General features: G+C 73.2%; 43 protein-coding genes and 1 pseudogene. 26 read left to right on the plus strand and 18 right to left on the minus strand.

The window, feature by feature from the left end; all coding sequences use genetic code 11:
- Positions 1-99: 99 nt before the first annotated feature.
- A pseudogene (locus tag ACFOWE_RS33880) lies at positions 100-231 on the plus strand (hypothetical protein); the annotation flags it as partial.
- A gap of 129 nt (positions 232-360) precedes the next feature.
- Here the strand turns inward: ACFOWE_RS33880 and ACFOWE_RS07075 are convergent.
- Positions 361-696 carry a MerR family transcriptional regulator gene (locus ACFOWE_RS07075; RefSeq protein ID WP_377286215.1) on the minus strand — a complete coding sequence of 112 codons (336 nt, stop codon included), beginning with the start codon at positions 694-696 and terminating at the stop codon, positions 361-363.
- 102 nt (positions 697-798) lie between these two features.
- On the opposite strand from ACFOWE_RS07075, the gene ahcY reads away from it, so the two are divergent.
- Positions 799-2,226, plus strand: coding sequence for an adenosylhomocysteinase (ahcY, locus tag ACFOWE_RS07080; protein WP_377286216.1), 1,428 nt, complete (start codon positions 799-801; stop codon positions 2,224-2,226).
- A 95-nt stretch (positions 2,227-2,321) separates the two neighbouring features.
- Positions 2,322-3,563, plus strand: a complete 1,242-nt coding sequence (locus tag ACFOWE_RS07085) for an adenosylhomocysteinase (protein WP_377286217.1) — start codon at positions 2,322-2,324, stop codon at positions 3,561-3,563.
- Positions 3,564-3,588: 25 nt separating this feature from the next.
- Here the strand turns inward: ACFOWE_RS07085 and ACFOWE_RS07090 are convergent, their stop codons facing one another.
- Positions 3,589-4,230: a DUF305 domain-containing protein gene (locus tag ACFOWE_RS07090; protein ID WP_377286219.1), complete on the minus strand. Its 642-nt coding sequence runs from the start codon at positions 4,228-4,230 to the stop codon at positions 3,589-3,591.
- 179 nt (positions 4,231-4,409) lie between these two features.
- Between ACFOWE_RS07090 and ACFOWE_RS07095 the strand changes: the two genes are divergently transcribed.
- Positions 4,410-5,840 carry an LVIVD repeat-containing protein gene (locus ACFOWE_RS07095; protein WP_377286221.1) on the plus strand — a complete coding sequence of 477 codons (1,431 nt, stop codon included), beginning with the start codon at positions 4,410-4,412 and terminating at the stop codon, positions 5,838-5,840.
- A gap of 24 nt (positions 5,841-5,864) precedes the next feature.
- Here the strand turns inward: ACFOWE_RS07095 and ACFOWE_RS07100 are convergent, their stop codons facing one another.
- Positions 5,865-6,689: an RDD family protein gene (locus ACFOWE_RS07100; RefSeq protein WP_377286222.1), complete on the minus strand. Its 825-nt coding sequence runs from the start codon at positions 6,687-6,689 to the stop codon at positions 5,865-5,867.
- A 134-nt stretch (positions 6,690-6,823) separates the two neighbouring features.
- Between ACFOWE_RS07100 and ACFOWE_RS07105 the strand changes: the two genes are divergently transcribed.
- The 3 genes from ACFOWE_RS07105 to ACFOWE_RS07115 all read left to right on the plus strand — a co-directional run bounded on the left by ACFOWE_RS07105 (position 6,824) and on the right by ACFOWE_RS07115 (position 9,785).
- Entirely contained in the window at positions 6,824-7,816 is a 993-nt protein-coding gene (locus tag ACFOWE_RS07105; RefSeq protein ID WP_377286223.1) for a stage II sporulation protein M, read from the plus strand.
- Positions 7,817-7,974: 158 nt separating this feature from the next.
- On the plus strand, positions 7,975-9,132 hold the full coding sequence (locus tag ACFOWE_RS07110) for a sensor histidine kinase (RefSeq protein ID WP_377286224.1): 1,158 nt from the start codon (positions 7,975-7,977) through the stop codon (positions 9,130-9,132).
- Positions 9,129-9,785, plus strand: a complete 657-nt coding sequence (locus tag ACFOWE_RS07115) for a response regulator (RefSeq protein WP_377286225.1) — start codon at positions 9,129-9,131, stop codon at positions 9,783-9,785. Before ACFOWE_RS07110 ends, ACFOWE_RS07115 begins: the two co-directional genes overlap by 4 nt.
- Here the strand turns inward: ACFOWE_RS07115 and ACFOWE_RS07120 are convergent.
- Both ACFOWE_RS07120 and ACFOWE_RS07125 read right to left on the minus strand, forming a co-directional pair.
- The gene (locus tag ACFOWE_RS07120) at positions 9,775-10,557 is read right to left on the minus strand and encodes a DUF2306 domain-containing protein (RefSeq protein WP_377286226.1); all 783 of its coding nucleotides are present in this window, start codon (positions 10,555-10,557) and stop codon (positions 9,775-9,777) included. The genes ACFOWE_RS07115 and ACFOWE_RS07120 overlap by 11 nt on opposite strands.
- A 284-nt stretch (positions 10,558-10,841) precedes the next feature.
- Complete coding sequence (locus ACFOWE_RS07125) at positions 10,842-11,681, minus strand: alpha/beta fold hydrolase (RefSeq protein ID WP_377286228.1); 840 nt, start codon at positions 11,679-11,681, stop codon at positions 10,842-10,844.
- Positions 11,682-12,037: 356 nt separating this feature from the next.
- On the opposite strand from ACFOWE_RS07125, the gene ACFOWE_RS07130 reads away from it, so the two are divergent.
- Positions 12,038-14,038, plus strand: a complete 2,001-nt coding sequence (locus ACFOWE_RS07130; RefSeq protein ID WP_377286230.1) for a hypothetical protein — start codon at positions 12,038-12,040, stop codon at positions 14,036-14,038.
- Here ACFOWE_RS07130 and ACFOWE_RS07135 read toward each other — a convergent pair.
- Positions 14,025-14,486 (minus strand): hypothetical protein, encoded by a 462-nt coding sequence (locus ACFOWE_RS07135; protein ID WP_377286231.1) that lies wholly within the window; start codon positions 14,484-14,486, stop codon positions 14,025-14,027. The two genes, ACFOWE_RS07130 and ACFOWE_RS07135, sit on opposite strands and share 14 nt — an antisense overlap.
- Positions 14,487-14,569: 83 nt before the next feature.
- Here ACFOWE_RS07135 and ACFOWE_RS07140 point away from each other — a divergent pair, with 83 nt between their 5' ends.
- The gene (locus ACFOWE_RS07140; protein ID WP_377286233.1) at positions 14,570-14,869 is read left to right on the plus strand and encodes a hypothetical protein; all 300 of its coding nucleotides are present in this window, start codon (positions 14,570-14,572) and stop codon (positions 14,867-14,869) included.
- A gap of 336 nt (positions 14,870-15,205) precedes the next feature.
- Here the strand turns inward: ACFOWE_RS07140 and ACFOWE_RS07145 are convergent, their stop codons facing one another.
- From ACFOWE_RS07145 to ACFOWE_RS07165, 5 genes are all read right to left on the minus strand, one after another.
- A complete protein-coding gene (locus ACFOWE_RS07145) occupies positions 15,206-16,528 on the minus strand; it encodes a DUF58 domain-containing protein (protein WP_377286235.1) in 1,323 nt (440 codons plus the stop codon).
- Positions 16,528-17,451: an AAA family ATPase gene (locus tag ACFOWE_RS07150; protein WP_377286466.1), complete on the minus strand. Its 924-nt coding sequence runs from the start codon at positions 17,449-17,451 to the stop codon at positions 16,528-16,530. Before ACFOWE_RS07150 ends, ACFOWE_RS07145 begins: the two co-directional genes overlap by 1 nt.
- A gap of 418 nt (positions 17,452-17,869) precedes the next feature.
- On the minus strand, positions 17,870-19,084 hold the full coding sequence (locus ACFOWE_RS07155; protein ID WP_377286236.1) for a DUF4350 domain-containing protein: 1,215 nt from the start codon (positions 19,082-19,084) through the stop codon (positions 17,870-17,872).
- A complete protein-coding gene (locus ACFOWE_RS07160) occupies positions 19,081-19,728 on the minus strand; it encodes a DUF4129 domain-containing protein (protein ID WP_377286237.1) in 648 nt (215 codons plus the stop codon). Before ACFOWE_RS07160 ends, ACFOWE_RS07155 begins: the two co-directional genes overlap by 4 nt.
- Positions 19,716-21,272: a glycerophosphoryl diester phosphodiesterase membrane domain-containing protein gene (locus ACFOWE_RS07165; RefSeq protein ID WP_377286238.1), complete on the minus strand. Its 1,557-nt coding sequence runs from the start codon at positions 21,270-21,272 to the stop codon at positions 19,716-19,718. The genes ACFOWE_RS07160 and ACFOWE_RS07165 overlap by 13 nt, the downstream gene beginning before the upstream one ends.
- Before the next feature lie 348 nt (positions 21,273-21,620).
- Between ACFOWE_RS07165 and mtrA the strand changes: the two genes are divergently transcribed.
- The 6 genes from mtrA to ACFOWE_RS07195 all read left to right on the plus strand — a co-directional run bounded on the left by mtrA (position 21,621) and on the right by ACFOWE_RS07195 (position 28,719).
- Complete coding sequence (gene mtrA / locus ACFOWE_RS07170; protein ID WP_030509347.1) at positions 21,621-22,298, plus strand: MtrAB system response regulator MtrA; 678 nt, start codon at positions 21,621-21,623, stop codon at positions 22,296-22,298.
- 49 nt (positions 22,299-22,347) lie between these two features.
- On the plus strand, positions 22,348-24,090 hold the full coding sequence (gene mtrB, locus ACFOWE_RS07175) for an MtrAB system histidine kinase MtrB (protein WP_377286240.1): 1,743 nt from the start codon (positions 22,348-22,350) through the stop codon (positions 24,088-24,090).
- Entirely contained in the window at positions 24,080-25,870 is a 1,791-nt protein-coding gene (locus tag ACFOWE_RS07180; protein ID WP_377286242.1) for an LpqB family beta-propeller domain-containing protein, read from the plus strand. Before mtrB ends, ACFOWE_RS07180 begins: the two co-directional genes overlap by 11 nt.
- 185 nt (positions 25,871-26,055) lie before the next feature.
- Positions 26,056-26,760: a ComF family protein gene (locus tag ACFOWE_RS07185; RefSeq protein ID WP_377286243.1), complete on the plus strand. Its 705-nt coding sequence runs from the start codon at positions 26,056-26,058 to the stop codon at positions 26,758-26,760.
- A 518-nt stretch (positions 26,761-27,278) separates the two neighbouring features.
- Positions 27,279-27,920, plus strand: a complete 642-nt coding sequence (hpf, locus tag ACFOWE_RS07190; protein ID WP_377286244.1) for a ribosome hibernation-promoting factor, HPF/YfiA family — start codon at positions 27,279-27,281, stop codon at positions 27,918-27,920.
- 94 nt (positions 27,921-28,014) lie between these two features.
- A complete protein-coding gene (locus tag ACFOWE_RS07195) occupies positions 28,015-28,719 on the plus strand; it encodes a response regulator (protein WP_377286245.1) in 705 nt (234 codons plus the stop codon).
- Between the two features lie 99 nt (positions 28,720-28,818).
- Here the strand turns inward: ACFOWE_RS07195 and ACFOWE_RS07200 are convergent, their stop codons facing one another.
- Positions 28,819-29,997, minus strand: coding sequence for a winged helix-turn-helix domain-containing protein (locus ACFOWE_RS07200; RefSeq protein ID WP_377286246.1), 1,179 nt, complete (start codon positions 29,995-29,997; stop codon positions 28,819-28,821).
- Between the two features lie 230 nt (positions 29,998-30,227).
- Entirely contained in the window at positions 30,228-30,755 is a 528-nt protein-coding gene (locus ACFOWE_RS07205; RefSeq protein WP_377286247.1) for an HGxxPAAW family protein, read from the minus strand.
- 257 nt (positions 30,756-31,012) lie between these two features.
- Here ACFOWE_RS07205 and secA point away from each other — a divergent pair, with 257 nt between their 5' ends.
- Positions 31,013-33,808, plus strand: coding sequence for a preprotein translocase subunit SecA (gene secA / locus ACFOWE_RS07210; RefSeq protein ID WP_377286248.1), 2,796 nt, complete (start codon positions 31,013-31,015; stop codon positions 33,806-33,808).
- A 247-nt stretch (positions 33,809-34,055) separates the two neighbouring features.
- Here secA and ACFOWE_RS07215 read toward each other — a convergent pair whose 3' ends face one another.
- The 3 genes from ACFOWE_RS07215 to ACFOWE_RS07225 form a co-directional block, all read right to left on the minus strand.
- Positions 34,056-34,598, minus strand: coding sequence for an Rv3235 family protein (locus ACFOWE_RS07215; protein WP_377286250.1), 543 nt, complete (start codon positions 34,596-34,598; stop codon positions 34,056-34,058).
- A 329-nt stretch (positions 34,599-34,927) separates the two neighbouring features.
- Positions 34,928-36,286, minus strand: a complete 1,359-nt coding sequence (locus ACFOWE_RS07220; protein ID WP_377286251.1) for a PTS transporter subunit EIIC — start codon at positions 36,284-36,286, stop codon at positions 34,928-34,930.
- A 32-nt stretch (positions 36,287-36,318) separates the two neighbouring features.
- Positions 36,319-37,059 (minus strand): GntR family transcriptional regulator, encoded by a 741-nt coding sequence (locus ACFOWE_RS07225; protein WP_377286253.1) that lies wholly within the window; start codon positions 37,057-37,059, stop codon positions 36,319-36,321.
- A gap of 176 nt (positions 37,060-37,235) precedes the next feature.
- On the opposite strand from ACFOWE_RS07225, the gene ACFOWE_RS07230 reads away from it, so the two are divergent.
- The 5 genes from ACFOWE_RS07230 to ptsP all read left to right on the plus strand — a co-directional run bounded on the left by ACFOWE_RS07230 (position 37,236) and on the right by ptsP (position 41,550).
- Positions 37,236-38,270, plus strand: a complete 1,035-nt coding sequence (locus ACFOWE_RS07230; RefSeq protein ID WP_377286254.1) for an SIS domain-containing protein — start codon at positions 37,236-37,238, stop codon at positions 38,268-38,270.
- Positions 38,271-38,394: 124 nt separating this feature from the next.
- Positions 38,395-38,631 (plus strand): glucose PTS transporter subunit EIIB, encoded by a 237-nt coding sequence (locus tag ACFOWE_RS07235; RefSeq protein WP_377286255.1) that lies wholly within the window; start codon positions 38,395-38,397, stop codon positions 38,629-38,631.
- Between the two features lie 131 nt (positions 38,632-38,762).
- Positions 38,763-39,209, plus strand: coding sequence for a PTS sugar transporter subunit IIA (locus ACFOWE_RS07240; protein WP_377286256.1), 447 nt, complete (start codon positions 38,763-38,765; stop codon positions 39,207-39,209).
- 398 nt (positions 39,210-39,607) lie between these two features.
- On the plus strand, positions 39,608-39,868 hold the full coding sequence (locus ACFOWE_RS07245) for an HPr family phosphocarrier protein (RefSeq protein WP_377286258.1): 261 nt from the start codon (positions 39,608-39,610) through the stop codon (positions 39,866-39,868).
- The gene (gene ptsP / locus ACFOWE_RS07250; protein WP_377286259.1) at positions 39,865-41,550 is read left to right on the plus strand and encodes a phosphoenolpyruvate--protein phosphotransferase; all 1,686 of its coding nucleotides are present in this window, start codon (positions 39,865-39,867) and stop codon (positions 41,548-41,550) included. The genes ACFOWE_RS07245 and ptsP overlap by 4 nt, the downstream gene beginning before the upstream one ends.
- 209 nt (positions 41,551-41,759) lie before the next feature.
- Here ptsP and ACFOWE_RS07255 read toward each other — a convergent pair whose 3' ends face one another.
- Positions 41,760-42,128, minus strand: a complete 369-nt coding sequence (locus ACFOWE_RS07255; protein ID WP_377286260.1) for an SH3 domain-containing protein — start codon at positions 42,126-42,128, stop codon at positions 41,760-41,762.
- Positions 42,129-42,489: 361 nt separating this feature from the next.
- On the opposite strand from ACFOWE_RS07255, the gene ACFOWE_RS07260 reads away from it, so the two are divergent.
- Positions 42,490-43,833 (plus strand): glycoside hydrolase family 3 protein, encoded by a 1,344-nt coding sequence (locus ACFOWE_RS07260; RefSeq protein ID WP_377286261.1) that lies wholly within the window; start codon positions 42,490-42,492, stop codon positions 43,831-43,833.
- On the opposite strand, the gene ACFOWE_RS07265 is transcribed toward ACFOWE_RS07260, so the two are convergent.
- Positions 43,830-45,032, minus strand: a complete 1,203-nt coding sequence (locus ACFOWE_RS07265) for an acyl-CoA dehydrogenase family protein (protein ID WP_377286263.1) — start codon at positions 45,030-45,032, stop codon at positions 43,830-43,832. The genes ACFOWE_RS07260 and ACFOWE_RS07265 overlap by 4 nt on opposite strands.
- A gap of 84 nt (positions 45,033-45,116) precedes the next feature.
- Here ACFOWE_RS07265 and ACFOWE_RS07270 point away from each other — a divergent pair, with 84 nt between their 5' ends.
- The 4 genes from ACFOWE_RS07270 to ACFOWE_RS07285 all read left to right on the plus strand — a co-directional run bounded on the left by ACFOWE_RS07270 (position 45,117) and on the right by ACFOWE_RS07285 (position 48,118).
- On the plus strand, positions 45,117-45,761 hold the full coding sequence (locus ACFOWE_RS07270; RefSeq protein ID WP_377286264.1) for an HAD family hydrolase: 645 nt from the start codon (positions 45,117-45,119) through the stop codon (positions 45,759-45,761).
- Between the two features lie 226 nt (positions 45,762-45,987).
- On the plus strand, positions 45,988-46,494 hold the full coding sequence (locus ACFOWE_RS07275) for a DUF6912 family protein (protein ID WP_377286265.1): 507 nt from the start codon (positions 45,988-45,990) through the stop codon (positions 46,492-46,494).
- Between the two features lie 52 nt (positions 46,495-46,546).
- The gene (locus ACFOWE_RS07280) at positions 46,547-47,182 is read left to right on the plus strand and encodes an HAD family hydrolase (RefSeq protein WP_377286266.1); all 636 of its coding nucleotides are present in this window, start codon (positions 46,547-46,549) and stop codon (positions 47,180-47,182) included.
- 222 nt (positions 47,183-47,404) lie between these two features.
- On the plus strand, positions 47,405-48,118 hold the full coding sequence (locus tag ACFOWE_RS07285; RefSeq protein WP_377286467.1) for an HAD family hydrolase: 714 nt from the start codon (positions 47,405-47,407) through the stop codon (positions 48,116-48,118).
- Positions 48,119-48,179 lie beyond the last annotated feature (61 nt).

Here is a 48,179-nt window from a genome sequence, read left to right on the forward strand (position 1 = left end):
GTGGCCTCGTCGGGATCAGGCGTGGCCGCCGACGGCGGCGAGACCCGGCGGCTGGTCGAGCCCTACCATCTCGTCCCGACCTGCACCGCGGTCGTGGCCGTGCGCGCGCTGGCGGCCCAGGTCGCCGGGCGCCTGGGCGACAGGCCGGGCGACGTCGAACCCGCCGGCGGCCACGCCTGCCGGGTGCGCAGCCGTACCCACACGCTGCCCCGGCCCGCCCGGTCGCTGATGATGCTCGGACACGAGCCCGAGGTGCACGAGCCTCCGGAGCTCATCGGCTATCTCCGGGAGGTCGGGCGCCCGGGCCGTCCGGGGCCGCGGGGCGGATCCCGTCCAGGACCCCGGCGTGTCGCAGGGGCGCTAGGGACGGCGCTGGAGCAGGCGAAGGGCCTTCTCCTTCTCGAAGTCCAGTGCCCGGCGCGGAGCCTGCAGCCGCCCGATCCGCAGCCCGAACTCCCGTACGGCCTGCGCCACCGCGGGCTCGCTCAGCACCCGCAGGGCGAAGGCCAGCTCGCCGGGGGAGACGTCGAACCGCTTCTCCAGCTCCACGCCGTGCGCCACGGCCGACAGCTCCTCGGGGCCGAAGCGCCGGTGCGCCCCGGTGCTCCTGACCGGCGGAAGAAGGCCCAGCGCCTCGCGGTAGCGGAGCATCCGGGGGGACATGCCCAGCCGCCGGGCGGCCTCGCTGATTCGCATCCTGACAATCTTATGTCAGTTTCAGGCCCGAGAGTATGCGTGCGGTGACCGGGCGCGTCTACACTCGCAGGCGTCGACTATCCGCATGAGGGGTAACAGCACATGGACTTCAAGGTCGCCGACCTCTCCCTGGCCGCCTTCGGGCGCAGGGAGATCCAGCTCGCCGAGCACGAGATGCCCGGTCTGATGGCCGTCCGCAAGGAGTACGCCCAGAGCAAGCCGCTGGCCGGCGCCAAGATCATGGGCTCGCTGCACATGACCATCCAGACCGCCGTGCTCATCGAGACGCTGGTCGCGCTCGGCGCCGAGGTCCGCTGGGTCAGCTGCAACATCTTCTCCACCCAGGACCACGCCGCCGCCGCCGTCGTCGTCGGCCCCGACGGCACCGTCGACGACCCCAAGGGCGTGCCGGTCTTCGCCTGGAAGGGCGAGACCCTCGAGGAGTACTGGTGGTGCACCGAGCAGGCCCTGACCTGGCCCGGCGGTGACGGCCCCAACATGATCCTCGACGACGGCGGCGACGCCACCCTCCTCGTCCACAAGGGCGCCGAGTACGAGAAGGCGGGCGCCGTGCCCAGCGCCGCCGAGGACGACCCGGAGGAGTGGAAGATCATCCTTGATCTGCTCCGCCGTACCGTCTCCGACGAGAAGAGGTGGACCACGATCGCCTCGCGGATCAAGGGCGTCACCGAGGAGACGACCACCGGCGTCCACCGCCTCTACGAGATGTTCAAGGCCGGCACGCTGCTCTTCCCGGCGATCAACGTCAACGACTCGGTGACCAAGTCGAAGTTCGACAACAAGTACGGCTGCCGCCACTCCGTCATCGACGGCCTCAACCGCGCCACCGACGTGCTGATCGGCGGCAAGGTCGCGGTGGTCTGCGGCTACGGCGACGTCGGCAAGGGCTGCGCCGACGCGCTGCGCGGCCAGGGCGCCCGCGTGATCGTCACCGAGATCGACCCGATCTGCGCGCTCCAGGCGGCCATGGACGGCTTCCAGGTCACCACCCTGGACGAGGTCGTCGGGATCGCCGACATCTTCGTCACCACGACCGGCAACTTCAACATCATCACGGCCGACCACATGGCCCGGATGAAGCACAACGCGATCGTCTCCAACATCGGCCACTTCGACAACGAGATCGACATGGCCGGCCTGGCGAAGATCCCCGGCATCGTGAAGCAGGAGGTCAAGCCGCAGGTCCACACCTGGACCTTCCCCGACGGCCACGCCGTCATCGTGCTCGCCGAGGGCCGCCTGATGAACCTGGGCTGCGCCACCGGCCACCCCTCGTTCGTCATGTCCAACTCGTTCACCAACCAGGTGATCGCCCAGATCGAGCTCTTCACCAAGACCGAGGAGTACCCGATCGGCGTCTACGTGCTGCCCAAGCACCTCGACGAGAAGGTCGCCCGCCTCCACCTCGACGCCCTGGGCGTCAAGCTCACCCAGCTGACCAAGGCCCAGGCCGACTACATCGGCGTGCCGGTCGAGGGCCCCTACAAGCCCGACCACTACCGCTACTAGGTCTCCCGTCCGCGGCACGCGGACCCGCACGAGACGGCTTCATCCCGGGGCCCCCGCACCGCGCGGGGGCCCTCGGGCTACCAGGGGAGAGGGACGTGGACAGGGCACTGGTGGAGGCCGGGGAGCTGCGGATCGGCTGGGCGGCGCGGGCGATGCCGGTGCTGACCGCGCTGGGGGAGCGCTTCGCGGAGCAGCGACCCCTCGAGGGCCTGCGGATCGCCGCGTGCCTGCACGTCACCGCCGAGACCGCGGTGCTCATGGGCGCGCTCCGGGCCGGCGGCGCCGAGATCGCGCTGGCCGCCTCCAACCCGCTCTCCACCCAGGACGACGTGGCGGCGGCGCTGGGCGAGTACGGGATCGCGGTCCACGCCCGGGCCGGGGTCGACCGGGACACCTACTACGGCCACATCCACCGGGCGCTCGACCTCGCCCCCGACCTGGTCCTCGACGACGGCTGCGACCTGGTGAACACCCTGCACACCGAGCGGACCGAACTGCTCGGCGGGGTCCGCGGCGGCTGCGAGGAGACCACGACCGGGATCATCCGCCTGCGGCAGATGGCCGCGGAGCGGGCCCTGCGCTTCCCGGTGGTCGCGGTCAACGACACCCGGACCAAGCGGATGTTCGACAACCGGTACGGCACCGGCCAGTCCACCGTCGACGGCATCCTGCGGGCCACCAACACCCTGCTGGCGGGCAAGACCGTGGTGGTCGCCGGGTTCGGCTACTGCGGCCGGGGCGTGGCCGAGCGGGCCAGGGGGCTCGGCGCCCGGGTGGTCGTCACCGAGATCGACCCGGTCAAGGCGCTGGACGCCCTGCTGCAGGGCTACGACGTGCAGCCGATGGCCGCCGCGGCGCGGGACGGAGACGTGTTCGTCACGGTCACCGGGAACCGCGACGTGATCAGGGGCGAGCACCTGGCCGTGATGAAGGACGGCGCGATCCTGGCCAACGCCGGCCACTTCGACGTGGAGATCGACGTGCGGGCCCTGGACGGGCTGGCGCAGGCCGTGCACCGGGGGGTGCGGGCCAACACCGACGAGTACGTCCTCGCCGACGGCCGCCGCCTCCTGCTCCTCGCCGAGGGCCGCCTGGTCAACCTGACGGCCGCGGAGGGGCACCCGGCGGCGGTGATGGACATGTCCTTCTCCGCGCAGGCGCTCGCGGTCGCCTGGCTGGTCCGGGAGCACACGTCGCTCGCGCCCGGCGTCTACGACGTGCCCGAGGAGGTCGACGTGGAGGTGGCGCGGCTCAAACTGGCCGCCGCGGGCGTCGAGGTGGACGAGCTGACCGCCGAGCAGGAGCGGTACCTGCGCTCCTGGCGGACCGGCTCGTAGCGGGGGCCGTACCCGCCGAGGAGGGTCAGCCCGCTCCGGCCTGCATCTCGCGCATGCGGCGGATCTCCGCGCCCTGGGTCGCGATCACGTCGGTGGCGAGCTCCTCGATCCTGATGTGCGACCCTCCGGTCAGCACCTGCTCGGACATCGTGATCGCGCCCTCGTGGTGGGCGATCATCAGCTGGAGGAAGAGCCGGTCGAACTCCTCGCCGGAGGCGGCCTTCAGCGCCTCCAACTGCTCCGGCGTGGCCATGCCCGGCATGCCGCCGTGGCCGGCGTGGTGGTCCGGGGTCCGCTGCCCCTGCTGCTGGAGCCAGGAGGTCATGAACTGGATCTCGGGCCCCTGGGCGTCCTCGATGCGCGAGGCGAGGCCCTTCAGCGTGGCCGACCGGGCGCGGGAGGGGGCCAGCGCCGCCATGTCGAGGGCCTGCCGGTGGTGGACGATCATGTCCTGGACGTACGTCACGTCCGCGGCGTTGGCGGTGGGGGAGGGCACGAGCGTGGCGGCCTCGTCCGGGCTGACGGTCCGGGCGGCCTCGCCGGGCCTGCCGGGCACGATGACAGGTGCGGCCGGTCCGTCGGAGCGCGGCCCGGACGGCTCGGCGCCTCCGCTGCAGGCGGTGAGGGAAAGGGTCAGGGCGGCCAGAAGGGCGAGCGCGGCGCGCACCCGTTCTCCTCTCGGAATGGGCTCGTGGCGGAAGACTCTAATCGCACCCTGTGGAGATCGTAAAGATGGCAGGTCGGAAATATCTACTGACAATGTGACACCTTGTACGACCGGCTGTTCGGATGAACGATTCAGTCATTTATGCGTCTCTCACGGGCGCGTGGCAAGGAGGTTCACGAGTGTTCACCCCCCACGGAAGACGTCTCACCCGGCGTCTCCTGGTCGCGGCCGGCGCCGCCGCGCTGACCGCGTTCTCCACGGTGCCCGCCCAGGCGGCGGACATCCCGGCCCCGGGCGAGATCGTCAAGAGCGCCAACATCGAGCACGTCCGCAACGTGCCGAAGCCGGCGGAGCTGACGGACATCCACACCGACATGGCCTTCCAGGGCGACTACGCCTACGTCGGCAACTACAGCGGATTCTCCATCTACGACATCCGCAAGCCCAAGAAGACCTCCCTGGTCAGCTCGGTCATCTGCCCCGGCGGGCAGATGGACGTCTCGGTCTACGGGAACCTGCTCTTCGGCGCGGTCGACTCCTCCCGCAGCGACGACTCCTGCAACAGCACCGGGCAGTCGGCGGCGAACAAGGACTCCTGGGAGGGCGTCCGGATCTTCGACATCAGCGACAAGCGCAACCCGAAGTACATCAAGTCGGTCGAGACCAACTGCGGCTCGCACACCCTGACCCTGGTGCCGGGCAAGGGGTTCGACCGCAGGAACGTCTACGTCTACGTCTCCTCCTACAGCCCCTCGGCGAGCTTCCCGGACTGCCAGCCCCCGCACGACCTGATCTCGATCATCAAGGTGCCGCTGCGCAACCCGACGGAGGCCGCGGTCGTCGCCACGCCGAACCTCTTCCCCGACGGCGGCAACCCCGGTGAGAACCTGCCCTACCCCGAGCGCACGTCGGCCACCACCGGCTGCCACGACATCACGGCCTACCCGGAGAAGAACATCGCCGCCGGCGCCTGCATGGGCGAGGGCATCCTGATGGACATCTCCGACCCGGTCAACCCCAAGGTCACCACGACGGTCCGGGACGACGAGAACTTCGCCTTCTGGCACTCGGCGACGTTCAACAACGCGGGCACCAAGGTGGTCTTCACCGACGAGCTCGGCGGCGGCACCCAGGCCACCTGCAACGAGGCCATCGGCCCCAACCGCGGCGCCAACGCCTACTTCGACATCGTGAACGGCCAGCTCGCCTTCAAGAGCTACTTCAAGATCGCCCGCCACCAGGCCGACACCGAGAACTGCGTGGCGCACAACGGCTCGCTGATCCCGGTCAAGGGCAAGGACATCATGGTCCAGGCCTGGTACCAGGGCGGCATCTCCGTCGTGGACTTCACCGACTCGGCCAACCCGAAGGAGATCGCCTTCTTCGAACGCGGCCCCGACGACACCGCTCCCGCGCTGAGCGGCGGCCACTGGTCGGCGTACTACTACAACGGCTACATCTACGGCAGCGACTTCAACCTCGGACTGGACATCCTGGAGATCAGGGATCCGCGGACGAGGTCGGCCCAGGGCGTCAGGTCCGACATCCTGAACTCCCAGACCCAGCAGTCCTACCGCGACCGCGGGCACGGCCACCACGGTCACGACTGACCGGCCGGGCGGTCCCGCCGTCCCTCAGTACGTCCGGGACGGCGGGACCGCGTGCGGCGCGGCGTACGGCGGCACGTGCAGGGCGGAGGCCTGCCGGGCCTCGGCCCGCCGCGTCAGCCGCTCCAGGTGGCGCCGGCGCCGTTCGGCCAGGACCGCCGAGAGGTAGGCATACGGCGGCGTGCCGGGCGGCGGGGGAGGGGAGACGAAGGCCATGGTCCGGGCCGCGATGCGGGCCCCCATCTCCTGCCGGACGGCGGGCGACAGCTCGTCCGCGCGGGAGATGTACTGCCGGGCGGTGTGGATCAGGTCCTCGGGCAGCCGGGACAACTCGATCCGCGCGGCCCACACGGCCAGCTGGGGCGGCATCTCGGGGGGCGGGCCGGCGCTCCGCGGACCGCGCTCGGAGATCACCATCGTCCCGGCGAAGATGTCGCCGAGCCGCTTGCCCTTGGCGGAGATCAGCGAGCAGATGACGGCCGGGCTGCCGGTGAGCAGATAGAGCTCGACGAAGCCCGCCAGCGCCCGGAAGAGCGCCTGCCGGAAGAGCACGGGACTGCCGTCCTCGCCCACCACCCGCAGCCCGAAGGCGAGCTTGCCCAGGCTCCGTCCCCGGGTCAGTGTCTCCGACAGCACGGGATAGCCCACGAACACCAGGACGACGAACAGGATCATCAGTGCCGTGGCCAGTGTGTCGTCCGTGACGACGGCGGTGCGCGTGACCAGGAGGAGGACACCGATGACCGCCGCGACCTGGACGACGAGGTCGACCAGGAAGGCGGCGGCCCGGGCCGGGAGCTGCGCGGCCGACACGTCGAGGACGACGGCGTCACCGGTTACCAGATCGGACACGACTCGACCCTACCGCCCGCGGCACCGTGCGGTTCCGGCCCGCGGGGCCGCCGCGACGGGGGCCCGCCCCGCCCCGCCGGTGCGCGGTTCCACCGCGTGGCGGCTCCACGGCCGGGGCGAATAGGCTCCCGTGTGTGGACATCGATGCCTTCGTCACCGTGCACCAACCGACCTGGGACCGCCTGGAGCAACTGGTGCGGCGACGCCGGTCCCTCGACGGCGTGGAGGTCGACGAACTGGTCGAGCTCTACGAGAGGGTCTCGACACACCTGTCCATCGTGCGCTCGTCGTCCCGCGACGCGCTGCTGATCGGGCGTCTCTCGTCCCTGGTGGCCAGGGCGCGTTCGGCCGTCACCGGGGCGCACGCCCCCGCCTGGCGGGAGTTCGCCAGGTTCTGGACGGTCTCCTTCCCGGTCGTCGCCTACCGGGCCTGGCGCTGGTGGCTGGGGGCCGCGCTCGGCTCGACGGCGGTCGCCGTGGCCGTCGGCGCGTGGGTGGCGGGCAACCCCGAGGTGCAGGCGGCGATCGCCACCCCCGAGGAGATCCGCCAGCTCGTCGAGCACGACTTCGCCGACTACTACAGCGAGAACCCCGCGGGTTCCTTCGCCGCCCGGGTGTGGATCAACAACGCCTGGGTCGCCGCGCAGTGCATCGCGTTCTCGATCCTGCTGGGCGTGCCGACCCTGTACGTCCTGTGGCAGAACGCGCTCAACGTCGGGCTCACCGGCGGCCTGATGGCGGCCGCGGGCAAGAGCGACGTCTTCTTCGGCCTGATCACCCCGCACGGGCTGCTGGAGCTCACCGCGGTCTTCCTGGCCGCCGGCGCGGGCATGAAGCTGGGCTGGACCGCGATCGACCCCGGGCCGCGCCCGCGCGGCCAGGCCCTGGCGGAGCAGGGCCGCGCGATCGTGAGCGTCGCGCTGGGCCTGGTCGCCGTGCTGCTCCTGTCGGGGCTGATCGAGGCGCTGGTCACGCCCTCCCCGCTGCCCACCTGGGCGCGGATCGGCATCGGCGTGCTCGCCGAGGCGGCCTTCCTCGCCTACGTCGTGTACTTCGGCCGCCGGGCCGTACGGCAGGGCGAGAGCGGCGACGTCGAGCGCGCCCCGGACCTCGCCCCGGCGGCCTGACGGCGCCCGGACCCGGTACGGCCGGCCCTCCGGCCGTCACACCCCCGCCCCCGCGCCCTCATCCATGCCCTCGGCCGCACCCCGGCCGCCCGGCGAGGGCCGTGGCCGGCGGCCGCGTGAACGGCGTGGGGATCCGGAGCGGAGCGGGCTCTCGTACGATGTCTCACGTGCCCGCATTCCTCCGTTCCGTGTGGGACGAGCCCCGCCCGCCCGGCCCGCCGCGACGGGTGTGGCGGGACTGGGCGCTGGTGGGCGTGCTCGCCCCGCTCGCGGTGCTCGAAGGAGTCCTGCGGCCGGACCTTCCGTGGCGGACCGTCTCGGTGGCCGTCGCCGTCGGGCTGCTGCCCACACTGCTGTGGCGCCGGACCAGGCCGCTGCCGATGGTCGTGATCTGCTTCGCAGCCACGGGCCTGGTCCCGCTGCTGGTGGGCGGGCCTCCGTCGGAGATGTACACGATGGCCTACCAGCTGATCCTGCCGTACTCGCTGTTCCGCTGGGGGTCCGGGCGCGAGGTCGTGACCGGGACGGCGATCATGACGGTCTCGGCCGCCGTCTCGGCCGTCTCCGGCCGCGCCCCCGGCCCCGACGCGATCGGCGCGTTCGCCGTCCTGCTCGCGACCGTCGCCCTGGGCGGGGCGTTCCGGTACCGGGCCGGCGCCAGGATGCGCGAACTCGAACAGGCCAAGCTCCTCGAGCGCGAGCGGCTGGCCCGCGACCTGCACGACACCGTCGCCCATCATGTGTCGGCGATGGCGGTACGCGCCCAGGCGGGCCTCGCCACGGCGGCGTCCCGGCCGGACGCCGCGACCGAGGCGCTCCACGTGATCGAGGCGGAGGCGGCGCGCGCGCTCGCCGAGATGCACGCCATGGTCCGCGTCCTGCGCCGGGACCGGCCGGACGAGCCGGTGGACCTGGAGCCCGGCCGGCGCATCGCCGACCTCGGACGGCTCGCGGGCCGGGACGGCGCCGGCCCGGCCGTCGACGTGGCGATCTCCGGCGTCCTCGACGGACTCCCTCCGTCGGTCGAGGCCGCGGTCTACCGCCTCGCCCAGGAGTCCGTCACCAACGCCAGGCGGCACGCGCGGCACGCCACCCGCATCGAGGTCCGCGTCACCGCCGACGACGCCTCGGTGCGCCTGCGCGTGAGCGACGACGGCGACGGCGGCCTCATCCGCCCGGCCGCGTCACCGGGATACGGGCTCATCGGCATGATCGAGCGCGCCCACCTGCTCGGCGGGACCTGCGTGGCCGGCCCCGGCCCCGACCGGGGCTGGACCGTGACCGCCGTACTGCCCCGGAACGGAGCGGCGGCATGAGCATCCGGGTGATCGTCGCCGACGACCAGGAGATCGTCCGCACCGGCCTCGTGATGATCCTCGGCGCCCAGCCCGGCATCGAGGTCGTCGGCGAGGCCGCCGACGGGCGGCGGGCCGTCGAACTGGCGCGTCGCCTGCGCCCCGACGTGTGCCTGTTCGACATCCGCATGCCCGGCCTCGACGGCATCGAGGCCACCCGCGCCCTCGCCGGACCGGCCGTCGACGACCCCCTCGCCGTCGTCGTCATCACCACCTTCGACCTCGACGAGTACGTCTACGCCGCGCTGCGGGCCGGCGCCCGGGGCTTCCTGCTCAAGAACGCCGGCGCCGCCCTGCTCTCCCAGGCCGTCCACGCCGCCGCCGACGGCGAGGCGCTCATCGCCCCGAGCATCACCGCACGGCTGCTCGGGACCTTCGCCCGCACCGGGCCCTCCTCACCGCCGGTCCGGCCCGTCGAGGAGCTCACCCACCGAGAGGAGCAGGTCCTGGTCACCGTGGCACGCGGGCGGACCAACAACGAGATCGCCGACGAGCTGCGCATCTCCCTGAGCACCGTCAAATCCCACATCGCCAGCCTGATGGCCAAGCTCGGCGCCCGCAACCGCGTCGAGATCGCCATGTGGGCCTACGAGACCGGCCGCGTCAGGAACTGAGCCGGACGCGGCGGGCCACCGGCCGCCTGCGGATCGCCCATTCGGCCACGGCGACGTTGATCACCCAGCCGGCGGCCATGAGCAGCGCGGTGGCGGTCTCGCCGGGCGCGCCGAGGAGCAGGAACCAGGGCAGATGGGTCAGCACCTGCGTGCCCGCGCCCAGGCCGATCGCGTAACCCCGGATCATCCAGGCGCGGTGCCGGGCGATGTCCCGCCGCCGGATCGCGGCGAGGCCGGCGACGATGGCCAGGGCCATGGCCGTGCCGGCCACGAGCCGGACACCGGAAAGGAGATCGCTGCCGCCGGCGGGATAGGGGTAGGAGACCGTCATCCACAGCCCCGTGAGCGCCGCGACGAGTCCGGACGGGACCAGGACCCGCCCGGCGGCACGGTGCCAGCCGGGCCTCCGGCGGCGGAACCGGGGGGCGAACTGGAAGGCTCCGAGAACGCTGTAGACGCTGACAGCGACGATGTGCAGCACCACGGGCACGGGCGCCGCGAAGAACCGCGCGTTCTCCGGCGTGATCTCCGCGCCGCCGGTCAGCTCGGTCAGACGGGCGGTCCCGGCGATCATGGGAACGGCGCTGAGCACGATCAGCGCCGCGGGCACGAGCCAGTCCGCCCTCGCGGACGAGGCCGTGGAGGGAACCCCCGGCACGTCCCGGCCGCCCGCCGGCCGGTGACGCCCCGCCGGCCGGTGACGCCCCGGCGGCTGCGGGGACGGCGGGGACGGCGGGGGCAGGGTGCGGCCCGTCGGGCTCTCGTCGGTCATGACCCGATCGTGGCCGCCGGCACGGTGGCGGGTCATCACCGGAACGGTCAGATCAGACCTGGCCGATCATCCACCGATCAGGCGTACTTTCGGCTGACGAGCCTCCCGGATCTCCAGGCCGGTCTCCGCGGTTCGGGACACGCCCGTCACCGCCGGCCGGTGGCACCCTCCCCGTCAGACGGGGCGGAGGCGGCGAACAGGCATGGAACCGGGTGCCGACGCCGAGCGGGAGACCTCCGTCCCCGGCCCGCCTTCCTGCGATGAGACCTCCGACGACGGCGTGATCAGTTCATGAACCCGGCCACCGTCCCCACGAACCACCCGGGGTCGTCGAGCCAGGGGAAATGCCCGGCGCCCGGCTGCACGGCCGGCTCGGCCACGGGGAACAGGGCGGCGTACTCGGCGGCACGCTTCGGGGGGAGCGCGACGTCGTACTCGCCCGCCACGAGCAGGACCCGCGCCGGAAGCCGGGCGAGGGCGGACCTGACGGCCCGCGGGTCGAAGGCGCCGGCCGAGTAGTAGACGGACGCCGCGTCCGCGTTCCGCTGGTCCGTCTCCAGGGCGGCGTGGGCCTGGCCGGCGGCGTCCCAGCGGCCGTAGGTGAACGGTGTGATCGCCTCCCAGTCGGCGGCCGTGGCACGGTCCGACCAGATCCGCTCGAACGCCGCGAAGGCGTCCGGGAACCAGGGCTCGCCCCGGCGCAGCTCGGCGACCTCCCTGCGGTCCGGATCGGTGATCTCCAGGCCCACCACCCGCGGGCTGGGGGTGATCAGCACGAGCCGGCCGACGCGGCCGGGGTGCCGGGCGGCGTACAGGAGGGCGACGGCCGCACCGGCCGAGTGCGCGGCCAGGTCGAGCCGGTCCAGCCCGAGGTGCAGGCGCAGCGCCTCGACGTCCTCGACCTGCCGGTCGCACCGGTAGGTCGCCGGGTCCGCCGGGACGGCGGACTCCCCGGCCCCGCGCGGATCCAGCAGCAGCAGCGGGTGGCGCGCGGCCAATCCGCCCAGGTCGCCGAGGTAGGCGGAGGACCGCATGGGCCCGCCGGGAAGCCAGACCAGCGGATCGCCCTCACCGGCCCGGTGGTACACGAGCCGGGTGCCGTCAACGCTCTCGAAGCTTCCCATTCGAGGATCATATGCGCGGAGATCATCGTCGAGCCGGTCCGGAGGTCACGGATCGACGGCGGCGACTCCGTACCCACCCTGGCCCTGGTGGCCCGCCTCGCCGACACCCTGGACGCCTCCCTTGAGCATCCGGCTGGACGACGGCGACTCGGCTTTCGTCTTCGCTCCGCATCACCGTCCTCGACCGGACGAGCCACCCACGAACGGCCGCTCTCCGGCGGCCTGAACCGGATCTCCATCAAGGCCGCGCCGCGCGGATCCGGATCGGTACCTCCGATGGAGGGCCGGCCGTCTCCGTGGAGCACGGGTGCCCCGAAGCACTCCAATCCGGATCGGTCTTCGTTGAAGATGGCGGCATGGAGGACACGCCGCCGGGGACCGGGCCGCTCGCGCCGGGGTTCGCCGGGATCGATCCGGGGCTCATGAACGGGCTCATCGCCGAGCTGGAGCGGGCCGGGCAGGTGGTCGCCGAGCACGCCGAGCAGATCCGGAGGGAACTGGCCGCGGTCGGGCTCTCCGCGGCGGACCTCGCCCCGGTACGGGAGCTCGGCGGCTGGGCCGAGGAGCAGATCCCCCGGCTCCGCCGGCGGGTGGAGACCATCACCGTCGCTCCGCCGTGGCTGCCCGGCACCGGGCTGAAGCCGTACCAGGAGACGTCGTGGCTCGCCCCTGAGGAGGCACGGCGGCGGGGGACCGAGCTGGCCGAGCGGCTCAAGGACATCGACCCCGACGAGCTCGTGCTCAGTGGACCGTCTCCCGCCGAGAGGATGGGCGCGGTCATCGATGACCTCCGGGAGCACCGGTACGACGCGAACGTCACCGCGGCCTTCTTCGCCGCGCTGGGGGCCGAGGGCACCCGCCGGCTCGCCGCCGCGCTGGGCCGCCGCCTCCCCGAGGAGAAGGTCGATGCGGCCCGTACGGCGTTCGCCACGGCGCTCAGGGGCGGGATGAAGGTCCCCGGGTTCGCCGCGCTCGCGAAAGAGCTCCGAGGCAGCAGGGGGAAGGACCTGGACGGCGTGGTGGGTCTGCTGAAGAGGGGACCGTACCCGACGGAGTGGCTGGCCGGGCTCGGCGCGGCCGTGCTCGCCGACCGGGTCGGGAGCAAGGCCGCCAACGGCGACCTCTCGGTGTTCATGGAGCTCCTGGCGGCCAACCCCGCCGCGGCCCGGCTGGCCCTCGGCTCGGCGGCGGGCCTCGGCGAGCCGTCCGCGTGGGAGAAGGATCTGCGCCGGGCGTTCCCGAAGGGCGGGGAGAGCGACAGGCTCGCGGGGTTCCTCGTGAAACTCGGGGAGCGGGCGCGGCGGGACGCGGAGACGGCCGAGGCATTCGGGCGGCTGCTGGCCTCGGCGTCCGGCGCCCACGACGAGAAGCAGGGCGGGCACAGCCGCCAGGCGGCGTTCTTCGCCTACACGGTGATGACCACGGTCGACGACATCCGGCTCCACGACGCGGCCCGCCCGCACCTGTCGGAGCTCGCCGCCTCGTACGCTCCGGAGATCACTCTGGGCGCGGACATCGAGGCCGTCGACGCGACCATGGGCAGTGCCCGGCTGCCCTCACCGGGGCTGTTCGAGCCGGTGCACGTCCCCGGGCTGCGCGGGGCGTTCCGGCTGAGTCCCAAGGACACCTTCCGCTTCCTCACCACGTTCGCGGGGAAGGCCGAGACCCGGGCTCCGTTCGAGGCGGGGATGGGCGAGCTCACCCAACGACTCCTGCCCACCGCAGCACGGCTGGCGAAGGAAGGAGATTCTTCCGCGCTACATGACCTGTTCCGGGTGCTCGGCAACGCCCGCGGGTTCGAGCTGGCCGCCGCCACGAGGGTGCTCAAACCCAGGGACGAGGCGGCGGAGAACGCACACGACGCCGAGAGCTTCCTGGTCGGCGCCGGGATGGGCGTGATCGGCCTCCTGCCGCCCTTCTCCGCCCACGCGGCCGTCTGGACCGGCCTCTCCACCGGCGTGTCCGCCTACTACACCTACGGACCTGAGCCGGAGAAGGAACTGGAGGAGCTGGAGAAGCTCGTCGCGATGGAGACGCTGGGGCGCAAGCACAACGTCGCCGGTCTCCTCGCGCAGCACGGCTTCACGCCGGAGGTCCCTCCAGCGCAGACCTCCCAGGGCAAGGGCACGCTCATCACCGACGAGAACGGCGCGCTCCTCCCCTTCGAGGAGATCAACAAGCACGGTGAGAAGGGGCGGGAGGCCCTCACCCAGTGGTTCATCGACAACGGGATGGGGAGTTCGAGGGATCTCTCGCTGGGACGCCTGGCCGGGATCGAGGCCGATTCCTTCGAGGGACGCAGACAGCGCGGTTATACGGAGGCGCTCGCCTACGAGGTGAGACTCACGACCGACTGAGGCACTCCGTCTCGCCCCGGACCACGTACCGGCCGGTGACCGACGCCAGGGTCAGGAGGGTCCGCGCTGACGGGTTCCTCAGGCGGAGCGGTTTCTCCACCGCGTCGACGAGGTCGTAGTCCGCCGTGTGGCCCAGCGCACCGACGAGCGCGTCATCCAGAACTCCAGCCTCAGTCTCCGGTGAGGCGTCCTCCCCGGTGGCGGCGAAGGTGCGCTTCGCCTTCCCCTCTCCGCAGGGGATGTCCTTCCCCCCGGGATCGGTCACCCGGACGTTGAGCGCCCCGCGCTCCTTGAGAAGGGCCATGACGTGTGTCTTCAACGTCTCGCCGGCCTCGGCCGCCGTGGGCTCCCGTTCGCCGCAGGCGGCCGCCAGCAGGGCGAGCGCCGAGAGCGTCGCGCCGAGCCGTACGGGGAAGCCGCGGCGGGAACGGGACCGAGAACGGGACATTGAATATCCTCCAAGTCTGACCGTCTGAGCGCACGATCTCACGCCGTCCGGGAGGCCGCGCAAGCCGTTCCGGAGAAGGGAGAGTGAGGCATTTGACCGCCGACACGCATGACCTGGCACCGAACCCCCGCAAGGAGGAGCTGCTGCGAGCGCTGGAGAGGGTACGCTCGCACGCGGCGCGGCTGGAGGCGGCGTTCGACCCACCGCATGCGACCCTCACCGGGAAGGCGGTCTGGACGGGACCGGCGGCACGGACGTTCACGGAGGAGCTGACCGCCAGGAGAGCCCGTCTGCGGGCGCTCACCAGGCGGATCGTCGAGGAGCTGGAGGCCGAGTTCATGGCCACGCCCGAGAAGGTGGACCGGTCGCCCGCCGCGCGATGAGCCGGAGAGGGCAGCGAGGCGGTGCAGGGCGCTCGTTCCGAAGAGGAATCCGGTGCCGTCGCGGCGAAGGAGTGCCGGGTCGCCCCCACGCCCACGGCCATCAACCCAGCACGGGAACGCGGGACCCGTCAAAGAGAAGCCCGTACGAAGGGAACGGCCCCCGCTCCGCGCCCACGGTGACCAGTCCCCTGCGGGAACGCGGGACCAGCCTCAAGAATCAGCGGAAAGCCACCGAACGCCTCCCCCCGACAATCGCCGTGCATGACTCTGTCGTTCGGCGTCGTTCGGCGTCGTCCGGCCGATTGACGGCGTCGGCCCCGGAGAGGCGCCGATCGCTCAGAGCCGCCCGGCGGCCTTCAGCGCCAGGTAGGCGTCGGCGAGGGCGGGGGCGATCTGCTCGGGGACCGCGTCCACGACCTCGACGCCGTGCCGGCGCAGCCGCGCCGTCATCCGGCGGCGCCCGCCACGGAGGTGCTCGGCCGCGGCGGCGTCGTAGACCTCCTCGGCCGTCTCCCGGCCCCGGGCCATGGCGGCGACCCGCGGATCGGAGACCGAGGCGAGCAGGACCAGGTGGCGGGAGGCCAGCTGGGGCAGGACCGGGAGCAGCCCCTCCTCCATGGCCGCCGGGTTGAGGTCGGTGAGCAGCACCACCAGGCAGCGGTGCCGGGCCCGGGCCAGGACCGCCGCGACCATGCCCTCGGCGTCGGCCTCGACCAGCTCGGCCTCCAGCGGCGCCATGGCGTCCACCAGGGCGGGCAGCAACTCGGTGCGGGAGGCCCCCGACACCCAGGTGCGGACGGTCCGGTCGTGGGCGAGGAGGTCCACCCGGTCCCCGGCCCGGGCGGCGAGCGCGGCCAGCAGCAGCGCGGCGTCCATCGACCAGTCGAGCCGGGGCCAGCCGGAGGGGTCGGCGGAGGTCGGATCCACCCCGACGCGCCCGGCGGAGGTGCGGCTGGTGTCGAGCACGATCAGCACGCGACGGTCCCGCTCAGGGCGCCAGGTCCGCACCACGACGTCGTTGCGCCGGGCGGTCGCCCGCCAGTCGATGGAGCGCACGTCGTCACCGGGGACGTACTCGCGCAGGGAGTCGAACTCGGTGCCCTGGCCGCGGATCATGACGGGGGTGCGGCCCTCGAGCTCCCGCAGCCGGGAGAGCCTGGCGGGCAGGTGGCGGCGGCTGAGGAAGGGAGGCAGCACCCGCACCGTCCACGGCACGGTGTGCGAGCCCTGCCGCGCCGCCAGGCCCAGCGGCCCGACCGACCGTACGGTGACCACCGCCGAGACGCGATCGCCCCGCCGGACCGGAGTGAGCGTGGTGACCATCCGGCGGCGCTCCCCGGCGGGGACGTCCAGGCGCTGGCGCGCCGGCTGCGCCCCGGCGCTGGGCGGCCAGGCGTCCCTGATGAGGCCGCGCACCCGGCGCGGGCCGGGATTGGTCACGGTCAGGGTGAGCCGCGCGGACTCGCCGAGCCGTACCCGCTGCTCACCCGAGCGCTCCAGCCGCAGGGCGCGCACGCTCCCGGCGAGCAGCAGGTCCACCACCACCAGCGCGGCCAGCACCAGCAGCAGCCCGCCGGCGGCCGCGTCCGGCCGGGGGGCGAACAGCACCACGATCGCGCTCAGGGCGACGAGCAGCCCCGTGCGTCCGGTGAGCGCCATCAGCGGGGCACGGGGACGGAGGCGAGGATGCCGTCGAGGACGCCGTCGGGGGTGGCGCCCTCCAGTTCGGCCTCCGGCCGCAGCTGGATCCGGTGCCGGAGCGCGGGCAGCGAGAGCGCCTTGATGTCGTCCGGGGTGACGTAGGTGCGGCCGGAGAGCCACGCCCACGCCCGGGCCGCGCCCAGCAGCGCGGTCGCGCCACGCGGGGAGACGCCCATGCGCAGGGCCGGCGACTGCCGGGTGGCGCGGGCGATGTCCACCGCGTACCCGAGGACCTCCGGGCCCACGTGCACCCGGGCGACCGCCGCGCGGCCGACGGCCAGGTCCTCGGCCGAGGTGACGGCCTTGATGTGGGACAGGTCCCGGGGGTCGAAGCCGAGCGCGTGCCGCTCCAGCACCGCGATCTCCTGCTCACGGCCGGGGAGCGGCACGGTGAGCTTCAGCAGGAACCGGTCGAGCTGGGCCTCGGGCAGCTGGTAGGTGCCCTCGTACTCGATCGGGTTCTGCGTGGCGGCGACGATGAACGGGTCGGGCAGCGGGCGGGCCGCGCCCTCGACGCTCACCTGCCGCTCCTCCATGGCCTCCAGCAGGGCGGCCTGGGTCTTGGGCGGAGTGCGGTTGATCTCGTCGGCGAGCAGCAGGTTGGTGAAGACCGGCCCCTCGCGGAACTCGAACTCCGAGGTCTTCGCGTCGTAGATCAGCGAGCCCGTCACGTCGCCCGGCATCAGGTCCGGGGTGAACTGCACGCGCTTGAAGTCGAGGGAGAGCGCGGTGGCCAGCGTCCGCACGAGCAGGGTCTTGGCGACGCCGGGCACGCCTTCGAGCAGCACGTGGCCCCGGCAGAGCAGGGCGATCACCAGGCCGCTGACCACGGCGTCCTGGCCGACGACGGCCTTGGCGACCTCGGCGCGGAGCAGGCCCAGCGCGGCGCGGGCGCGCTCGTCCTCCGGCCGCGGGGCCGGGACGGGGCCGTGCGGGGCCGGGACGGGCCCGTCCTGCCACTGCCCGCCGGCGGGGGCGGGGGCCCCGGGGGGCGGCGGCACGGGCGCCGGAGGGCCGGAGGGCGGCGGTACGGCGTGCTGCTGCGGACCGCCCGGCTGCGGGGCGGGCGCCGGGGGCCAGACCTGCTGCGGGCCGGGCGGCGGGACGTCGGACGGCTGCGGCCCGCCCGGCTGCGGACCGGACGGCTGCGGACCGGACGGGTGCGAGCCGAAGGGCGGCGGGCCGGACGGCTGCGGACCCGGAGCGTCGGGCGGCTGGGCACCGGAGGGCGTGCCGGGCGGCGGGAAGGGGGGGTCGGGTGTGGTCACGGGGTCCCCTTCCCGAGGGTGCTGTGCTCGCTCACGCGTCTGTAACCTGCCTTTCCAGGGTGTCCAGGTGCCTGGCCAGGGCCACGAGCCCCGCGTCGTCGGCGGGCGGCGCGCCGTACAGCACGTCGCCCACCTGCTGGGCATTCTGCCCGGTCCGCAGCGCGACGGCGGCCACGACCTCGGCCGGAGTGGCGTCGGAGGCCAGCCCGAGGCGGGGGACGAGGCGGTCCAGGGCCGCGGTGCGCAGGGCCGCCGCCGCCCGGTCGCGCGCCCTGCGGGCCCGGTAGAGGCGTCCCCGTCCCTCCGCGGTCTCGGCCGCCCGCACGACGACCGGGAGCCGTTCGGCGACCACCGGGCCGAGCCTGCGGGCCCGCCAGAGCGCGATCAGGGCGACGGCGACGAGGAGCTGGAGGGCGGCCCAGCGCACGCCGGACGGGATCAGCTCGTCCAGCGTCGCGGTTCCCTCGGCGTGCGCCGCCTGGGGCAGCCGGGGCGCCAGCCAGATCACCGTCGGCCGGACGCCGGCCAGGTTCATCGCGAGGGCGGCGTCGCCGTCCTCGTCCAGCCGGTCGTTGGTCATGAAGTCGCCGGAGCCGAGCACGGTGACGGTCCGGCCGTCGACGGTGAACCGGACCACGGAGCCCGCGTAGCAGCTGACCGCCCCCGCGGGCGGGTCGTAGGAGACGCCGCCGGTCACGGCGCCGCCCGCCCGCGTCGCGGCGGCCAGGTCGCAGCCCGGTTCCCGCGGCTCCACGTCCGTCAGCGCGCCCGCGCCGACCCCGGGGGCCAGGGTCTGCAGCACCTGCGTGACGGGTTCGACGAGCAGCCGGTCGCCGGGGAGCGCGGCGAGGTCGCGCAGGAGCGCTCCGTCGGCGAGGAAGTGGCTCTGGGCCACCAGCAGCAGCGAGTCCGGTCCGGCCGCCAGCTCCCGGGCCTCGGCGACGGTGTACGCGGGCCGCACGTCGACGCCCGCCTCGCGCAGGAGCCGGACGAGGGCGTGCGCGCCCGGCGGGGTCGTCGCCTCGGGGTCGAGGCGGCCGCCGGGGGTCGGCCGCGAGACGAGCGCGGTGACCGTGGCCAGCACGGCCAGCACGGCGAGCACGGCCAGCGGGCCGCGCCAGCGCGCCCACAGGTCCCGGATGCGGGGGGAGGCGGACGTGCCGGCGTCCGCCGCCGCGCCGGGAGCGGCGGGCGTGCCCGTGACCGTGCCCTGCGGGGCGGGCGCGTCCGTGGTCCGCCCGCTCACGCGGGGCCTCCCGCCAGGGCGGGCCGGGTGGCGCGGAGCCGGTCGTCGAGCTCGGTCATGTCCCGGTAGCCCTCCGGGCTGCCGGGCAGGTCGCCGTAGGTGACGTCGTCGAAGAGCCGGGCGGCCCGCGCCAGCTCGCCGGCGAGGCCGGGCAGCGCCCGGCCCGCCTCGGCGGCCAGCTCGTCCGCGGTGCGGCCGGGCAGCTCGTCGACGATGGCGCGGTCCTCCAGGTCGCGGGCGATGGCCCGCAGGCGTTCCCGGATCGCCTCGGCCCACCGCCCGGCGCCGGCGTGCCGCTCGGCCTCGGCCCGGTGCTCGGCCGCCGAGCGGGCGACGGCCCCGAACAGCTCCCCCGTACGGCCGGCGCGGGCACGGGTCGCCCGGCGGGCCATGGACAGCACGGGCAGGGCGACGAGGAAGAGGACGAAGGCCAGCAGCGCGACCGAGAACCACCCGCCGGGCAGGCCGGAGGCGGCGTCGAGGAGGTCGGACAGCCAGTCCTCGACCCGCTCGACGACCTGGTCCCACCAGGACTCCTTCGGGTAGACCGGGCGGGCCAGCTCGCGGACCGCCGCCTCCCTGGCCTCCTCGCGGCCGATGTCGACCGGGACGTCGGCGGTCGCCGGGACGATCACTGGCGCCATGCTCCGGGGTCCTGGGGCGGGGTGCCGTGGCCGGGACCCTGCGGGGGGTACCCGGGGCCCTGCGGAGGCTGCCCGTACCCGGGGGCCTGGGGCGGGGTGCCGTAGCCGTACGGGGAGCCGTACGGGGAGCCGTACGGGGAGCCGTACGGGGAGTGGCCCGCGGCGTGGGACGGGTGCCACAGGTCCTCGGCGGCCGGGCCGGCGACGCCGCGCTGGCGGTCGGCGGCGGCGGTCTGGAGCACCAGGTCGAACGCCTCGGAGCGCATCCGGCGGTCGGCGTAGAGCAGCGCGGTGACGGCGGCGGAGAAGGGATAGGTGATCGTCGAGGCGATGATGCCGCCCAGCGCGGTCAGCGCGAGGCCGGCGATCCCCGTCTGGATGCCGGTCACCGGGTCGGTGGGGTCGAAGGCCGCGCTGATGGAGGTGAACGGCAGGGAGATGGCGAAGGTCACCAGGCCGACGACGATCGCGGTCAGCAGCAGGATGCCGAAGACCCGCCAGAAGTCGCCCTTGACGAGCTGGAACGACCTGCTGATGGAGGCGAACACCCCGGTCCGCTCCAGCACGATGACCGGTCCGGCCAGGCTGAGCTTGGTGTAGAAGAAGGCCGCCACGGCGATGCCCGCGAGGACGAACAGGATGACGAACAGCACGGCGAGCCCGGGGGAGGCGCCCGCTCCGGCCAGGATGCCGACCAGGACGCTCCCCACGAGGACGAGGGCGAGCAGGACGCCGTAGACGATGATCGTGGAGATGACGGCCAGGCCCAGCAGGGGCAGCACGCGGCCGCGGGTGAGCCGCCAGGCCTCTCCGATCGAGATGGCCTCGCCGAACACGGCGCGGCCCAGCACGCTGGTCAGCATGCCGCTCAGCACCACGATCGCGATCGTCTGGATGACGAGGGTGGCGAGCAGGCCCGCCATCGCGCCCGCGAAGATGCCGCCCAGAACGGAGAAGACCTCCTCTCCGCTGGCGAACTCGTCCGGCGAGCTGAGCGGGCCGGCGAGCGAGGCCGCCAGCGAGCCGAGGATGACCAGGGAGACGGCCACGGAGACGATCTCCAGGGCGATGGCGACCGCGGCCGACAGGCCCAGGGTCGCCTTGGGGTTGCCCCGGACGAACTGGACCGCGCCGTTGTAGATGTCGCCCAGGGTCAGGGGGCGCAGCGGGATGATGCCGGGCTTGAGCGCGGGCGGGGCGCCGTAGCCGTAGGGACCGGGAGCGCCGTAGGGCTGCTGGGCTCCGTAGGGCTGGCCGCCGTACGGCTGCCCGCCGTAGGGCTGCTGCGCCCCGTAGGGAGATCCGCCGTAGGGCTGCTGAGCCCCGTACGGCTGCCCGCCGTGGGGCTGGCCGCCGTAGGGCTGCCCGCCGTGGGACTGCTGGCCGTAGGGTCCGCCGGGTCCCTGGGGGGGCGGGCCCGCGGGGGGCGTGCCCCCTGCGCCGGGAGCGGCCCACGGCGCCGGGCCCTGGCCGCCGTACGGGGGCGGCTGGTTGGACGCCCAGCCGGATGGCGTGTCGGAACTGGAGCCGTGACCGTCTGACATATCCCAATCCTGGCATGTCGAGCAGGTGGACGGGGCATTCGGGGAGTCTGTCGTGGTTTCTGGCCGGGAGTCCGGCGGGAGATCCCGGAAGGATGGCAGAGACGCCGTCGTTTGCCGCAAACTGTGGACACGGCCGCTTCCGCATCCGGCGCCCGCAGTCGCCGGAGCGGGGAGGCGGCCGGCGGGGTGGGGGCATCGTCGTGTGTTCCGCGTGGCGTACGCCTAAAATTCGGCATCCGGACGTCTGGCTGGTGGATCGTGTCATCTGGTGGTCGGACAAGGGTAACCTTCAGTAATCGTGTGGTTTGCCTTGGAAACTCCCTAACTGCGTAAAACGAATGAGGAGCCATGAAAGGACGCGTGCTGGTCGTCGATGACGACGCCGCTCTCGCCGAGATGCTCGGCATCGTGCTGCGCGGGGAGGGGTTCGAGCCTTCCTTCGTGTCCGACGGGGACAAGGCGCTCGACGCGTTCCGCGACACCCGGCCGGACCTCGTGCTGCTCGACCTGATGCTGCCCGGGGCGGACGGCATCGACGTGTGCCGCAGGATCCGCGCCGAGTCCGGCGTCCCCATCGTCATGCTGACGGCCAAGAGCGACACCATCGACGTGGTCCTCGGCCTGGAGTCCGGGGCCGACGACTACATCGTCAAGCCGTTCAAGCCCAAGGAGCTGGTGGCCCGGGTCCGCGCGCGGCTGCGCCGCACCGACGAGCCGACGCCGGAGATCCTGCAGATCGGCGACATCACCATCGACGTGGCGGGCCACTCGGTCAAGCGGGGCGAGGAGACCATCAACCTCACCCCCCTGGAGTTCGACCTGCTGGTCGCGCTCGCCCGCAAGCCGCGCCAGGTCTTCACCCGCGAGGTCCTGCTGGAGCAGGTCTGGGGCTACCGGCACGCGGCCGACACGCGCCTGGTCAACGTGCACGTCCAGCGGCTCCGCGCCAAGATCGAGAAGGACCCGGAGCACCCGGAGATCGTGGTGACGGTCCGCGGCGTGGGCTACAAGGCCGGCCCGGCCTGAGCCTGCCGGCTCCCGTCCGCCGACACCGCCGACCCCTCGGACATCCGACATGGCCTCCCCGAAGAAGCGTCGCCGTACCCCGCGCCAGGTGGTGCGGGGGATCCGGCGCCGCGCCAGGCGCGGCGCCGGCCGGCTGCGGCGCGTCTTCTGGCGGTCCCTGCAGCTGCGCGTGGTCACCAGCACGATGGTCATCTCCATCGTGGTGGTCGCCGTGCTGGGCGTCTTCCTGATGCAGCAGATCCAGCAGTCGGTCCTGGAGTCGCGGGTGCGGGCCGCGATCAGCGAGGCGCAGGCCGACCGGAACGCCGTCCTCGGCTTCCTGACCCAGCCGGAGAGCGAGACGTCCGAGCAGGCCGCCGACCCGGGGGAGGCGGCCCAGCGCAGCGGGGACAGCCCGCTCAGCCAGGCGACCGAGGCGCTGGCCCAGCGCGCGGGCTCGGCGAGCCGCTACTCGGTGATCATCCGCAACGCGAACCTGCCCGGGGAGTTCTTCGGCACCACGAACATCGAGCCGAAGAGCGTGCCGGAGCGCGTCCGCGCCGAGGTGCTGAAGAACGAGGCCGGCAAGAACGACTCCTGGTTCGTCCCGCTCTACTACGCCGACCGCGAGGAGCCCGTCCGGGGAGTGGTGATCGGCACCCGCCTGGACACCACCGGCGCGCCGCAGCTCGTCGGCGACTACGAGATCTACCACCTGGTCCCGCTGGACCGGGAGGAGAAGATGCTCGCCTCGCTCCAGCAGATGCTCATCGTGGTCGGCTCGGGGCTGGTGCTCCTGCTCGCCGCCATCGCCTCGCTGGTCACCCGGCAGGTGGTCATCCCGGTACGGCTGGCACGGCAGGCCGCCGAGCGCCTGGCCTCCGGGAAGCTGGACGAGCGGCTCAAGGTGCGCGGCGAGGACGACCTCGCGCGGCTGGCCGCCTCCTTCAACGAGATGGCGGCCAACCTGGCGCTGAAGATCCACCAGCTGGAGGAGCTCTCGCAGGTCCAGCGGCAGTTCGTCTCCGACGTCTCGCACGAGCTGCGCACCCCGCTCACCACCGTGCGCATGGCCGCCGACCTGCTCTACGACGCCCGCGAGGACTTCGACCCGATGGCCGCCCGCTCGGCGGAGCTGATGCAGAACCAGCTGGAGCGGTTCGAGTCGATGCTCGCCGACCTGCTGGAGATCAGCCGCTACGACGCGGGCGCCGCGACCCTCGACGTCGACTCGGTCGACGTGCGCGACGTGGTGCTGCGCGCGGTCGCCGACTCCGAGGCGCTGGCCGAGCGCCACGCCACCCGCTTCGACCTGCGCCTGCCCGGTGAGCCGTGCATGGCCGAGATGGACAGCCGCCGGGTCGAGCGCATCCTGCGCAACCTGCTGTTCAACGCGATCGAGCACGGCGAGGGCAAGGACATCGTCGTCACGGTCGGCGCCGACCGCGACGCGGTGGCGGTGGCGGTGCGGGACCACGGCGTGGGCCTGAAGCCGGGCGAGGAGAACATGGTCTTCGACCGGTTCTGGCGGGCCGACCCGTCCCGGGCGCGGACCATCGGCGGCACCGGCCTGGGCCTGGCCATCTCCCGCGAGGACGCCATGCTGCACGGCGGCTGGCTCCAGGCGTGGGGCACGCCGGGCGAGGGGTCGCAGTTCCGCCTCTCGCTGCCCCGCACGGCCGGGGCCGAGCTGCGGGGATCGCCGCTGCCGCTGGTGCCGCCGGAGGTGGAGATGCGGCGGACGTGGCGGGGGCAGCACATGACCCCGGTGCTCTCGCCGGCGTCCGCGGACGGGGGACGCGATGAGGAGTGAGACGGTGCGGCGGCGCCTGGGCGCGGCGGCCCTGGGCCTGGTGCTGTCCTCCGCGGCGGCCTGCTCGGTCGTCCCGACCGGCCGTTCCCCGGTCGTGGAGGACGCGGGCAAGGGCAACCCCCTCAACCCGCCGTACGCCCGGGTCATCGCCATGGAGCCGGACGCGGACTGGCGGCCGGAGCAGATCGTCACGGGGTTCCGCGCCGCCATGGCGAGCATCGGCGACGGCAAGCACGAGGCCGCCCGCCGCTACCTCACCGGCGAGTTCGCCGCGCGCTGGAAGCCGGAGACGGCGGTGACGATCTACCGGCCGGCCCCCTCGGTGACCTCGCCGGTCGCCGAGGGCGCCACGGAGGCCGCCGTCACGCTCAAGGGCACCGTGACGGCGGTCATCGACCGGGAGGGCCGCTACCGGCCGTCCAGCGGCGCGCTGGACGAGACCTTCACCCTCGTCAAGGGGTCGGCGGGCTGGCGGATCGCCTCGGGACCCGACGGGCTGTTGCTGACGGAGGCCGACGCCGACCGGGCCTACCGCCTGGTGGACCTGTACTTCCTGGACTCCAAGCGGCAGGGGCTGGTGATCGACCAGGTCCAGATGCCGGTCGACCCCGCCTCGACCCTCGCCAAGACGACGGTCGAGCGGCTGCTGGAAGGGCCGGGAGGCTCGCTGCGGGGCGCGGTGGAGACGGCCTTCGAGCCGGGCACCGAGCTCATCGACGTCACCACCGAGAACAACCGCGTCGTCGTCGACCTGACGAAGAAGGTGCCCGCCGAGCGGGTCGCCGCGATGTCCGCCCAGCTCGCCGGGACGCTCTCGAAGCTCGCGGGCGGTTCGAGCTTCGAGGTGCGGGTGAACGGCGAGCCGTACCACACGGACCTGCCGCTGCTGGTCGACGCCCAGGAGCAGGTGAAGTTCGACCGGTGGATGGCGCCGGCGGACGTCCTGCCGTACTACCTGCACGGCGGCGGCCTGCGGGTGCTGAACAAGGAGAACGTCGGCGGGCCCGTGCCGGGCAGGGCCGGCCAGGAGTACCCCGGCTCGACCACCGCCCCTCCGGCGGTCAGCGGGTCCGCCCCGCTGCACGTGGCGGCGCTGTCGCAGGACGACGAGGGCAGGGGGAGGAGCATCTCCGTCGCCCAGGTCACCCCGGACGGGCAGTGGGAGGAGTGGGTCGTCGGCACCGACCTCGTCCAGCCGTCCTGGGACCGCTACGACTCGATGTGGACGGTGGACCGGACCGGCCTGCAGACCTCGGTGGTGCTGCGCACGTACGCCGACGACCGGCGGCAGTACCGGGTCGCCGCGCCCGGGCTGGACACGGTCGAGGTCACCGCGCTCAAGGTCGCCCGGGACGGCGTGCACGTCGCGGTGGCGGTCAAGGACGGGACGGGCGAGCGGGTCATGGTCGGCACCGTCGTCGGGGAGCGCGCCGACAGCCGCATCGGCAACCTGCAGCCCGTGATGGACGGCGACGACAAGCAGACCATCGAGGACATCGCCTGGAAGGACGGCACGACCCTCTACGTGCTCACCGGCAAGTCGGAGCTGTTCGAGGCCTCGCTCATCACCGAGGCGCAGCAGACCATCCCCTCGCCCCCGGGGATCCGGAGCATCGCCGCCCTGAACTCCTCCCTGCTGGCCTGGGCCGTGGACGACGACGGCAACTCCCAGGTCATCAGGTGGAACGGCAAGCAGTGGGAGCCGCAGGTCAAGGACGACAACGGCACGATCGCCTACACCCAGGACGGCCCCTCCCTGCCCGCCTTCCCGCTGGGGTAGCGCCCCGCTCCCCGGCCGGAGCCCCCGCCGGGAGGTCCGTGACGCCTCCCGGCGCGGCCGGCGCCGTCTCGCGGGCGCGGACAGGCGGCGGGCCTTCGGCCGCATCGGGGCGCCTGGCCGGCGACCACGTCCATGACCTGGGAGGACGCCCGTTTCTGTCGGTGGGGTCTGGCACGGTGGCCTCTGTGACGACCGTCCTGCTCGACCTGGTCCTGCCGCCGCGCTGCGCCGGATGCGAGGCGCCCGGCGCGCTCGTCTGCGGTCGCTGCGCGGCGGAGCTGCACGGCGAGCCCGCGTGCCGGATGCCGCTCCCCGCCCCGCCCGGCCTGCCCGAGTGCTGGTCGGCCGCGGTCTACACCGGCGCCGTCCGCCGGGCGATCCTCGCCTACAAGGAGCGCGGGCGCACCGCCCTGGCCCGCCCGCTGGCAGGGGCGCTGGCGCTGGCGGCGGGCACCGCGGCGGGCACGCGCCCGCTGGTCCTCGTCCCGGTGCCCAGTGCCCGCGCGGCGCTGCGGCGGCGCGGGCACGACCCGGTGGCCCGGCTGGCCGTGCTGGCGGCCGGATACCTGCGCGCGGCCGGATGGCCGGCCCAGGCGGCGCACCTGCTCGCCCAGCGCCGCCGAGTGGCCGACCAGGCGGGGCTGAGCTCCGCGCAGAGGGCGGAGAACCTCGCGGCGGCCTACCGCCTCGCGCCCGGCGCCGAGGGCCGCCTGGCGGCGTTCAGGAGGGAGGGGCGGGCGGTCGTGGTGGTCGACGACATCGTCACCACAGGCGCCACCCTCGCGGAGGCCGCCCGGACGCTCCGCGCGGCGGGGGCGCCGGTGCCCCTCGCCGTCACGGTGGCGGCGACACGCCGAAGAGGCGGATCGCGCATCGATCACTCACCGTAAAAGAGCGGTCAAGTATCGGCCCGGCCCGGCGGCGGTGCCTCCATGTCCGGATTGCGAGGTCAGGGTCGCGCACCGGACATGAGAAGCCTTCATGTCAGGGGTGTCCGGCGACTGGAAACCAGGACCTATGTCCGGAACCGGCCCGGTAGAGATCACGGAAAGTGATTCTTCGGCCGGCCGTGATGCTGACATTCGACCGCGATGCGGATAGCGTCAAGACATGGCACCCGTCCGGGTCCGTGGTTGCGTCGGGCCGACCCCCGCTGGGGGGCCGGTCCGGCTAGCCGATGCCAGCCGCAGGCGAAACGGTCCACGTAAGGCGACTTTTTGTCGACCGATCACGGTGCGGCTTAGAGGTAAGTCCTGCCTCCCCGGGGAGCCAGATGTTCCTCGCCAGGAGAGAAGGGCAGTAGTGGCAAAGAGCTGCGAGACCCTCAGCAGGCGGATGTGGGGACGAAGACCAGGTCGGCCGGACGGGTGCCGCGGCAACACAGTCGAGAGCCGAAGGGGGGCTGTGCATGGACATCATCGTCAAGGGTCGGCACACCGGAGTGAGTGATCGGTTCCGCGACCATGTGACGACCAAGCTGGCCAAGATCGAGCGTCTGGACCAGAGGGTCATCCGCGTCGACGTGGAGGTGTCCAAGGAACGCAACCCGCGCCTGGCGGACCAGCGCGAGCGGGTCGAGCTCACCATCCACTCCCGCGGTCCCGCGATCCGGGCCGAGGCCTCGGCCGAGGACCGCTTCGCCGCCCTCGACATCGCCCTCGGCAAGCTCGGCGGGAGGCTCCGGCGCATCGCGGACCGGCGCAAGGTGCACTACGGCAACCAGAGCCCCATGTCGGTCGCGGAGATGACCGCCGCGGCCATCGAGGCCTCCCCGCCGCCGATCCGCCTCGAGTCGGAGAAGGAGGCCGAGGCCGGCGCGGAGGCCGCCGAGGAGGGCACCGTCCCGATCGAGATGGAGGGTGAAGGCCCCCTGGTGGTCCGGGAGAAGGTCCACAAGGCCGAGCCGATGACCATCGACCAGGCGCTCCTGGAGATGGAGCTGGTGGGCCACGACTTCTACCTCTTCCGGGACAAGGAGAGCGGCCTGCCCAGCGTCGTGTACCTGCGCAAGGGCTACGACTACGGCGTGCTGCGGCTCATCGAGCCCTGACCGCCGCGTTCGAAGATCCTCTCCGACCAACCCGCGGACCCCGAACCCGTGTAATCATGGCGGTCCAACGGCTCTGGCCCCCCGAGGAGGAGGCGTGACGGAACCCGACGAGGCGGCCCGCCCTGCCGGGCGCGGCGATCCCATCCGCGTGCTGATCGTTGACGACCACGCGCTGATCCGCCGCAGCCTGGAGATGGCGCTGGCCGCGGAGGCGGACATCGAGGTGGTCGGCGAGGCGAGCGACGGTCAGGAAGCGGTCGAGCTCGCCGACCGCCTCACACCGGACGTCGTGCTCATGGACGTCCGGATGCCCAGAAGGAGCGGGATCGAGGCCACCCGGGAGATCAAGGCCTCGGCGCCGAGCATCCGGATCATCATGCTGACCGTGAGCGACGAGGAGGAGGACCTCTTCGAGGCGATCAAGGCGGGGGCCACCGGCTACCTGCTGAAGAACGTCCAGCTCGACGAGCTCCCCGAGGTCGTGCGGGGCGTTCACGAAGGGCAGTCGCTCATCAACCCGGCGATGGCCACGAAGCTCATCAACGAGTTCGCGACCATGAGCCGGAAGGAGGCCGAGCGGCCTCCGCAGCTCCCCGTCCCCCGGCTGACCGACCGGGAGATGGAGGTCCTCCGCCTGGTCGCCAAGGGGATGAACAACCGCGAGATCGCCAAGCAGCTGTTCATCTCCGAGAACACCGTGAAGAACCACGTCCGCAACATCCTGGACAAACTGCAGCTGCACTCCCGGATGGAGGCGGTGGTCTACGCGGTCCGCGAGCGGATGCTCGAGATCACCTGACCCGTGCTCATCACCTGACGCGTGCTCCCCGCCGGTCGGCGGGGAGCACGGGGATCACGGGGATCACGGGGATCATGGAGCCGGGCACGCCGGCCGCCGCTACGGGATCAGGGCGGCCAGCGCCCGGCCGAGAGCGGGATCGACGCGCTCGACGCGGACGTCGTCGCAGCCGACCCAGCCCGCGGCCTCGCGCAGGGACTCGGCCAGCGGCTCCGCGGCCCTGCCCGGCGTGATCCCGGGCTCGAGGCCGATCTGGCGGGCGACCAGGGTGGAACCCTCGCGTGCCGGGTCGACCCGGCCGATCAGGCGGCCGGAGGCCAGGAGCGGCATCGTGAAGTAGCCGTGGACGCGCTTGTCCCTGGGGACGTAGGCCTCCAGCCGGTGGTCGAAGCCGAAGACGCGGGCGGTGCGGGGACGGTCCCAGACGAGGGAGTCGAACGGTGACAGCAGCGTGGTGCGGTGCCGGCCCCGGGGCGGGGTCTCCAGCGCGGCCGGATCGGCCCACGCCTGCTCCGAGCGGCCGGTCCAGCCCTCGACCCGGACGGGGGCCAGCCCGGCGGAGCCGTCCAGCAGCGCCGCGTCCAGCAGGGCGGAGTGCGGGGCCTTGAGCCTGAGGAAGTCGACCAGGTCCGCGCGGGTGGCGACGCCGAGGGCGCGGCCCGCCGTACGGGCGAGGCGGGCGACGCACTCGGCGTCGGAGAGGTCCTGTCCCAGCAGGTGGGCGGGGACGGCCCGCTCGGCCAGGTCGTAGACACGACGCCACCCGACCCGGCGGGTGCAGACCACCTGCCCGGTGTCCAGCAGCCACTCGATGGCGATCTTGGAGTCTGACCAGTCCCACCAGGCGCCGCCGTTCTTGGCGCCGCCGAGCTCGGTCGTCGTGACGGGACCGCTCTCGCGGACCTGCTCCAGCACCTTGTCCACGACCGGCGGGACCTCGTGCCAGCGGTACTTCCGCTCCCGGTAGGCGCGCCGCCGGAAGGCGTACAGCGGCCAGTCGTCCAGGGGCAGGATGCAGGCGGCGTGGCACCAGTACTCGAAGGCGCGGGGCGGGACGTCCCAGTAGGCCCGCTCGACCTTCCCCCGGCCGACCGCGCCGAGGCGCGCGTAGGCGACCAGCTCGTGGGAGCGGGCCAGGACGGAGATCGTGTCGAGCTGGACGGCGCCCAGGCGGCGCAGGGTCGCGCCCGCGCCGCCGCGGCGGGCGTCGGCGCCCAGGAGCCCCTGGGCGCGCAGGATGATCCGGCGGGCCTCGTCGGCGGGGAGCGTGACCGTCATGTCCGGCTCCGGGGCGAGCAGTGCGTCAACATGAGGCGAGGGTAGCGCTCCACACCGACGAAATCGCTATGCCGGTGTCGCCGGCCGGACCGTGGACGCCCTTTCCGCCGTAGCGGCGGACGGGAGTCCGTGCCGCCCGCCCGCGCCGGGTGGGGAGTGTCCCTCCGGGAGCGCCCGTTCTGCCCGCTCACGCCGGGCGCGGGGAGCGTCCTTCCGGGAGCCGGTCCGGCTCAGCTCAGAGCGCCCTCCCGGCGGCCGGCCCGGGTGCGCGGGGCGTCGACGACGGCGTCGGCGAAGGCGTCGAAGGCCAGCAGGAGGATCCCGCCCAGGGCGCAGACGGCCGCGCCCATCCAGAAGACGAACCAGTCGGGCCCGGTGACCAGGCCGACCCCGCCGATGACGAAACCCAGCACGCTCACGGTCACGGCCAGCCAGGAGGATGCCCTGCCTCCGTGGCCCCCGGGACCCCCGGGACCCCCGGGACCCCCGGGACCCCCGGGGCTCCCATGGCTCCCATGGCTCCCATGGCTCCTGTGGTCCCCGTGGCCCCGGTCTCCGCTGACGGCGTGGCCCGCATGGCCATCTTGGTCCCCGTGGTCCTCGTGACCGCCACGGCCGCCGTGGCCCCCGCGGCCGTTCCGGTCCTCGGGGCGTCCGCGTCCTCCGGGGGCGCCACGGGCGACCTCACCGTCCCGGCGCTCCCCGGGGCGGCTCCCCCGGCCGGTCTCGGACGCGCTCTCCGGTGCGGTCTCGGCCATGCTCCCGTGTCTCCTCGGCGCGTGACGGCGCGCCCGCCGGTCTTTTTCCTACGAGCCGTACTGGCGGGGGACATACCCTTCCATGCTGGGCTGTACTCCCCAAAATGGCCGTCCGGGGAACACCACGGAGATCAAGACCGTCATTCATGGTGGATGTGTCCGGTGGTGGAAGCGCCTACGATGGCAGCGGAGAACCATGTCTCGTCCTCATCCGGGCCGATCCGGCCGCGGAAGACCTGCGAGGAGCCTTACCTACAGTGCCAGCCTTTCTCGACAAGATTCTTCGCGCAGGCGAAGGCAAGACTCTGCGTAAGCTCAAGCGCATCGCCGACCAGGTCAACTCCATCGAGGACGACTTCACGAGCCTGACCGACGCCGAGCTGCGCGCCCTCACCGACGAGTACAAGCAGCGCCACGCCGACGGCGAGTCCCTCGACGATCTGCTTCCCGAGGCCTTCGCCACCGTACGCGAGGCCGCCCGGCGCGTGCTGGGCAAGCGCCACTTCGACGTGCAGATCATGGGCGGGGCCAACCTGCACATGGGCAACATCTCCGAGATGCGCACCGGTGAGGGCAAGACCCTGACCTGTACGCTCCCGGCCTACCTCAACGCCATCTCCGGCAAGGGCGTGCACGTCGTCACGGTCAACGACTACCTCGCCAAGCGCGACGCCGAGGAGATGGGCCGCGTCCACCGCTTCCTCGGGCTCGAGGTCGGCGTGATCCTGGCCAACATGCCGCCGGACGAGCGCCGCAAGCAGTACAACGCGGACATCACCTACGGCACGAACAACGAGTTCGGCTTCGACTACCTGCGCGACAACATGGCCTGGTCGCTGGAGGAGTGCGTCCAGCGCGGCCACAACTTCGCCGTCGTCGACGAGGTCGACTCGATCCTCATCGACGAGGCCCGGACCCCGCTGATCATCTCCGGCCCGGGCGAGCAGTCCGGCAAGTGGTACGGCGAGTTCGCCAAGATCGTCCCCCGGCTCCGCAGGGGCACCGAGGGCAAGGACGGCCAGGAGAGCACCGGCGACTACGTCGTCGACGAGAAGAAGCGCACGGTCGGCATCCTGGAAGCGGGCGTGGAGAAGGTCGAGGACTGGCTCGGCATCGACAACCTCTACAAGCCCGAGCACACCCACCTGGTCGGCTTCCTCAACAACGCGCTGAAGGCCAAGGAGCTCTACAAGAAGGACAAGGACTACATCGTCGTCGACGGCGAGGTCCTGATCGTCGACGAGTTCACCGGTCGCGTCCTGCACGGCCGCCGCTACAACGAGGGCATGCACCAGGCCATCGAGGCGAAGGAAGGCGTCAAGATCAAGGACGAGAACCAGACGCTCGCCACGATCACGCTGCAGAACTACTTCCGCCTCTACGCCAAGCTCTCCGGCATGACCGGAACCGCGGCCACCGAGGCCAACGAGTTCCACCAGACCTACAAGCTCGGCGTCGTCCCCATCCCGACCAACCGGCCGATGATCCGCAAGGACCAGGCGGACGTGGTCTACAAGACCGAGGACGCCAAGTTCCTGGCGGTCGTCGACGACATCGCCGAGCGCTACGAGAAGGGCCAGCCGGTCCTGGTCGGCACCACGAGCGTGGAGAAGTCCGAGCGGCTGTCCAGGGAGCTCAAGCGCCGGGGCGTCAAGCACGAGGTGCTCAACGCCAAGAACCACGCCCGTGAGGCCGCGATCGTCGCCGAGGCGGGTCGCAAGCACGCGGTCACCGTCGCCACCAACATGGCCGGTCGAGGCACCGACATCATGCTCGGCGGCAACCCCGACTTCCGCGCCGACCTCGAGCTGCGCAACCGCGGCCTGGACCCGGTCGAGACCCCGGACGAGTACGAGAAGGCCTGGGCCGAGGCGCTGGAGAAGGCCAAGGAGGCCGTCAAGGCCGAGCACGAGGAGGTCACCGAGCTCGGCGGCCTCTACGTCCTGGGCACCGAGCGGCACGAGTCGCGCCGTATCGACAACCAGCTCCGCGGCCGTTCCGGCCGCCAGGGCGACCCGGGCGAGTCGCGGTTCTACCTCTCGCTCGAGGACGACCTGATGCGCCTGTTCAACTCGGCCCGGGTCGAGATGATCATGACGCGGCTGAACATCCCGGACGACGTCCCGATCGAGTCCGGCATGGTCTCCAAGGCCATCGCCTCCGCCCAGCACCAGGTCGAGCAGCAGAACTTCGAGATCCGCAAGAACGTTCTGAAGTACGACGAGGTCATGAACCGGCAGCGCAAGGTGATCTACGCCGAGCGCCGCCGCGTGCTGGAGGGCGCCGACCTGCACGAGCAGATCCGCGACTTCGTGGGCGACGTCGTCGACGAGTACGTCGCCGGCGCCACCGCCGAGGGCTTCGCCGAGGACTGGGACCTCGACAAGCTCTGGAAGGCCCTGGGCCAGCTCTACCCGATCACCCTCACGGTCGACGGGCTCGCCGAGGAGGCCGGCAGCCGCGAGGAGCTCTCCGCCGCCTTCCTGTCCGAGAAGATCAAGGCCGACGCCCTGGCCGCCTACGACCGCCGCGAGGAGGAGCTCGGGTCGGAGGCCATGCGGGAGCTGGAGCGCCGGGTCATCCTCTCGGTCCTGGACCGCAAGTGGCGCGAGCACCTCTACGAGATGGACTACCTCCAGGAGGGCATCGGCCTGCGCGCGATGGCGCAGCGCGACCCGCTGATCGAGTACCAGCGGGAGGGCTTCGAGATGTTCTCCGCGATGCTCGACGGCATCAAGGAGGAGTCGGTCGGCTACCTGTTCAACCTCGAGGTGGAGGTGCAGATCAGCCCGATCGTCGAGGAGGCCGCCGAGGAGGACGAGTCGGTCGCGGAGGCCCGCTCCATCATCGCCCGCGGCCTGCGCGGCCCGCAGCGCCCCAGCGAGCTGCAGTACACCGCGCCCGGTGAGCGGGGCGAGGTGGAGCACACGCGGGTCAGCACGAAGGAGGAGCGCGACGCCTACGGCGACGTCGAGCGCAACGCCCCGTGCCCGTGCGGCTCAGGCAAGAAGTACAAGCGCTGCCACGGCGACCCGAAGAACACCGAGGCCTGACCGGGACGGCGGGGCCGGGCTCCGGCCCCGCCGTCCCGTGGGCCCGCGGCCGCGGGCCCACCCGGCCCCGTGAGCTCGTGAAAGGGCCCGCACCCCTGGAATCCGCCGACAGGGGTGCGGGCCCTTCCCCGTGCCGGGGCGGCCCCGGCACGTGCTCCAGGGGCGGCCCCGGCACGTGGTTCAACGGCAGCCCGGAGATGGCCCGGCACGCGGTTCAGCGGTGTCCGGAGGTGGTCCGGCACGTGGTTCAGGGGGCGGTCTCGAAGTCGGTGCACAGCCACTGCACGCCCCGGCGCTCCAGCCGCAGGGCCAGCACCCGGGAGCGCTCGCCGCAGTGCGCGAGCAGGCACATCTCCACCACCCCGTCCCGAGGCTGGGAGATGTGGGGCGCACCCACCCGCGGAGGGCGCGTGCAGTCGAAGACCTTCCCGGCACGGATCAGCTCCGCGTGGGCCCGGCGGGTCAGGTGGCAGGAGACGCTGGCGGGCGGTCGCCGACCGGCGAGGATCTCCACGACGGCCTGCCCGAGGGCCCGCAGCCGCCGCTCGTCCGGGACCGCGCCGGGCGGTCCCCACACCAGCGGCCGCCGGGGCGGCGGGGCCACCGGCTCCGGCTCCGCGGTGAGGGCGAGCGTCCCCTGCACGTACGGCCCCCGCCGGTACGGCGCGGCGGCCCCGGCCCCGGCCTCGCGGGAGGGGTGCTCCTCGTCGTAGGGCGGCTCGGCCACGGGGGAGGGGTTGATCCGGGGCAGCGGCAGGGAGCGGGAGGAACGGGACGGGGAGGGAGACACGGCGACTCCGGTTCGAAGGGTCTGGAGCGGACTGACACGGTGGGGAGTTTCCGGTCCCGCCGCCAGATACATCACCCGCCAGCTTTCCGGCGGGCCCTCGGGACTTCGCCCGCTACGCGCAGAAGATCACCTCAAGCTGGAGCGCCGCCCGGTCGCGGCGGCCGGGTTTCGGAAGAGCGGTCGTTTCCCAGGGGACGGCCGAAACCGGGGTGGGGGCCGTGCCCGGAGGGGACTCGCCGGAGCGGGGCCGCGCCGTTCCGCCCGCCCGGGCCGGGTGCGGTCCGTCCGCGCGGACCGCCCCCGGCCCCGGAGGGACGGGGACCGACCGGTCAGGCGGCGGTCCGCCCGGCGGCGCCGTCCGGCCGGGTCCCGCCGGAGTCAACGTCCGGCTCGGGCTCGCGGCCGGGGGTCATGATGTTCAGGCGCCGGATCAGGAAACCGAAGACGGTGTAGTAGACCACCGCGTAGACCAGGCCCATGGCGATGACGACCGGCACCCCGCGGGCGTTGGCCGCGGTGCCGTACAGGCCGAGGTCGATCAGGCCGGAGGAGAAGCTGAAGGCGAGCTTGGCGTCCAGCGCCGAGGCGACGGCCAGGGAGACGCCGGTCAGCGCGATGTGCACCACGAACAGGACCGGCGCCACGAAGATGAAGGCGAACTCGATCGGCTCGGTGATGCCGGTGAGGAACGCGGTGAGCGCGGCGGAGACCATGATGGAGCCGACGGCGGTGCGCCGGTGCGGAGGAGCCGCCCGCCAGATGGCGATCGCCGCCGCGGGCAGGCCGAACATCAGCACCGGGTAGAAACCGGCCTCGAAGCCGCCGTAACCCTGCACGCCGTGGTTGAAGCAGACCAGGTCGCCCGCGAGCCGCCTGCCGCTCTCCGTCACGCACGCCGGTACCTGGGTCCAGACGATGTTGTTGACGATGTGGTGCAGGCCCAGCGGGAGCAGAGCGCGGTTGACCATGCCGTAGACACCCGCGCCCAGCGTGCTGTTGTCGGCCAGCCAGACGCCGAAGGCGCGGAGCCAGCCGCCCAGGACCGGCCAGACGAAGCCGACCGCGACCCCGAGCACGAGCCCGGTGAAGGCGGTCAGGAGCGGCACCAGGCGGCGGCCGCTGAAGAACGCCAGGGCGGTCGGGAGCCTCGTGCGGTGGAAGCGCTGCCAGAGCACCGCGGAGACCAGCCCCATGAGGATGCCGCCGAGCACGCCGGTGGGGTTCTGCGCGCCCAGGTCGAGCACCGTCTCCGGCACGCCCGGGCTGGCCGGGTCGAAGACCCGAACGGTGATCGACTCTTTCAGGACGTCGTCGAAAAGCCGGAAGAACATGTTCATGCTGACGGCGTGGAAGACCAGGTAGCCGGCGATCCCGGCCAGCGCGGTCGAGCCGTCGGCCCTGCGGGCGAACCCGATGGACACCCCGATCGCGAACAGGATCGGCAGGTTGTCGAAGAGCGCGCCGCCCGCGGTGCCGAGCACGTGGGCCACGTCGTCGAGGAGCACGTCGTCCGTACGGCCCAGCAGGTCGTCCTGGCCGAGCCGGAGCAGCAGGCCGGCGGCGGGCAGCACCGCGATCGGGAGCATGAGCGAGCGGCCCAGGCGCTGGAGCACGCCCATCACCGCGGAGCCGGGACCCGGACCGGGGCCGGAGCCGGGGCCGGGCGCCTCCGCCGGGGTGGAGCTCATCCGGCACTCCTTGGGGGGTGGGGGAGAGGAGGTCAGGTGCGGCGCGCCGGGGTCTCCAGGACGGTGCGGAGCTGGTAGCGGTCGGCGCGGTAGGTGGACACCCCGAGCTCGGCGCAGACGCCGCCGGAGAACGAGCGCTGCTGGAGCAGCAGGACGGCCCCGCCGCGCGGCAGCTTCAGCAGGTCGGCGTCGCCCGGGTCGGCGATGCCGGCGTCGATGGTCAGCTCGCCCGCGTCCATGATCAGGCCGTAATGGGTCTCCAGCACGGAGTAGAGGGAGCGGTCCGACAGCTCGTGGGCGTCGAGGTCGGGCGCGAGGGCGACCGGGACGTGGGCCCGCTCGATGCACATGGGCTCACCGGCGGCGGTGCGCAGCCGCTCGACGAAGTGGACCTCGTCGCCCGGCTGGATGCCCAGTTCCCGGGCGAGGTGCGCGCTGGCCCTGACCACCCGGCGGTCCAGGTCGACCGAGCCGGGCTCCATGCCCCGCGAACGCATCTCCTCGGTGAACGAGGTCAGCCGGAGCGGCATCTCGATCTTGGGGCGGGCGACGAAGGTGCCCTTGCCCGGGACGCGTTGCAGCCTGCCCTCGGAGACCAGGTGGTCGACCGCCTGCCGCACGGTCATACGGGACAGGCCGAAGCGCTGGCAGAGCTCGCGCTCCGAGGGGATCGCCGCCCCGATGGCCAGCTCGTGGCTGTCGATGAGGTCGAGCAGGATCTCGCGGAGCTGAAAGTACTTCGGGATCGGGCTGTCCGGATCGATTTGCGCCATGTGATCCGCCCCCTCTCGAACTGTGGTGGTTGATGGGCTATGGTTCGTACTGGTCTAGTCCGGACTAGACCACAGGCCGGAAAAGGGTGTCAACGGACGGGCCGGCGACGGATCGATAACGGCCCGATCGCGCCTGTCCGAGCCTCACGGATGCGAGCTTTAAGGATGGGCGCGAGATGACGACCAAGATGCGCGGTGAGATCGCCGAGCAGCCCGCTGCGCTGCAGGCCACGCTGGACGCCCTCCTCCCCAGGGTCGGGGAGGTGGAGCGGCTGGCACGGCAGACCAGGCAGCTGCTGTTCATCGCCCGCGGCACCTCCGACAACGCCGCAGTCTACGGCCGTTACCTCGTCGAGGCGCACGCGGGACGCCTGTCCACCCTCGCCGCGCCGTCGATCGCCACCACCTACCGGCGCAGGCTCGACCTCGACGGGGTGCTGGCCGTCGGCCTGTCCCAGTCCGGCCGGACCGAGGAGATCGTCGAGACCCTCGCCTGGGCCGGCGAGTGCGGCGCGAAGACCGTCGCGATCACCAACGGCGGCGAGGACAGCCCGCTGGCGCAGGCCGCCGACCTGGCCCTGTGCACCCTGGCGGGCGAGGAGAAGGCCGTCCCGGCGACCAAGACCTACACCACCCAGCTCGCCGCGCTGGCCGTGCTCGGCCTCGGCCTGGGCGCCGACGTCGACCCCGGTGACCTGCGCCGGGTCCCGGAGGCCGTGGAGAAGCTGATCGGCGACCCCGGCGACCTGGAGACCGTCGTCGACGGGCTGGCCGACAAGCCGGGCGTCGTGGTCTCCGGCCGCGGCCTGGCCTTCTCCACCGCGCTGGAGACGGCGCTCAAGCTGAAGGAGGCCTGCTACCTGCACGCCATGGGCCTGTCCTACGCGGACCTGCTGCACGGCCCGATCGCCGTGGTGGACGCCGACACCCCGGCGATCCTGGTCGCGGCCGGCGAGGGGCCGACGCTGGACGGCACCGTGGCGCTGGCCGAGCGGGTCACCGGCGCCGGGGCCGCGGCCTTCACGGTCGGCGGCGGCACCCGGCTCGCGGCGGCGGGCACGGCCGCGCTGAACGGCCCCGACCTGCCCGAGTGGGTCGCCCCGATCGGGCTCGTCGTCCCGGGTCAGCTGCTCACCGAGGCCCTCGCGCGCCGGCTGGGGATCGACCCCGACGCCCCGCGCGGCCTCAACAAGGTGACCCAGACGGACTGAGGGGTCCGGGGCGCGCGCCCGGGCGGCCTGGAGGGACCGTCCCGCGAGGAGGAAGGACGGGCGGGAGCCCCCCGAGCGGGCAGGACCTAGGCTGGGCGGCGCACCGTCAAGGCAGGAGGGCGACATGGCGGCAGACGCCGGAGCGATCATCGCGGGTCTCGGTGGCGCGGAGAACATCATCGAGATCGAGCCGTGCATCACCCGGCTCCGGACCGAGGTCCGCGACGCCTCGAAGGTCGACCAGGCGGCCCTGCGGGCGGCCGGCGCGCACGGGGTCATGGTCGCGGGGGTCATCGTCCAGGTGGTCGTGGGCCCCGAGGCCGACATGATCGCCGGGGACATCGAGGACATCATCGGCTGAGCGGTCGCCCCGGGCCGAGGCGTGGGGCCGCTCCGCCGAGTGCGGGAGTGAGCGGGCGACGCCGGGCGGGTTCGAGGAGATCCGGGGGCCGTCCCCGCAGGCGCGGGCGCGTACGGCACCGAGGGGGTGTGATGACCGCAGTTCTGGCCCCGGTCGCGGGGACGGCCGTCGGGCTCGCCGCGGTCCCCGACCCGGTGTTCGCGGCGGGGCTGGTGGGCCCGGGTGCGGCGATCGATCCGGCGCGCCGGCCCGGCCGGGTGGTCGCGCCCATCGCGGGACGGGTCCGCAAGCTCCACCCCCACGCCTTCGTCGTGGTCTCCGACGACGGCCGGGGGGTCCTGGTCCACCTGGGCATCGACACCGTCCAGTTGCGGGGGGAGGGCTTCGAGCTGCTGGTGGCGGAGGGCGACCGGGTGAGCGCCGGGCAGCCCGTGCTGGTCTGGAACCCGGCCGGGGTCGAGGCGAGCGGGCGCTCCCCGGTCTGCTCGGTGGTGGCGCTGGACGCGTTCGCGGAGGCCGTGACGGAGGTCGCCGACGGGGCCGTGGCCGCGGGGGAGGCGCTGTTCCGGTGGGCGTGAGGGCCCGGCCGCTCCGGAGTCCGGGGGGAGGCGGTTCCGCGGGGCGGCGGGCGGTCACGGAGGTGGTTCCACGCGGCGGTCGCGGAGGTGTGCCACGTGGCCGTCACGGGCGGTCTCACGGGCGGTCGCAGCGGACGATCCGGAGGCGGCGGGGCATGGAACCGGATCTTCGGGAAGAATGGGACCCACGTGCAATTCACAGGTCCGGGGGAATGAGGCCCTGCGGCCGGGTCCGCGCACAGGACGCGGACCCGGTGATGACGGGGCGGAACCCGCCGGGACGGACTTCGGGGAGACCCCGCGGTCGCGGTCCCGGAGAGACCGACCGGCCTTCCCGGCCATATAGGAGCCGAGCGGTCTAGACCGCTCGCCAGGAGATATCCCTTCAGGAGGAGTCCGTGCCCGAGCGCCACGTCATCGTCAAGGCCGAGGTCGGCCTGCACGCCCGCCCCGCCGCGACGTTCGTGCAGACCGCGGCCAAGGCCGCGGACCTGGACATCACCGTCGCCAAGCCCGGCGGCAAGCCGGTCAACGCCAAGAGCATCCTCGGCGTCCTCTCGCTCGACGTCCGCCAGGGGGAGACCGTGGTGATCAGTGCGGACGGTGAAGGGGCGGAAGAGCTCCTCGACCGGCTGGCGGAGATCGCCTCGGCGCCATGAGCCGGACGCTCACGGGGGTGGGCGTGAGCCCCGGCGCGGGTTACGGGCCCGCCTACGTGGTCGGCGACGCGGTCCCGCCGCCTCCGCCCGGGGAGCGGCACGGCGGGGACGCCGGGGCGGAGACCGGGCGGGCGCTGCGGGCGCTGGAGCGGGTCGCCGCGGACCTCCAGGAGCTGGGGGAGCACGCCGGCGGCGAGGGCCGCGACGTCCTCGAGGCCCAGGCGATGATGGCGCGCGACCCCGACCTGGGGGACGAGGTGGCCCGGCTGGTCCGGGCCGGCTCCAGCGCCGCCCGCGCCGTCTACGAGGGGTTCGGCGGGTACCGCAGGATGCTCGCCGCGGCCGGGGGGTACCTGGCCGCCCGCGTCGCCGACCTCGACGACGTCCGGGACCGGGTGATCGCTGTCCTCGCCGGCCGGCCGGTCTCGCGCGTGCCGGCCGGCGCCGCGGAGCCGTACGTGCTCGTCGCCCGTGACCTGGCCCCGGCCGACACCGTGCTGCTCTCCCCGGACACGGTGGCCGCGTTCGTCACCGAGGAGGGCGGGCCGACCAGCCACACCGCGATCATCGCGCGGGCGATGGGCGTGCCCGCCGTCGTGGCCTGCCCGGGCGCCGCCGCCGTTCCCGCGGGCGTGCCGGTGCTCGTCGACGGGACCTCCGGCCGGGTACGGCTGGAGCCCTCCGCCGAGGAATTGGCGGGCGCCCGCCGGGCCGACACCGCCCGCCGGGCCCTGCTCGCACGGGCCACCGGCCCCGGGGCGACCTCCGACGGGCACGCCGTGCCGCTGCTGGCCAACATCGGCGGCCCGAAGGACGTGGCGGGCGCTCTGGAGCACGGTGCGGAGGGCGTCGGGCTCTACCGGACCGAGCTGCTCTTCCTGGGCCGGGCGCAGGCCCCCTCCGTGGAGGAGCAGGAGGCGGCGTACCGCCGGGTGCTGGAGGCCTTCCCCGGCCGGCAGGTGATCGTGCGGACGCTCGACGCCGGGGCGGACAAGCCGCTGGCGTTCCTCCCGCCACCAGGCGAGGAGCCCAACCCGGCGCTGGGGGAGCGCGGGGCGCGGTTGCTGAGGCTCCACCCCGAGGTGCTGGCGGCGCAGCTGACCGCGCTGGCGCGGGCCGCCGCCGGTAGTTCGGCACGCCTGGCGGTGATGGCCCCCATGGTCTCCACCGCCGAGGAGGCGGCCTGGTTCGCGGCCGCCTGCCGGAAGGCGGGGCTGCCGTCCGCGGGGATCATGATCGAGGTTCCGTCCGCGGCCCTGCGCGCCGCCGACCTCGCCGCCGAGGCCGACTTCTTCTCGGTCGGCACCAACGACCTGGCCCAGTACGCCTTCGCCGCCGACCGCCAGGTGGGCGCGCTGACCGCGCTCCACGACCCCTGGCAGCCCGCCCTGCTCGACCTGGTCGCCGCGGCCGTGGCCGGGGCCGCCGGACGCGGCAGGCCGTGCGGGGTCTGCGGGGAGGCCGCGGCCGACCCGGTGCTGGCCTGCGTGCTGGTCGGGCTCGGCGCCACCTCGCTCTCGATGGGCGCGTCCGCGCTGCCCGCCGTACGGGCGGCGCTGGCGCGGCACAGCTTGGAGCAGTGCGTGCTGGCGGCGCGGGCCGCGCGCTCGGCCGCCTCCCCGGCCGAGGCCCGGACGGCGGCCCGCGCGCACCTGCCGGGCGTGGCCGACCAGGGCCTGTGAGAGGAGCGGCCGGGGCCGGCTTGTGACGGGCCGGCGGAAGCACGGCGGGGTGAAGAGCGGACGGGTGAAGAGCGGACGGGTGAAGAGCGGACGGGTGAAGCGCGGGCGGTGAAGCCGCGGACGGTGAAGCGCGGAGGTGCCCGGGCGCACGGCCGCGCCGCGGGGGCCGACGGCCCCCGCGGCGCGGAACCGCTCACCGAACGGGAGGGTCAGGGGAGGTCGTACCTGGCGACTTTCTTCAGGTATGACTTGTGGACATACCCGTAGGTCTTGGAGTTGTGAGCCTGCACTCTGCGCCAGTTGGTGGTCGCGAGCTTGCACTTCCCGCTGACGGGATACCTCGGGTTGATGGCGCCGATGACCTTGGAGAAGCGGCTCGGCTTCGCGTGCACGGTGACGACGCCGGTGGCGGGGGCGTTGCGCACCCTGTACACGCAGATGGGCGCGGAGGCGGCGGTGGGCGCCGCGGTGGTGGGCGCCGCGGATGCGGGTGCCGCGGTGACCGCGCTGAGAGCGGTGAGGCCGCCGCTGGAAATGGCGGCCGCCGTGATGATTCCGGCGATTCTCTTCGGGATCATTCGCCACTCCTTGTCCGTGGAAGATTGGCGATTTCACGTCCCTGTATGTCCGCACTCGGGGACAAAAAACGCAAATCGGGCATTTTGTGACACGCGTTCGGCTCCGCTGGGCGTGTCTTGACCCTTGCCGGCGGGTGGGCCCATGCCCGGGGATCCGTGAGCCGACCCTCCTCTGACCACGGCTTTGCGTGATCGCCCAGGCCGCGCGGAGGCGACCGGGCCGCCGGGGGCGCGGGACGCCGGGGGGCGCGGGACGGCGCGCGGCTGCGGCCCGGAGAAGGACCGGAGACCCGGGGGCCGCGGTTAAAGAGAGGGCTGTGGAGCGGGCCGTGCGGTCGCCCGCGCGGATAGCGTGGTCCCCATGGTTCGGTGCGTGCGTACGGCGGCTCTGGCGGTGATCGCGACGATGGTGAGCGGATGCGCGGGATCGGGGGCGGCCACGGGGCCCGCGGAGCCCTCCCCGGCGGCCTCCCCGGGCAGGACCGGGGCCGCGCCGGCCGCGAGCCGGACGCCCGCGGCGTCCGCCGAGCCGTCGCGGACCCCCGCGCCCGGAGACCCCGCCGTGGAGACCGTGCTCGCGGAGATGAGCGTCGAGGAGAAGGTCGGCCAGCTGTTCATGCCCGTCGTGTACGGTGCGGCGGCCGACACCGTCTCGGGGGAGAACCGGGCGCGCTTCGGCGTGGGCACCCCGGCCGAGGTGATCGCCAAGTACCGGCCCGGCGGGGTGATCCTGTTCCCCTGGGCGGACAACGTCAAGAGCGTCCGGCAGGTCGTCGCCCTCACCAACGGGCTGCAGAAGGCCTCCCCCCAGGTCCCGCTGCTCATCGGCGCCGACCAGGAGAACGGGCAGATCTCCCGGCTCGCGCCGCTGGTCACCGAACTCCCCGGAGCGAAGACGATCGGCTCCACCGGCGATCCCGCGCTGGCCCGCAGGGCGGCGAAGGTGACCGGGACCGAGCTGCGGGCACTCGGCGTCAACCTGGACTTCGCGCCGGTCGCCGACGTGAACGTCAACCCCCGCAACCCGGTGATCGGCCCGCGCGCCTACGGCTCGGACCCCGCGAAGGTCGCACCGATGGTCGCCGCCGCGGTCCGAGGCTTCCACGACGCCGGGGTGGCCGCCACGGCCAAGCACTTCCCCGGCCACGGCGACACGGACGTGGACAGCCACACCGGCCTCCCGGTGATCACACACTCCCGCTCCCAGTGGGCGAAGCTGGACGCGCCGCCGTTCGCCGCCGCCATCGAGGAGGGCGTCGACGCGATCATGAGCGCGCACGTGGTCATGCCGGAGCTCGACCCGTCGGGGGACCCGGCCACGCTCTCCAAGCCGATCCTGACCGGGCTGCTCCGCGAGAAGCTCGGCTTCGACGGGGTCGTCACCACCGACGCGCTGAACATGGCCGGGGTGCGGGAGAAGTACGGCGACGGGGAGGTGGCGGTCCGGTCCGTCCTGGCCGGGGCCGACCTGCTGCTGATGCCGCCGGACCACGGAGAGGCGTACGAGGCGGTGCTGAAGGCGGTGCGCTCCGGCCGCATCTCCGCCGAGCGGCTCGACGCGTCCGTCCGGCGGCTGCTGACGCTCAAGGCCGCGCGGGGGTTCCTGGCGGAGGCCCCGGCGGCCGACCCGGACGAGGCGGAGCGGGTGCTGCGCTCGGCCGCGCACCGCAAGATCGCCGCGCAGATCACCGCCAGGGCCCGCTAGGACAGGTACGGCTTCAGCTCGCGGCGGGCGACGGTCCGGACGTGGACCTCGTCCGGGCCGTCGAAGATGCGCATCGCGCGGGCCTGGGCGTACATCATCGCGAGCGGGACGTCGTCGCTGACGCCCATGCCGCCGTGCACCTGGATCGCGCGGTCGATGACCTCGCAGGCCATCCGGGGGGCGACGACCTTGATGGCGGCGATCTCGGTGGCGGCGGTCTTCGCGCCCACGTTGTCGATCATCCAGGCGGCCTTCAGGGTGAGCAGCCGGGCCTGCTCGATGGCCAGCCGGGACTCGGCGATCTGCTGCTGGACGACGCCCTGCTGGGCGAGGGCCTGGCCGAAGGCCACGCGGCTCGTGGCGCGGGCGCACATCAGCTCCAGTGCCCGCTCGGCCATGCCGATGGCGCGCATGCAGTGGTGGATGCGGCCGGGGCCGAGCCGGGCCTGGGCGATGCGGAAGCCGTCGCCCTCCTCCCCGATCAGGTTCTCCGCCGGCACCCGGACGTCGGTGAAGACGATCTCGGAGTGGCCGTGCTGCTCCTGGTAGCCGAAGAGCGGCAGGTGGCGGACGACCTCGACGCCGGGGGTGTCCATCGGGACCAGGACCATCGACTGCTGCCGGTGGACCGGCGCCTCCGGGTCGGTCTTGCCCATCACGATCATGATCTCGCAGCGGGGGTCGGCCGCGCCGGTGATGAACCACTTGCGGCCGTTGACCACGTACTCGGAGCCGTCACGCGTGATCGAGGTGGCGATGTTGGTGGCGTCGCTGGAGGCCACCGCGGGCTCGGTCATCGCGAACGCGGAGCGGATCCGGCCGTCGAGCAGGGGCCCGAGCCAGCGCTCCCGCTGCCCGGCCGAGCCGAACATGTGCAGGACCTCCATGTTCCCCGTGTCGGGAGCGGCGCAGTTCAGCGCCTCGGGGGCCAGGTCCACGGAGCGGCCGGTGACCTCGGCCAGGGTGGCGTAGTCGAGCACGGACAGGCCGGACTCGGCGGGCAGGAACAGGTTCCACAGGCCCCGCGAGCGGGCCTCCGCCTTGAGCTCCTCCACCACCGGGGGCAGGGTGTGGTCGTCGTGCCCGCGGGCCGCCCGCCACGCGTGGTAGACCGGTTCCGCCGGGTAGACATGGGACGCCATGAAGTCGTTCAGGTCGGCGAGATACTTCTCCGCCTTCGGGCTGAGCGCGAAGTCCATGGCCGCCAGTCTGGCACCCGCCGTTTCCCGCCGCTCCACCGGCTGCGCCTAATCTGTAACAGGTTCTGTGCAGAAGGAGGCGGGATGTTCAAGGGCGTGCTGATCGACTGGGGCGGGGTGCTCACCACGGGGCTGCGCGAGGCGATCGACGTCTGGATCGCCGCCGAGCGCATCGACCCCGGCCGCTACCGCGACGTGATGCGCGAGCTGGTCATGCAGGCCTACGAGGCGGGCCCGGACGGCGAGAACCTCATCCACGCCCTGGAGCGCGGCGAGATCTCCGCGCTGGACTTCGAGCGCGACCTGGCGCGCAGGCTGCTCACGCTGGACGGCGTGCCGCCGGTCGCCGAGGGGCTGCTGACCCGGATGTTCGCCGGCTTCCAGCCGGTCCAGCCGATGTACGACATGCTGGCCGCCGCCCGCGCCGCCGGGCTGAAGACCTGCCTGCTCTCCAACTCCTGGGCCAACGACTACCCCCGCGACTCCTGGGACGGCCTCTTCGACGAGATCGTCATCTCCGGGGAGGTCGGCATGCGCAAGCCGGAGCCGCGGATCTTCGAGTACACCCTGGACCTCGTCGGGCTCTCCGGGACCGAGTGCGTCTTCATCGACGACATCGAGGCCAACATCACGGCGGCCGGCGCGCTGGGGATCACCGGCCTGCACCACCGGGAGCCCGCCGACACCATCACCCGGCTGGAGGGGTTGCTCGGCGTCCCGCTGCGCTGACCCGCCCCGCCCGCCCGCCGCACGCCCGCTCGGACCGCCCCGCCGGGGCCGCCCGCCGTGTTCAGGCTCGCCGCCGCCGTGCCGTACCTCGCGGGCCGGTCGCGCGGACTGGCAGACTCGGGGGAACCCGGCTCCGGCCCGCCGCCGCGCCGCGGAAAGCAGCCCGTAGAAGAGATCCCGCAGAAGATCTCACAGAAGAGACACTCGCAGAAGAGACAGAGGAACGATGCGCGTCTACCTGCCGTGCACGCTCCCGGCGCTGGCCCGCGTGGCCGCCGCCAAGGAGCTGGGACCGGCCCCGCTGACCGGGTACGCGGTGACCCCCGCGCTGGTCGAGTGGTACGCCTCGGGGGACACCGAGGAGCTGGAGTACGTCGCCCTGACCGACGCGGCCCGCTCGTCCCTGCGGATGCTCGCCGCCGACCGCGCGGACGGCGTGGAGGCCGCCGCGCGCCGGGTGGTCGTCGCAGCCGAGGTGCCGGACGGGATCGTGGAGGCGGGCATCGGCATCGAGGAGCGCTCCCGGGTGCGGCTCACCCGGGCGGTCACGATGGAGGAGATCGCCGCCGTCCACGTGGACGACCCCTCGGCCGCCGGTGACGTCGAGGCGGCCGTCGCCGCGCTGCCCGCGGCCGACGCCGGGGACGACGACGCGCGGTTCACCGTGGACGGCGCCGAGGCCCACGAGCTCATGTGGTACGCCACCCAGGAGATCCCCGACCTGGTCGAGTGAGGTTTTATCCGGGTGCGGGGCATCCGGGGCGCTGACTAGTCTGTATGGCGATATGAGACACATCGTTTGGGACTGGAACGGCACCCTCTTCGACGACATCGACGCCGTGGTGAAGGCGACGAACGCGGTCTTCGAGCCCTACGGCCTCGGCGCCTACGACGCCGATGGCTTCCGCGCGGTCTACACCCGCCCGATCTGGACGGCCTACGAGCGCATGCTCGGCCGCCCGCTGGCCGACGGCGAGTGGGAGCGCATGGACGCGGGCTTCCACGACCACTACCACCGGCTGATGCTGGAGTGCGGTCTCGCGGCCGACGCGCTCTCCACCCTCCAGGCGTGGGAGCGGGAGGGCGGGCGGCAGTCGCTGCTGTCCATGTGGTGGCACGAGCGGCTGACCGCCAAGGTCGCCGAATACGGCATCGAGCGGCACTTCACCCGCGTCGACGGGCTGCTGCACACGGTCCCCGGCGGGCACAAGGCCGAGTCCATGGTCAGCCACCTGGCGGCCCTCGGCGTGGACCCGGCCGACGTGCTGGTGATCGGCGACAGCGTCGACGACGCGCACGCCGCGCAGCACGTGGGGGCCCGGGCGGTGCTCTACACCGGCGGCATGACCAGCCGCGCCGACCTGAAGGCGACGGGCCTGCCCGTCGTGGACACCCTCACGGACGCCCTGGACTACGCCTGACGGTCGCGCCCTGACCGGCCCGCCGGCGCTCCCCGTCCGGCGATCCGGTCCCGCGTGGACCTCCCGGCCCGGCTCCGTCCGGCGGGCCGGTCCCGCATGGATCTCCCGGCCCGGCCCCGTGCGGACCTCCCGGCAGCCTGAGCGGACGTTCCGGGCATCGGAGGCGGACAGGGTACGGCGGATGGCCGTACCCTGGCATCCCCCTCATCTCCGGAGGTCACGATCAACCGCCTCGTTCTCTGGAACGTCGATCTGACCCTGGTCGACGTGTCCATCGTCACCCGCGACGCGTACGCGGACGCCTTCCGCCAGGTCACCGGCAGGCCCCTGGTGAAGCTGACCCAGCACAACGGCCGCCCCGACTCCGAGATCGTCTTCGAGACCCTGGCCATCAACGGGGTCGCCGCCACCGACGAGGACCTGCCGCGCTTCCTGGACGCGCTGGCAGCCTCCTTCGCCGCCCGCCGCAAGCGGCTGGCCAAGGAGGGCAGGGCGCTGCCCGGCGCGAAGGACGCGCTCAAGGCCGTGTCCCGGCTCGACGGCACGGTGCAGTCGGTGCTCACCGGCACCATCCGGAGCAACGCGGTGCGCAAGCTGGCCGCCTTCGGCCTGGACAAGTACGTCGACGTCGAGGTCGGCGGCTACGGCGAGGAGGTCTACCCCAAGGCCACCCTGCTCCAGGTCGCGCAGGGCAGGGCGGCCCGCAGGCACGGCGCGGCCTTCGACGGGAGCAACACCGTGCTGGTCGGCGACTCGGCCCGGGACGTGCAGGCGGCGAAGATCGCCGGGGCCGCGATGATCGCCGTCGCCACCGGGCGGACCCTCGCGAGCGAGCTGCGCGAGGAGGGCGCCGACGTGGTCCTGCCCGACCTGTGCGACCCGGCCCGGCTCGTCGAGGCCGTGACCCGCCTCACCTCGCCCGCCCGGACCGGCTGACCCGGCCCGCGTGCCGCGGACCCGTCCTCCCCGGCGGACCGCGACGGCGGAGACCCGCGTC

The organism is Planomonospora corallina, assembly GCF_042650625.1.
Taxonomy (GTDB): domain Bacteria; phylum Actinomycetota; class Actinomycetes; order Streptosporangiales; family Streptosporangiaceae; genus Planomonospora_B; species Planomonospora_B corallina.

Bases quoted from the DNA above. Each gene is read 5' to 3' on its own strand.
- ACFOWE_RS07075 (WP_377286215.1), bottom strand. From the start codon at position 696: ATGCGAATCAGCGAGGCCGCCCGGCGGCTGGGCATGTCCCCCCGGATG.
- ahcY (WP_377286216.1), top strand. From the start codon at position 799: ATGGACTTCAAGGTCGCCGACCTCTCCCTGGCCGCCTTCGGGCGCAGG.
- ACFOWE_RS07110 (WP_377286224.1), top strand. From the start codon at position 7,975: ATGTCTCACGTGCCCGCATTCCTCCGTTCCGTGTGGGACGAGCCCCGC.
- ACFOWE_RS07115 (WP_377286225.1), top strand. From the start codon at position 9,129: ATGAGCATCCGGGTGATCGTCGCCGACGACCAGGAGATCGTCCGCACC.
- ACFOWE_RS07120 (WP_377286226.1), bottom strand. From the start codon at position 10,557: ATGACCGACGAGAGCCCGACGGGCCGCACCCTGCCCCCGCCGTCCCCG.
- ACFOWE_RS07125 (WP_377286228.1), bottom strand. From the start codon at position 11,681: ATGGGAAGCTTCGAGAGCGTTGACGGCACCCGGCTCGTGTACCACCGG.
- ACFOWE_RS07130 (WP_377286230.1), top strand. From the start codon at position 12,038: ATGGAGGACACGCCGCCGGGGACCGGGCCGCTCGCGCCGGGGTTCGCC.
- ACFOWE_RS07135 (WP_377286231.1), bottom strand. From the start codon at position 14,486: ATGTCCCGTTCTCGGTCCCGTTCCCGCCGCGGCTTCCCCGTACGGCTC.
- ACFOWE_RS07145 (WP_377286235.1), bottom strand. From the start codon at position 16,528: ATGGCGCTCACCGGACGCACGGGGCTGCTCGTCGCCCTGAGCGCGATC.
- ACFOWE_RS07160 (WP_377286237.1), bottom strand. From the start codon at position 19,728: ATGGCGCCAGTGATCGTCCCGGCGACCGCCGACGTCCCGGTCGACATC.
- ACFOWE_RS07165 (WP_377286238.1), bottom strand. From the start codon at position 21,272: ATGTCAGACGGTCACGGCTCCAGTTCCGACACGCCATCCGGCTGGGCG.
- mtrA (WP_030509347.1), top strand. From the start codon at position 21,621: ATGAAAGGACGCGTGCTGGTCGTCGATGACGACGCCGCTCTCGCCGAG.
- mtrB (WP_377286240.1), top strand. From the start codon at position 22,348: ATGGCCTCCCCGAAGAAGCGTCGCCGTACCCCGCGCCAGGTGGTGCGG.
- ACFOWE_RS07180 (WP_377286242.1), top strand. From the start codon at position 24,080: ATGAGGAGTGAGACGGTGCGGCGGCGCCTGGGCGCGGCGGCCCTGGGC.
- hpf (WP_377286244.1), top strand. From the start codon at position 27,279: ATGGACATCATCGTCAAGGGTCGGCACACCGGAGTGAGTGATCGGTTC.
- ACFOWE_RS07200 (WP_377286246.1), bottom strand. From the start codon at position 29,997: ATGACGGTCACGCTCCCCGCCGACGAGGCCCGCCGGATCATCCTGCGC.
- ACFOWE_RS07205 (WP_377286247.1), bottom strand. From the start codon at position 30,755: ATGGCCGAGACCGCACCGGAGAGCGCGTCCGAGACCGGCCGGGGGAGC.
- ACFOWE_RS07220 (WP_377286251.1), bottom strand. From the start codon at position 36,286: ATGAGCTCCACCCCGGCGGAGGCGCCCGGCCCCGGCTCCGGCCCCGGT.
- ACFOWE_RS07225 (WP_377286253.1), bottom strand. From the start codon at position 37,059: ATGGCGCAAATCGATCCGGACAGCCCGATCCCGAAGTACTTTCAGCTC.
- ACFOWE_RS07230 (WP_377286254.1), top strand. From the start codon at position 37,236: ATGACGACCAAGATGCGCGGTGAGATCGCCGAGCAGCCCGCTGCGCTG.
- ACFOWE_RS07235 (WP_377286255.1), top strand. From the start codon at position 38,395: ATGGCGGCAGACGCCGGAGCGATCATCGCGGGTCTCGGTGGCGCGGAG.
- ACFOWE_RS07240 (WP_377286256.1), top strand. From the start codon at position 38,763: ATGACCGCAGTTCTGGCCCCGGTCGCGGGGACGGCCGTCGGGCTCGCC.
- ptsP (WP_377286259.1), top strand. From the start codon at position 39,865: ATGAGCCGGACGCTCACGGGGGTGGGCGTGAGCCCCGGCGCGGGTTAC.
- ACFOWE_RS07255 (WP_377286260.1), bottom strand. From the start codon at position 42,128: ATGATCCCGAAGAGAATCGCCGGAATCATCACGGCGGCCGCCATTTCC.
- ACFOWE_RS07260 (WP_377286261.1), top strand. From the start codon at position 42,490: ATGGTTCGGTGCGTGCGTACGGCGGCTCTGGCGGTGATCGCGACGATG.
- ACFOWE_RS07265 (WP_377286263.1), bottom strand. From the start codon at position 45,032: ATGGACTTCGCGCTCAGCCCGAAGGCGGAGAAGTATCTCGCCGACCTG.
- ACFOWE_RS07270 (WP_377286264.1), top strand. From the start codon at position 45,117: ATGTTCAAGGGCGTGCTGATCGACTGGGGCGGGGTGCTCACCACGGGG.
- ACFOWE_RS07275 (WP_377286265.1), top strand. From the start codon at position 45,988: ATGCGCGTCTACCTGCCGTGCACGCTCCCGGCGCTGGCCCGCGTGGCC.
- ACFOWE_RS07280 (WP_377286266.1), top strand. From the start codon at position 46,547: ATGAGACACATCGTTTGGGACTGGAACGGCACCCTCTTCGACGACATC.